The sequence below is a fragment of the Xanthomonas arboricola genome (assembly GCF_002940665.1).
Taxonomy (GTDB): Bacteria; Pseudomonadota; Gammaproteobacteria; order Xanthomonadales; family Xanthomonadaceae; genus Xanthomonas; species Xanthomonas arboricola_B.
Genome location: NZ_MIGY01000003.1, coordinates 959,945 through 1,017,615, shown reverse-complemented (window position 1 = coordinate 1,017,615; position 57,671 = coordinate 959,945). Strand labels below are relative to the sequence as shown.

Sequence of the window (57,671 nt, the reverse complement as noted above, 5' to 3'; positions counted from 1 at the left end):
ATGACTTCGGCGCGCGTGGGGTATCCAGCCTTGGCTCGGCCGCGCTTGGCGGTGCCGCGCATCTGGTGAACTTCCTCGGCACCGATACCTTGTCGGCGTTGTTGCTGGCGCGTGCGCACTACCACACGCCGGTGGCGGGATATTCGATTCCCGCCGCCGAGCACAGCACCATCACCAGCTGGGGCCGCGAGCGCGAGGCCGATGCGTACCGCAACATGCTGGCGCAGTTCGCGCGTCCCGGCTCGCTGGTGGCGGTGGTATCGGACAGCTACGACATCTACCGCGCGATCCGCGAGCATTGGGGCACCACCTTGCGCGAGGAGGTGATTGCCTCCGGTGCGACGGTGGTGATCCGCCCGGATTCGGGCGACCCGGTGGACGTGGTCGAGCAATGCCTGCTGTTGCTGGACGAGGCGTTCGGCCATCAGCGCAACGGCAAGGGCTACAAGGTGCTCAACCATGTGCGGGTGATCCAGGGAGATGGCATCAATCCGCAGTCGCTGCGCGCGATTCTCGAGCGTATCACCGCAGCCGGGTACGCCGCCGACAACGTCGCCTTCGGCATGGGCGGTGCGCTGTTGCAGAAGGTGGACCGCGACACCCAGAAGTTCGCGCTGAAGTGCTCGGCGGTGCGCGTGGACGGGCAATGGATCGATGTCTACAAGGATCCGATCACCGACAAGGGCAAGCAGAGCAAGCGCGGTCGATTGACGCTGCTGCGCGACCGTGGCAATGGCACTTATCGCAGCGCGTTGCTGGATGAAGTGGACGCGCATGCCGGCAGCGAAGATGCATTGGTGACGGTGTGGGAGAACGGCGTCATGCAGCAGGAGTGGACGTTGCAGCAGGTGCGCGCCCGTGCCGACGACGCGCGTGGCTGACGTTCACCACGCGGGCAAGGGCATGCATGCCTCCGATGACGATTCACTGCTGTCTGCATCGCCGCTGTTGGCCGGATTGCGCGCCGCCGCGCCCAGCCTGCGGCGGCGCGTGCCGCAGCAGAGCGAGAGCGGCAGGTGGCATGCGCTGCGCATCGGCGAGCGCGTGTATCGGGCAGCGTTGCCGATCACCCTGACCCCGTATGCCTCGGTACGGCCATGTTCGGCACGCTGCGGCTTCTGTTCGGAAAACCTGCGCCAACACCAAGGTGGCCTGGCGGCAGCGATGCTGCGGCCGGGACCGGACTACTTTGCGCAGTTGCGCGCTGCGTTGCAGCTGCTGCACGAGGTGCCGTTGTCGTATTCGTTGTCCGGCCTGGAAATGACCGACGATCCGCACTGGTTGCAGACCCTGCTGCAGACCCTGGCGACGACGCCCAACGGCCCACGCGTGGAGCAGCGCGTGCTGTACAGCAATGGCGCCGGCTTTGCGCGCGCGCAGGCAGCGCAGTTGCTCGATGCCCTGGTCGACTTCGGCTTGTCGTGGATCGAGCTGTCGCGCCACCATCCGCTGCAGGCCGGCAACGACGCGATCATGCGCTTTCGTCCCGACGAACCCATTGCCGATGCGGCCATTTTCGCGCGGGCGGCGCAACGCATCGCAGCGCGCCTGCCGGTGCGGCTGGTCTGCATCGTGCAGCGAGGTGGCGTGGACACTGCCGATGGCGTGGCGCAGTACATCGCGTGGGCGCGCCGCTGTGGCGCCACGCAGGTGATCTTCCGCGAGTTGTCGCGTCTGAACGATGCGTACCGCAGCAATGGCACCTGGCGTTACATCGCGCAGCACCGCATCGGCATGGAAAGCCTGTTGGCGAGCTGCATGCAGCAGCCGTGGTGGTCGCGTTGGCAAGCAGACGGCATGACCGAGGGCTATTACTTCTGGAATCTGCGCATGCGCAGCGAAGACGGCCTGGAAGGGGTGTTCGAAAGTGCCGACTACGCGGCCATGCACGCACGCCACGCCACCGGCGACCTCTACAAGCTGGTGTTCTTCGCCAACGGCCGTCTGTGCACGGGTTGGGACCCGGATGCCGATGTGCTGTGGGAACCGGCCGATGGATGAACTCGATCAGCGCAGCTGGTGGACGCCGACACCGGATGACCCGTCCTGGGCACTGCCCGAGGATCTACGCGCTACCGATCCGCTGGGCGGGCGCGATTGTGGCTGGGTCAATCAGATGCGCCCGTTCGTGCGGCACTTCAGCGTGCCGGGCGCACAGGTGTTCGACCCGTTCTGTGGATTCGGCAGCACGCTGCTGGCGGCAACGCTGGAAGGGCGCGGCGCGCATGGCATGGAAATCGATGCCGCACGTGCGCAACTGGCACGCACGCGTCTGCAACGGCACGGTGTGCAGGCGCCGGTCGTGGTCGGTACGCTGGTCGACACCGCGCCCGCTGCGGCGATCGATCTGTGCCTGACCAACGTGCCGTACTTCGGTTGCCACTGGCGCGGTGCGGCATTGCCGGGGCAGCTGTATGCCAGTGCCGATTACGCCGGCTACCTGTCCGGCATGCGGGCGGTCTTGCATGCGTTGCGCAAGCGGCTGCGGCCGGGTGGCTTCGGGGTGGCGATGGTGGAAAACGTCGTCGTCGGCGGGCGGGTGATCCCGCAGGCATGGGATCTGGGGCGGATCCTTGCCAGCCTGTTCACCCTGCACGAGGAGCGGGTGCTGTGCTACCAGCGGCCGGGTGCAGCGCTGGCGCCTGCTGGCACGCACAGCAATCGCAGCCACGAGTACGCACTGATCTTCCAGCACCGCCGTGCGCGGCTGGACCTGCAGCAGGCAGCGCAGCTGCTGCAGGCGCTACGGGCAAACGGCCTGCCGGTGGAGGTGCACGGCAGTTACGCGCGCTGGTTGCAGGCGCCGGCGTCGTTGCCGGAGGGGCCGGCGGATCTGGACCTGATCGTGCAGGCCGAGCAGCCGCTCTGGGACCGCCTCACCGTCTGGCTGCAGGCGCAGGGATTCGCCTTGAGCCTGTGGGGCGAGCCGTGCCGGTCGCCGGTCACGCTGGCGGCGGTGCGTGCGCACCACTATCTGCGCGCCGAGCGCATCGGTGCAGACGGCAGCCGCCTGCAGCTGGACCTGCAATTGCCAGCGGATGAACCGCCGTTGCCCTGATCGGCAACGCGACGCCGCGCGCACAGCGGTTGCCGCTATGCTCTGTGCCGGTTCTGGATGCCGGAATTTTCCCATGTCTTGTTCTTCCCTGATTGCGCGCGGTGCCCTGCTTGGCGCGCTGGCAACCCTGGCTGGCTGCGGTGGCAGCAAGGGCGACACGATGCTGATGCGCGAGTCGTTCAATTCCGACGACACCTATTCGCGCAGTGTGGCCTCGACCTCGCCGCAGGCCTGCGAGGCCGCGCGCCGGGTGTTGTTGAGCCAGGGCTATGCGGTGACGCGTGCCGATGCCGCTGCGGTGGAAGGCAGCAAGAACTTCCAGCTCAAGGAAGCCGAGCAGAGCGAGCAACTCAATCTGCGCATTTCCTGCGCCACGCAGGACGGCGGCCAGGCGCAGGTGTTCGTCAGCGCATTGCAGGACCGTTACGCGCTGAAGAAGAGTTCGACCTCGGCCAGCGTCGGAGTCGGCGTGCTCGGCTCGTTGTCGTTGCCGGTCGGCAGTAGCGGCGATTCGCTGGTGCGCGTGTCCAGCACCACGGTGCAGGATGCGGCCTTCTACAAGCGCTTCTTCGAGCGACTGAATTCGTATCTGCCCAAGGTCACCGAAGCGGTGCCTGCGGCTGCAAACGCTGCCCAGGCGCCGCAAGTGCATACCACGCCCCCGGCACCGGCGGCCGACGCCCGGTGGGGTGAGACGGCGGTTTCGCCCGCCACACCGGCAAGCGCGCCGCAACCCGCTGCAACGCCGGTCGCCCAGCCACCGGTGGCGCCCTTGCCGGTCGAATCCCAGGACCCGCCGCCGACCCCGGCCAAGGTGCCGCAGACCGAACCTGCCGCACAGCAGTGAGAAGATGGTTCAGGCTCCGCTCCAAAGCCTGAATAGCGGGCCGCACGCTTCACGTCGCGTTCTCGATACAGTGGCGAAAGTGCAATCATGATTCGCCGAGTGGGCGAGAACGAAGGAGACCGATGATGAAGATGCGCAATTCCCTGTTGGGTATGTCCCTGATCGGCCTGATGGCGACCAGCACCTTCGTGCAGGCGCAAAGCTATTCGCATCAGCAGCGCTACACCGAAGCAGACGAAGGCCGCAGATTCAATGACGGAACGCGCGTGCGTTGTCGGAATGTGGAAGTGCAGAAGAACTCGACCGATCCCAATCGCATCGGCGGTACAGTCGCTGGCGCTGCGATCGGCGGCCTCCTGGGCAACCAGGTTGGTGGCGGCAATGGCAAGAAGCTGGCAACCGTGGCCGGTGCGGTCGCTGGTGGTGCAGCGGGTCGCACCATTCAAGGCAACCGTCAGCAAGCCAATGGCAATCGTCAGGTGGCGCGCGTCTGCGAACGCCGCTGAAATCGATGCACTGAATCTTGTGAGCCCCGGTCCTGCCGGGGCTTTCTACGTCTGAGGACGCAGCGCCTTGCTGCCGATCTACATCACCTTGTATCGATGAGCGCGTTTCAGAAACCCCGCCTGCGGCTGTGGACGGGATTGATGCGGCGTGCGTCTGCATCCGCATCTGCGCGGCCCAAACCGCGTTCCCGCACCGCATTGCGTCTGTGCGCGATCGCATTGCTCGGTGTGCAGATGTTGCAGGCCGCCGCGGCCACGCCGAGTGAGACTGCGCGCAAGGCGTCTGTGGACTGTGTCGATGCCCTGCTGCGGCGGCTGGGCTGGGATATTCGCAGCGCTGCGGTGCGTGCGCCGGTGGTGCGGCGCGGCGAGCCCTGTACGCGCGGGTCGCTTGCGCAGGCGCGTGCAGCCGGCGATCTGCAGCTGACGCTGCCGGCCAGCTGGAACGCACAGCAACGCGGCGCCGCGCTCCAGGCCTTGCTGGACGATACCGCCACCCAATGCGCGTACGCGTTCGAACTCGGTGCGGCCACGCGGCGTGCAACCACGCAGCTGCAGGACAACCCGGGCTATCGGTTTTCGGCGTTGCAACTGGGCTGGATCGGATTCGGCTGGCGCGGCGCGGCAGCGCAGGGCTGGAGCGGCTTCCGCAGTTTCGGGCGTGGCTATCAACCGCGCGGCAGCAATGCGCAGGCGCTGGAGGTGTTTTATCGCGGCCAGGTGCGCTCCGAATGCGGCGTGGGGCGGCAGGTCGCCCAACTGGCAACGCAGCGCGAACTGTATGGCGATACGGGCTTCGATCAGGTGTTCACTCCGGGCGAGTTGTCGATCGGCACGTTCTTGACCCTGCACGACACCGACAGCATCCTGCTGGGTGCGCATGCCGGCGATTTCTTCGCCGACGGCAAGGCGGTCAGGACCGCGCAGCTGGGGCGCCAGGCATTTATCGGTGCGCCGGGGTTTATCGCGCATGTGTTCGACAAGTCGTCTCTGGACGACATCCACAATCAGGCCGAAAACTTCGTGGTGGTGGACGTCAGCGATGCGGCGGCGCAGGCGCTGGCGCAGCACGGCGGCTTTGCGCACTACGACGCGCTCAACCGGCAGATCTGGGAGCTGGCCAGGGAACTGCGCGGGACGGGCAAGCGTCGCTTCGAGCGGTTGCTGTACGAGCGCGATGCACAACTGCGCGCCACGCTCGACCCGCAGCAGCAGGTGCGCCTGCACACGCTGCAGGGCCTGTTGGATGACCCGTTCTACCAGGGCTTTCTGGTCTACGTGCATCCCAAGGGGATCAAGCCGATCGCCTATCACATAGCGCGCCTGCTCGATCGCAACCCGCGCACGCCGTATGCCATTGATCTGACCTTGCACAATCTGCGCAGCACCTTGTACTGGCGCTGGATCGACTGGCAGTTGCAACAGTGCGGCGCCGGTACCGCGGCGGAACGATCCATTGAGAATTCCGCCACGCCAGCGTACGCCGGGCGTGGCACCCTGCACTGATCAGATCACGAGGAGCGATTATGGAACTGGGTATGGTGGGTTTGGGCCGCATGGGCGCCAACATGGCCGAGCGTTTGGTACACGGCGGACATCGCGTGCATGGCTACGATCCGGGCGAAAGCGCGCGTCGCAGTGCGCAGGCCAAGGGCGTGGTCACTGCCGATGCGCTGGCCTCGCTGGTATCCGCGCTGCCGAGCCCGCGTGTGGTGTGGTTGATGGTGCCGGCGGGCAAGATCGTCGACGACACCCTGGCGCAGCTGCTGCCGCTGTTGCAGGCCGGCGATATCGTCATCGATGGCGGCAATTCGTATTACAAGGATTCGCAACGGCGCGCCGCATTGCTGCATGCCAGTGGTATTGCCTTTGTCGATTGCGGCACCAGCGGCGGCGTCTGGGGTCTGCAGGAGGGCTACAGCCTGATGGTGGGTGGCGACGAAGCGGCGGTGACCACGCTGCATCCGGTACTGGCCACATTAGCGCCGGCAGCGGACAAGGGCTGGGGGCGCGTCGGTCCGAGCGGCGCCGGCCACTTCACCAAGATGGTCCACAACGGCATCGAGTACGGAATGATGCAGGCCTATGCCGAAGGCTTCGCTTTGATGCAGCACAAGACCGACTTTGCGCTGGATCTGCACCAGGTCGCCGAGATCTGGCGCGATGGCAGCGTGGTGCGTTCGTGGCTGCTGGATCTCACTGCCGATGCGTTGGCGCATAACCCGACCATGGCTGGTATCGCACCGTTTGTGGCCGATTCGGGCGAAGGGCGCTGGACGGTTGCCGAGGCGATCGATCTGGAGGTGTCGGCGCCGATCATCACCTTGTCGCTGATGGAGCGGCTGCGCTCGCGCGACAAGGATTCGTTCACCGACAAGCTGCTAGCCGCAATGCGCAACCAGTTCGGTGGTCACGCAGTCAAGACCACGACTGAAGCCGCGCCCACGATCGGCAGCAAGGACGTCTGAGCGGTTGCGCCGACTCCTGCGCGCCTGCATGGCGGGCGCGTAGTGAAACGTCTTTCCATCCACTGCCGGCGTACCCGCTGGCTGATCGCAGTGCGTGTTGATCCAGTGCCCGCACGCGATACCGCAGGACGCGAGCATGCCATGCCGATGCCGCACACCGGTCAGGCGCCCGACACGGCGCACAGTCGTGCATCAGCCGCGTAAAACCGCGCTCGCTCCCTCCAGCCATTGCACCTGGCCCGAGGCGGCGCTGCGTTGCGCCAGCTCCAGCAGCTCCATCACCTGCACCGCGTCGGCACCGCTGACCGGTGCCGGTCCGGTGCCTGCCAGGGCATCGCGAAACGCGGCGTAGCACTGCCGGTAGTCGCCCGGCGTGGTGTCGGGTTGATGGGTATGCACGCGGCCTTCGTCGTCGACGCGGGTCAGCGTGCCCGGAAGCGGGTCCACGCCCCAACCGGCGGTACCGGGGCGGCGTCCGGCGCGTAGCTGGTCCTCCTGGGTGTCCAGCCCGTGCTTGAGATAACTGCCACGGGTGCCGTGCACGGCAAAGCGCAGGCCGCTGTCGGCCACCAGCGAGCCGGCATGCAGGATCACGCGCAGCCGCGGGTAACGCAGGGTGACGTGGAAATAGTCATCGCTGCGCGCCTGGTTGCGCTGGCGCTGCAGGTCCGCGCCGATCGCCTGCGGCATCCCGAACAGCTGCAGCGCCTGATCGAGCAGATGCGGCCCCAGGTCGTACCAGAGACCGGCGCCGGGAACCTCGCTTTCGCGCCAGCGGTCGCGCACCTGCGGCCGGAAGCGGTCGAAGTGCGAATGGAATTCCACCACCTCGCCCAACTGGCCTTCGTCGATCAGCCGGCGCACGGTGAGGAAGTCCGCATCCCAGCGCCGGTTCTGGAACACGCTGACGATGCGCCCGGCCGCGGCGGCTGCAGCCACCAGCTCGCGCGCCTGCGCGGCGTCCAGCGCAAAGGGTTTGTCCACCAGCACATGCTTGCCGGCGGCCAGTGCCTGCAACGCGAACGGCGCGTGGGTCTGATTGGGCGTGGCCAGCACCACCGCGTCCAGCGCAGGATCGGCCAGGGCCGTTTCCAGATCGGCCAGCACGGCCACATCGGGGAAGTCCGCCTGTACCTGCTGCGGTTTTGACGACACCACGCTATGCAGGGCCAGGCCCGGGGTGCCGGCGATCAGCGGGGCATGGAAGGTGCGGCCGACATAGCCATACCCGACGACGGCCAGATTGAACGGTTTAGGCATTGAAAATGGTTCATCGCAACGACGGAGAGGTCTGCATGGTATTGCACGCACCCGTGTGCGCCGGGTTCACAGCCCCTGCATCCGGCAGTCACGTGTGCACGACGAGCGCCATTGCAGACTGCCGCCACATTCACAGGAGGGTACATCCAATGAAGAACATGACACATGCACGCAAGCTGCTTTCCCTGGCACTGTCGCTCGGTCTGACGCTGGGTGCCTCGCAGGCATTCGCCGCGCCGCAGGAGCACGCCGCGCACAAGGATCACGCTGCCGACAACATCAACGAATCCAAGAAGCCGGTGACCGATACCTGGATCACCACCAAGGTGAAGGCCGACCTGCTGGCCACCGATAACGTGTCGGGCACCGACGTCAAGGTCGAGACCAAGAACGGCATCGTCACCCTGACCGGCACGGTTGCCACCAAGGCCGAGCACGACAAGGCCGTGGCAGTTGCCAAGGGCATCGAAGGCGTCAAGAGCGTCAAGTCCACCGGCCTGAAGGTCGTTGCTGCAAAGATGTAATTGCAGCCGTAGCAAATGCCGGGGCAGCCGAGGCGAGGCGGCTGATCCGAGCACCAGGCGCACTCCACGGGGTGCGCTTTTTTTGTTGCCTGTTCGCGACCCAGGCAAGCCGACGGGCGGTAAGCGCTCGCACCATTTTCACGTTTGCTGCACTTATGATATGCCCATTCAGCTATGTCGCCGCGGGAGTGATCAGGCTGAATCGTTAATCTCATCCTGGGCCTGATCGGAGACAATGCCGACTTGCCTTCGGGGCCTTGGCAGCGAGCGGATACAGACCTAGCAATGCAGACGACGGTCCAAGAAGACAGATGGGATCGCTGGCGCCTGCCGTCACTGGCAGTTGCCGTGTTTCTGATTGTGGTGGTGCCGTCGTTGCTGTTGCAGCAGATGGCGCACAACGCCAACCAGGCTGCGGCGTGGGTGTTGCATAGCCAGGAAGTGCAGGAGACTGCCCAGCGCCTGGAAGCGGCAATGCGCGACACCGAATCGGCAGCCCTGATGCGCTCGCACGGCGTGCAGCGTCCGGCCTTGCTGGAGCGGATGCGGCGCGGGCGGCGCGAGTCGCTGGCTGCGGTGCAGCGGCTGATCGTGCTGACCAAGGACAACCCCGCACAGCAGGTGCGGATGGGGCGCATCCAGAGCACGATCGAGCGGCGTCTGTTGTTGGCCGAGCGGATTGCGGTGACCACTGCCCCCGAGCAGATCCGCGTGCTGATTGACGACATGACCTTGAACAACCCGATCCGTGTGCTGATCGACGAGTTGCAGGAGGCCGAGGGCAAGCTGCTGGAGCTGCGCAACACGCGCGCCGACACCGAGCGCGCCCATTACGCCGTGCTGAGCTGGGGCACGTTGGTGGTGCAGTTGCTGCTGCTGGGCACCGTGACCTGGTTGCTGCAGCGGCAGATCCGTCGCCGCCTGGCGGCCGAGCAGGAGTACCTGCGCGCCAACGGCCGTGCGTCGTCGGTATTGCAGACCGTGCGCGAGCCGATCGTGCTGCTGGATTCCAGCCAGCGCATCCTGCTGCACAACCCGGCGTTTGCCGAGTTGTACGGGCTGGACGAGCGCGGCAACGAATCGATGCCGCTGGAAGACGTGGGCGAGGGCGTCTGGCGCGATGCGCAGATCCATCAGCGGCTGGCCGATGTGCTGCTGCGCGGCCGCGAGTTGTGGGACTACGAACACGAGCAGCGCGCCGCCGATGGCGTGCAGCGCACCATGCTGATCAACGCGCGGCGCATGCCGCTGCCGGACACCAGCGACGAAGACGTGGTGCTGATGACGGTCAGCGACATCAGCCTGCAGAAGGCCTCGCAGCTGCGCATCCAGGAGCTCAACCGGCAGATGGAAGGCAAGGTGGAGCAGGTGTCGGAGGTCAATCGCGAGCTGGAGGCCTTCAGCTACTCAGTCTCGCACGATCTGCGCGCGCCGCTGCGCCATGTGGCCGGATTCTCCGACAAGCTGGCGCGCCATCTGGGCGATGCGGCGGACGAAAAATCGCGTCACTACATGGAAGTGATCAGCAGCTCGGCGCGTCGCATGGCGTCGCTGATCGACGATCTGCTGGTGTACTCGCGCCTGGGGCGCAGCGCGCTGCGGCTGCAGGCGGTGGACATGCAGTCGCTGGTATCGGAAACCCGCGCGATCCTGGACTCCAACGTGCAGAGCGAGAACACCGGCCACCGGGTGGACTGGCATATCGCGCCGTTGCCGGTGCTGGTGGCCGACGAGAACATGATGCGCCAGCTGTGGATGAACCTGCTCGGCAATGCCGTGAAATACAGCACCAAGCGCGAGGTGGCCAGGATCGAGGTCACCTACACGCCGATGGCCGACGGCGGCCACCAGTTCAGCGTGCGCGACAACGGCGCCGGCTTCGACATGGAATACAGCGACAAGTTGTTCGGCGTGTTCCAGCGTCTGCACAAGGCCAGCGAATATCCCGGTACCGGTATCGGCCTGGCCAGCGTGCGGCGCGTGCTGACGCGCCACGGCGGCCGGGTCTGGGCCGAAGGCGCGGTCGACGAAGGCGCCACGTTCTATTTTGTGCTTCCACCTGCGCTCGAAGCGCCCAACCAAGAGTTCACTGTATGACCGCCATCCGTACCATTCTTCTGGCAGAAGACAGCCCGGCCGATGCGGAAATGGCCGTCGATGCCCTGCGCGAAGCCCGCCTGGCCAATCCGATCGTGCATGTCGAGGACGGCGTCGAAACCATGGACTATCTGTTGCGTCGGGGCATCTTCGCCGATCGCGAGGAAGGCCTGCCGGCGGTGTTGCTGCTGGACATCAAGATGCCGCGCCTGGACGGGCTGGAAGTGCTCAAGCAGATCCGCAGCGAGGAGTCGCTCAAGCGCCTGCCGGTGGTGATCCTGTCGTCCTCGCGCGAAGAGAGCGACCTGGCCCGCAGCTGGGACCTGGGCGTGAATGCCTATGTGGTCAAGCCGGTGGACGTGGATCAGTTCTTCAACGCAGTCAAGACGCTCGGCACCTTCTGGGCGGTCATCAATCAGGCACCGGAGCTGGACTGACCCATGCTGCATGAGGGGGGCAAACTGGAGCAGCTGAAGATCCTTCTGGTGGAAGATTCACCGGAAGACGCTGAGCTGTTGTCCGACCAGCTGCTCGATGCCGGGCTGGATGCGGCGTTCGAGCGTGTGGACAGCGAACCATCGCTGCGTGCCGCACTGGATGCATTCCAGCCGGACATCGTGCTGTCGGATCTGAGCATGCCCGGGTTTTCCGGCCATCAGGCGCTGCGCCTGGTGCGCCAGAACGGCGCCACGCCCTTCATTTTCGTCTCCGGCACGATGGGCGAGGAAACCGCGGTCAAGGCGCTGCAGGATGGCGCCAACGACTACATCATCAAGCACAACCCGACACGGCTGCCCAGCGCAGTGATCCGCGCGATCCGCGAGGCGCGTGCGGATCTGGAACGTCAGCGCGTGGAGAGCGAGCTGATGCGTGCGCAGCGGCTGGAAAGCCTGGCGATGCTGGCGGCCGGGTTGAGCCACGACCTGCGCAACATCCTGCAGCCATTGCTGATCGTGCCCGACCTGCTGGCCGGACGCACCGACGATCCGCAGCTGCGTCAGCTGGCCAACGTGGTGGCCGAGTGCGGCCGGCGCGGGCATGAGATGGCCGAGTCGATGCTGTCGTTCGTGCGTGGCTCCAACAAGCCGCGCGAGCAGGTGTCGATCGCCAGCCTGTTCCAGGCCGTGCAGATGCTGCTCAAGAGCAGCCTGCCCGACGGCGTGCGCCTGCAGATGGACACGATCCCGCTGGATCTGACCATCGAGGCCAACTACACCGAGTTGCAGCAGTGCCTGCTCAACCTGGGCCTGAACGCGATCCAGGCGATGCCGGGCGGCGGGACGTTGACCCTGTCTGCCGACCGCCATGATGGCGCGCGCGTGCGCATGAGCGTGGCCGACACCGGCGTGGGCATGAGCGAGGACACCCGCGCACGCCTGTTCAGCCCCTTCTTCACCACCAAGGCCGACGGTACCGGCCTGGGACTGATTTCCTGCAAGCGCATCGTCGAAAGCTACGGCGGCAGCATCGTGGTCGACAGCCGCCTGGGCGAGGGCACGCGTTTCGACATGATCGTGCCGATGCGTGCGGCCGCGGGGACGGTTGCCGATCCCGAGCCGCCGCTGGCGTTGGGGCATGGGCAGCGCATCCTGTTGGTGGATGGCGAGGCCACGCGCCTGTCGCTGCTGGGCAACGCCTTGTCCAGCCAGGGCTATCAACCGCAGCTGGCAACCGACGGTGCGGCGGCGCTGCAGCTGGTGCAGCAGCACGCGATGCCGGACCTGGTGATCATCGACAGCGACATCATCCAGCTCTCGGCGGTGAGCGTGCTGTTGAGCATGCAGGAACTGGGCTATCACGGCCCGGCGATCGTGCTCGAAGACGTCGGCGCGCCGCTGCAACGTTCGCATTTCCCGCCGGAACTGCCGGTGCATGTGTTGCGCAAACCGCTGGAAATGCGCCGGGTGTTCCGCGCCGTGGCGCATGCGCTGGAAGTGGCCTGAGGCCAGGGTCTGGCGTACTACGGGCGGGCAGGCCAAGGTGCGCGACGATTGCAACAGTTGACGCCCACGCTGGCCGCATGCGCGAATAACGCATGACCACCGTGCTTCTCAGCCTCGGCAGCAACCTCCAGCCGACCCACTACCTGCGCCTGGCCGTCGACGCCTTGCGCGCGCGCTTCGGCCAACTTGCCATCTCGCCGGCGTATCGCACGCCGGCGGTGGGCTTCGACGGGCCGGACTTCGTCAACAACGCCGTGGCGCTGGACACGGACATGGACCTGCCTGCGCTCGACCACTGGCTGCATGCGCTGGAAGATACGCACGGCCGCGATCGCAGCGGCCCGCGTTTCAGCGACCGCACCCTGGACGTGGATGTGGTGTTCTTCGGCGATTGCATCATCGAAGGCCCCGGGCATCTACGCATTCCGCGGCCCGAGCTCAAACATGCCTTCGTGTTGAAGCCGCTGGCCGATATCGCGCCCGACTTTGTCGACCCGCTGAGCGGACAGACCCTGGCCGCGCTGTGGCAGGCGCATCCCCAGTACGGCATTGCGTTTGCGACGGTTGCGTTGGACGCGGCTCCGGCGCTGGATGTGGCGCGGTAGCGTCGTTGTAGCTCAACTGAGCTGGCGGCCGCCGTCCACATGCAGGGTGTGGCCGGTGACGAAGCTGGCGTCGTCCAGCAGCCAGCGCACCGCCTCGGCGATTTCCTCGGGCGTACCGATGCGTGCCAACGGCGTGCGTGCGAGCAGCGCCTGTTTGGCATCTGCGGATTTGCCTTCGTCCGGCCACAGAATCGCACCGGGCGCGACCGCGTTGACGCGAACCTCCGGTGCCAGCTCCAGCGCGAGCGAGCGGGTGAGCATTTCCAGCGCGCTCTTGGACGCGCCGTACAGCGGGTGGTTGCGCATCGGCTGCTGCGCGTGCAGGTCGGTGAGGTTGACGATGGCGCCGTGGTGCTGGCGCAGCTGCGCGGCGGCAGCCTGGGCGATGAAGAACGGCGCACGTGCATTGATTGCGAACAACTCGTCCCATTGCGCCACCGTCGCTGCGCCGAGCGGGGTGGGATAGAACGCGGAAGCATTGTTGACCACGCCATCCAGGCGGCCGAACGCGGCGATGCAGTCGGCGACCAGCTGCGCCGGCGCCTCCGGCAAGCGCAGATCGGCGTGCAGGGCCTGCGCACTGCCGGCGCGCTGGGCGCACAGCTGCGCTACGCGCGCGCTGAGCGCCTCGCCGGAGCGGTGCCCGTGCAAGGCAACGCGGTGGCCGGCCGCATGCAGTGTGGTGGCGATCTGGGCGCCGATACGGCGGCCTGCACCGGTGATCAACACCACCTTGGAACTGTCTGTCATGGCGTACTCGCTCGGCGTTGCAAAGGGCTCGGCTATCCTGTGCATTGTCCCCGCAACCGGTGCCCGCATGCACGCCGACCTTCCTACTCCCGATCCGGACGCCCTGGCGCATAGCGATCGGTTGGCTGCGCATCTGCGCGCCGAGATCGCCGCCGCCGGTGGTGCGATTCCGTTTTCGCGTTTCATGGAACTGGCGTTGTATGCGCCGGGCCTGGGCTATTACAGCGCCGGCTCCAGCAAGTTCGGCGAGGCTGGCGATTTCGTCACCGCACCGGAGCTGGGGCCGTTGTTCGCGGCCACCGTGTCCGGTGCGCTGGCGCCGGTGCTGCAGCAGCTCGGGCCACAGGCGCGCGTGCTGGAAGTGGGCGGCGGCAGCGGTGCATTCGCCGAAGTCACGCTCAAGCGCCTGCTCGAGCTGGATGCGCTACCGGAGCGTTACGCGATCCTGGAACCCAGCGCCGACCTGCGCGAGCGTCAGCGCGAGCGCCTGGGACGCAGCCTGATCCCGCCGGTCTTCGATCTGGTGGAGTGGCTGGACGGTCCATTCCCGGACGATTGGGATGGGGTGCTGTTCGCCAATGAAGTGATCGATGCATTGCCTACGCCGCGCTTCACGCTGCGCGATGGCGAGGTGTATGAGGAAACCGTGGTGCTGGACGCGCAGCAGCAATTCGCGCGCGGCGAGCAGCCGGCCGATGCCTTGCTGGGCGCGGCGGTGCGGCATCTGGAGCGCTATCTGGAGCAGCCCTTCGCCGATGGTTATCGCTCCGAGTTGCTGCCGCAGTTGCCTTACTGGGTCCAGGCGGTGGCTGGCGGTCTGAAGCGCGGCGCGATGCTGTTCGTCGACTACGGTTACCCGCGTGGCGAGTTCTATCGCGCGCAGCGCGAAGACGGCACCTTGCGCGCGTTCTATCGCCATCGCATGCATGAGGACCTGTATCGCTGGCCGGGCCTGCAGGATCTGACTGCGTCGGTGGACTTCACGGCGTTGGCCGAGGCCGGCACCGGGGCCGGTTTCGAACTGGCCGGATACTGCACGCAAGCGAGCTTTCTGCTCGGCAACGGCCTGGATGCCCTGCTGGCGCAGGCCGACACGCGTACCGACGAAGTGGGGCGCATGCGGCTGCGTGAGCAGATCAAGCGGCTGACCTTGCCCAGCGAAATGGGCGAGCGCTTCCAGGTGATGGGCTTTGCGCGCGATGTCGATTTTGCGCCGGCATTTCTGGCGGGCGATCTCACATGGCGGCTGTGAGCGCGGCGCTGCGTCCATTCCGGCGGCCACGGTTGTGGGTAGGCCTGTGGATCGCCGCAATCCTGATGGTGATTGCGGTATGCATGGGGCCGCCACCAGAGTTTCCGGAACTTCCTTCCAACAGCGACAAGGCCGAGCATTTCTTGACGTTCGCGTTGTTGTGCTGGGGGGCGGTGCAGCTGTTCGCCACCCGTCGCGCGCTGTTGCTTGCGGCGTTCGGATTGGTGCTGTTGGGGATCGGGATCGAGATCGCGCAAGGGGCACTGACCACCAATCGCAGCGCGGATCCGTACGATGCGCTTGCCGATACGTTGGGTATCCTCGCCGGCTTGTGCCTGGCATGGACGCCGCTGCGGTTGGTGATGTTGCGGATCGATCAGCGCATGTTTGGGCCGCGCGGGTAGATCTGTTGTAGAGCAGCTGGTCTGTGACTTTGCTGCAAGGCCCTTGCCCACCCACCCTCGCAGGACACGCTGCAAGTACGTCCATGTAGGCGCTTACGCGGCATCCATGCCGCGTAAGGTCCCGCGACGGTGGGCAGGTAAGGACCAGTCGGGATGGTCGGTATGCAACGTTGAGAGCAGTGCGCGATGGTCGTCCACCTGGCGATTGCGTAGCTTCCAATCTTCGCTCTCAGCCGGGCATGCGGACCGCGCGTTCGCGTAGCCACTTGGTTGCGACCCACTTTTCGCCGGCCAGGACCGGGGCGCCGGCATGCAGGCTGCGTGTCATCGGATGCGGGCGGTCGTAGCTGAAGAACACCGCATTGCCCTTCACCGCAGCGACGTCCAGGTGCGCATCGGGAAAGCGCGTGGCGCCGCCGCGTTCCGGGGTGTTGAGATACATCACCAACGATGCGACGCGCTGACCGCCGGCCTGCAGCAGCACCGGCGTCCCGGCGGCAGCGGGGTCGAAGTAGTCGTAGTGCGGTTGATATTCGGCGCCGGTGGCATAGCGCAAGACCTGCAGTCCTTCGCCGTGGTCCACGGGCCAGTCGAGCAGGCGGGCGATGCGCGCCTCGATGCGTTGGCATAGCGCATCCTGCCCCAGCTGCAGGCACATGCTGTGGCTGGTGCGCGCGGCATGCACGATCTGCGCGCCGTTGTCGTTGTCCACCGTGCGCGAACGCGCTAGGCGTGGCTGCGCCAGTGCGATCAATGCCTCGCATTCTGCATCGGACAGGAAATCGCCCAGCACCACCACGCGCGGCAGCAACAGGCTGACCAGCACGTGCACCTGGCGATCGCCCAGGTCCAGCAACGAGGCATCGTTGTGCTGCAGCACTGCGGGCACACGCACCGGCATCGGCAGGCCATGTGCCTGCGCGTGCTGCTGGATGTGGTCGCGCACCAATGCCTCGACTGCGTCGATGGCGTCCTGTTCGTTCCAGCCTTGATCCAGGAGCGGCTGTAGCGCTTGCTCAGGCAGTTGGCCGGCCACTGCCTGCGCAATGATCCAGTTGCCCAGGGCAGTGGGGATGGGGGTCGAGGTCATCCTTCTACAGTGCATGTCAGTGTGTGGCAGGCATGTGTCAATTGTGTCGTGGTAAGACAAATGACACAGACAGCCCCTATAAAAGTGACGGGGATCTTGAACGTGCTCGCCACTGCAGTGAGCGGAACGCAACCAATTCTTGACGACTCCTCTTCATACCGGACCTTCCTTGACCTGGAGATCAGCCGCATGTCCGTTCGCAATAGCAGCAAGACACTTCTCATGACGTTTGGTACCGCGCTGGCGTTGTCGGCCTGCGGTGGTGGTGCCGATCGTGTCGCTTCGCCCGGCGAGGGCGCATTTCCGCCGGCACCGACGCCGGCCCCCGCACCGACCCCGGCGCCCACGCCTGCACCCACGCCCGCTCCGACACCGACCGGCCCGGCCGCCGATTGCCCGACCGGTTTCTCCAACGTCGGCACCATCGCCAACAACACGCTGCGCGCCTGCCAGCTGCCGGACACCATCAACGGCAACCTGGTGGTGCCGGCACGTGCGGGCACGGCGTATTCGATCAGCGGACGCGTCAACGTGGGCACCGACCGCGGCGGCAACGCCATTGCACCGGCCGCCGGCAGCACGCAGGGCATCCTGACCATCGAGCCGGGCGTGACCCTGTTCGGTTCGGCGGGTAGCGACTACATCGTGGTCAACCGCGGTTCGCAGATCTTTGCCGAAGGCAGCGCCACCGCCCCGATCGTGTTCACCGCGCGCCAGGCGCTTGAGGGCCAGGTTAGCGCCAACACCATCGGCTTGTGGGGTGGCATCGTGGTGCTGGGCCGTGCGGCCATCAACAACTGCCCGGGCACCACGGTCTCCGGTACGCCGGAATGCCAGGCGCAGGTGGAAGGTACCAACGCGTTCTACGGTGGCAACAGCGCCACCGACAACAGCGGCTCCATGCGCTACCTGCGGGTGATGTATTCGGGCTTCGAAATTTCGCCCAACAACGAGTTGCAGGGCATCACCCTGGCCGGCGTGGGCAGCGGCACGCGCCTGGATCATGTGCAGATCCACAATAGCTCCGACGACGGCATCGAATGGTTCGGCGGCACCGTCAACGGCAGCCACATCGTGATCACCGGCGCCGACGATGATTCGCTGGATACCGATGCCGGCTGGAACGGTGCCCTGCAGTTCGGCATCGTGGTGCAGCGCGCCGGTGGCGGCGACCGCATGAACGAGTGGAGCAGCCTGCGCCGTCAGCCGTATTCGCGCCCGAAGGTGGCCAACTTCACCTACGTGGGCAATGCGCGCGCCGGTGCGGCGATCATGCTCAACCAGGGCACGCAGGCCGCGTTCTACAACTCGGTCGTCACGCGTCCGGCCGGTGGCAGCGGTGATGGCCTGGTGTGCTTCAACCTGGCCGATGCCGACACGCTCGGAACCTTCAACTCGGTGTTCTTCGCCTGCCCGACGGCTTTCGGCAGCGACGCGCGTGCGGCCACCCAGTTCGCGGCCGGCACCAACAACGTCGCCAACGGCGTGTCCACGTTGCAGAACACCTTCGTCAATGGCGCCAACGAAAGCGCCGTGCCGGCCTTCCAGGGCTTGAACGGGGTGAGCAGCTTCTTCCAGCAGGTGAACTACATCGGTGGCGTGCGCGATGCCAACGACACCTGGTGGCAGGGCTGGACCTGCGGCCTGACCGCCGATCGTCCCTGCTGAGGCACAGCATCGCAAGGCAGCCCGCGCGGCTGCCTTGTGATGCGTCCAGCTTCATCTTTCAGTTGCCAGGGCTCCCACGATGCGAACCTCCGCTGTCGCCCGTCTCTCGCGGACGGGCCTGTCTCTTTCCATTTCTACCTTGCTGTTTTCCGGCGCTGCGCTGGCGCAGTCGACCACCACCGATGCCGGCTCTGCCAGTGGCAGCAGCACCGCCACCAGTGCGCCCAAGCAACTCGACCAGGTCGTGGTGCGCGGCGAGTACATTCCCGAACCGATGCTGCAGACCTCGGAGGTGGCATCGTTCGTCACCCGTGAGGACATGGAGCGCACCGGCGACAGCAGCGCGGCGGTGGCACTGACGCGTGTCACCGGGCTGAGCCTGTCGCGCGGCAAGTATGTGTATGTGCGCGGCCTGGGCGAGCGTTATTCGTCGGCACTGTTCAACGGCTCGCCGTTACCCAGCCCCGAGCCGATGCAGCGCGTGGTGCCGCTGGATCTGTTCCCAAGCGATGTGCTGGCCAGCGTGACCGTGCAGAAAACCTATTCGGCCGATTATCCGGGCGAATTCGGCGGTGGCGTGATCGATCTGCAGTCGATGGCGGTGCCGGACAAACCCTTCCTGTCGCTGACCGTGGGTGGCGGCGTCAACAGCGTCAGCACCGGCGAAAAAGGCCTGACCTATTACGGCTCCGGCGATGACGAATGGGGCTACGACGACGGCACCCGCAAGCAGCCTGCCGCGTTGCGCGATGCGATCCAGAGCGGCCGGCGCGTGGATCTGGGCAGTTTCTCGCGCGAGGACATCCGCCGTATCGGCCGCAGCTTGAACGACGCCAACCTGTATGTGCTGCAGGAAAAGGACAGCATCGCCCCGGACGTCAATGTCGGCGGCAGTGCCGGTTACAGCATGGACGTGGGCGAGGCCAAGCTGGGCATCATCGCGGTGGCCAGTTACGACAACGAGTGGCGCACGCGCACCGGCAAGCAGCAGGACGGCATCTTTGTCGGCGATACGGTCGAGTTCAATTCCAACTACGACTTCGCCACCACCCGCAACAACGTGCGCACCAACGGCATGCTGGGGCTGGGCTGGGAGTACGGCCGCCACACCATCGGCTGGACCACCTTGTATGTGCACGATGCTTTGAAAGTGGCGCGCAGCCGTGCCGGCCGCGATGAGCTGGCCGGTTTCGATGTGCGTGACGACAACACCGAGTGGTACGAGCGCCAGCTGATCAACAACCAGCTGCGCGGCACGCACGCGTTCGGCGAGTACGACGATCTCAAGATCGAATGGCGCGCAGCGGTGGCCAATGCCAGCCGCGATGTGCCGTACGAAACCGGCATTCGCTACGAGTTGCTCGATGGCTACTGGGCGCATGATGCCTCGCGCGTGCAGAACTACACCCGCTTCAGCAAGGTCGACGACAAGGTGGCCAGCGGCGGGGTGGATGTGACCTGGCGTTTGCCGATCGAGCACGACTTCACCGTCAAGGGCGGTCTGGCCTATCTGGACAACGATCGCAGCGCGTGGAGCCGCGAGTTCCGCTTCCTGGCGCTGGACGGCCCGCTGCCGTTCTACAATCAGTTCCAGCGTGTGGATTACCTGATCTCCGATTACAACCTCAGCAACGATCTGCTGCGCCTGCGCGAGACCACCGGCAGCTTCGGTGCGGCCGCGTACGATGCGACCCTGAAGGTCAAGGCGGCCTATCTGCAGGCCGAGGGCGAGATCGTGCCGACCCTGCGCGCCACCGTCGGTGTGCGCTACGAAGACGCCACCCAGGCGGTGCATCCGTACGACATCTTCACTGGCGTGCGCCAGGACAGCGTGGCACCGCTGGAGAACAGCTACGCGCTGCCATCGGCCACGGTGACCTGGAATTTTGCCGAGAACCAGCAGCTGCGCTTTGGTGCGTCCAAGACCATCGCGCGCCCGCAGTTCCGCGAGATGGCGCCGCAGCAGTATCTGGACCCGGATATCGACCGCCAGTTCTTCGGCAACCCGTTCCTGGTCGATAGCGAGCTGGTCAACCTGGATGCGCGGTACGAGTGGTTCTTCGAGCCGGGCGAGTATTTCACCGTCGGCGCGTTCTACAAGAGCATCGACAAGCCGATCGAAGCCATCGTCAACGATGCGCCCGGCGGCGGCATCGTGCAGAGCTTCATCAATGCGCCCGAGGCCACCTTGTACGGCATCGAACTGGAGGCCAAGAAATATCTGGACCTGCCGATCGCGGCCGACTGGTGGGGCGACAAGCGGGTGTTCGTGTCCGGCAACTACACGCGCACTAAGTCGGAGGTGAGTGCCAGCGATGGCGACACCGTGCAGCCGTTCGGCTTCACCGCACCGGTGCAGGCGACCTTGTTCATCCGCGATGGCTCGGCCTTGCAGGGGCAGTCCGATGACATCGCCAACCTGCAGATCGGTGTGGAAAGCGAGAGCACCCACAGCCAGGCCACCTTGATCGCCAATTATGTCGGTGAGCGGGTGTCCGCGCGTGGTCGACCGGGGCAACCGGATTACATCGACAAACCCGGCACCTCGCTGGATCTGGTGATCAAGAAGGGCCTGGTATGGTCGGGCAATACGCTGTCGTTGAACTTCGCCGCACGCAACCTGCTCAAGACCAAGTACCAGGAATATCAGAGCCTGGGCAGCAATCGGGTAGACCTGTACGAGTACCAGCCCGGCGTGACGTATGACCTGAGTGTGACAGCGCGCTTCTGATCCGACGCCCGCTGCCGGTATCGCAAACGCCCGCCCTGCCTCGCATGGCGGGCGTTTGCATCTGGGTCCGTGTCGCCGTGTGTCGGCTTGTGTCATCACTTTCTTCGAACTGACACATTGCTGCCGCATTCTGTCATCCGACCGCAATCCTGAGACGGATGTCCGCTTTGCAGCGCGCTTTGCCCTCCTTGAAACCCCTGATGTCGGCGCGCGGCCGCAGCGCACTGGCCTGCGTGCTGCTGGCCTTGCTCGCGTTGCAGTGCGCGCGCGTGGTGTGGGTGGTGATCGCCCCGATCGGGCCGTTGGGCACCACCCAGGTCACCACGCCTGCACAGGCGGAATTGCCGGCACTGCGCCGCGATGTGTTCTATCGCAGCGTTGCGGAGGCGAATAGCGACGGCATCGTGTTGCATGGCGTACGCGCGGGCGGCGCGCAAGCGGCTGCGTTCCTGAGCAGCGGCGACGGCAGGCAGGGGGCGTATCGCATGGGCGATGGCGTGGTGCCTGGCGTGACGGTGCAGGCGATCGCGAGCGATCACGTGCTGCTGCGTACCGGTAGCAGCGTGCGACGTCTGGCCTTGGTGGAATCCAGCGCGTCTGCGGCAGCTACATCGCCGGCAACGGCCGCGCCCGCAGCAGCGGGCGGCGCACCTGCGGTGACGTCGAATGTCGGCATTGCGGCTGGCACGGCCACGGCGGCGGCCGTCGACCCGCAACAACTGCTCACCACCGCCGGCCTGCGTGCAAGCGAAGACGGCAGTGGCTTCACCGTGATGCCGCGCGGCGATGGTGCACTGCTGCGCCAGGCCGGCCTGGCGCCGGGCGATGTGCTCACCCAACTCAATGGCCGCACGCTCGATGCCGAACACCTGCGCGAGCTGCAGGACGAACTGCGCGATGGCCAGGCGGCCACGCTGACCTACCGCCGCGACGGCCAGACCCACACCATGACCTTGAAGCGCCCGCAATGACTGCTGCCCGCCCCAGATGGCTGCTTTCGGCCACGTTGTTGCTCGCCCTGCCGGCGGTGCCGATGCTGTCGCTGCATGCCGCCGATGCGCCGGCCGTGCGCCTGCAGGATGTGGACCTGCGCGCCTTCATCCAGGATGTGTCGCGCGCCACCGGCATCACCTTCATCGTGGACACGCGCGTGCAGGGCACGGTCAACGTGGCGCGTGCGCAGGCGATGTCGGAACAGGATCTGCTCGGCATGCTGCTGGCGGTCTTGCGTGCCAACGGCTTGATCGCGGTGTCCAGCGGGCCGTCGACCTACCGCATCATTCCCGACGATACCGCTGCACAGCAGCCGGCCAGCGCCGCCAACGGCAATCTCGGATTCGCCACGCAGGTGTTCACCCTGCAACGCGTGGATGCGCGCAGCGCCGCGGAGATCCTCAAACCGTTGATCGGGCGCGGCGGCGTGATCATGGCGATGCCGCAGGGCAACAGCCTGTTGATTGCCGACTACGCCGATAACCTGCGCCGAGTGCGCGGCCTGGTCGCGCAGATCGACACCGACCGCGCGGCGATCGACACGGTGAGCTTGCGCAATAGCTCCGCGCAGGAACTGGCGCGCACGCTGACCTCGCTGTTCGGGCAGGGGGGAGAGCGCAGCAACGTGCTGTCGGTGTTGCCGGTGGAAAGCAGCAATTCGCTGATCGTGCGCGGCGACCCGGCATTGGTGCAGCGGGTGGTGCGCACCGCGGTGGATCTGGACGGGCGTGCCGAACGCCGCGGCGATGTCAGCGTGGTGCGGCTGCAGCACGCCAGCGCCGAGCAATTGCTGCCGGTGTTGCAGCAGCTGGTCGGGCAGACGCCGGGTAACGAGGCACAGCCCGGGCAGGACACGCGCTCCAACGCGGTGGATGTGGCCGCCGGCGCTACGGGCGCTGCACAGACGCAGGTGATCACACCGGCCGCCGGCAAGCGCCCGGTGATCGTGCGCTACCCCGGCTCCAACGCCTTGATCATCAATGCCGACCCGGAAACCCAGCGTGCCTTGATGGATGTGATCCGTCAGCTGGACGTGCATCGCGAGCAGGTGCTGGTCGAAGCGATCGTGGTGGAGATCTCCGACACCGCCGCCAAGCGTCTGGGTGTGCAGCTGTTGTTGGCCGGGCGCAATGGCACGGTGCCGTTGATTGCCACGCAGTACAGCGGCGCCTCACCGGGCATCGTGCCATTGGCCGCAGCGGCGGCCGGCACGCGCAGCAACAACGGCGACGACGATTCGGTGCTGGAACAGGCGCGCAATGTGGCCGCGCAATCGCTGCTGGGCCTGAGCGGCGGCCTGATCGGGCTGGCCGGGCAAAGCAACGATGCGGTGTTCGGCATGATCATCGATGCGGTCAAGAGCGACACCGGCTCCAACCTGTTGTCGACCCCGTCGATCATGACCCTGGACAACGAGCAGGCGCGCATCCTGGTCGGGCAGGAAGTGCCGATCACCACCGGCGAAGTGCTGGGCGCGGCCAACGACAACCCGTTCCGCACCATCCAGCGCCAGGACGTGGGCGTGGAGCTGGAAGTGCGCCCGCAGATCAATACCGCTGGCGGCATCACCCTGGCGATCAAGCAGGAAGTCTCGGCGATTGCCGGGCCGGTCAGCGCGCAGTCGTCGGAGCTGGTGTTCAACAAGCGCCAGATCGAAACCCGCGTGGTGGTGGAAAACGGCGCCATCGTCGCGCTCGGCGGCCTGCTCGACCAGAACGACCGGCAGACCGTGGAGAAGGTGCCGCTGCTGGGCGATGTGCCCGGCCTGGGCGCGCTGTTCCGGCACAAGTCGCGCAATCGCGACAAGACCAATCTGATGGTATTCATCCGCCCGACCATCATCCGCGACGCGGCCGATGCGCAGCGCATGACCGCGCCGCGCTACACCTATCTGCGCGATCGCCAGTTGGCCGATGGCGACCCGGAAGCCGCGCTCGATGCGCTGGTGCGCGACTACCTGCGTGCGCAGCCGCCGCAGCTGCCGGCCGCGCCATCGTCGGCCGTGCCCGCACCGGCAACAACGCCTGCGCCCGGCGCGCGTCCCGCGCAGCGCTGATGCCATGAACACCGCGCGCGCCAGCATTTCCTACGCGTTTGCCAAGCGCCACGGCGTGGTGCTGCTCGGCAGCGACAGCGCCGCGCAGATCGGCCTGCGCGAGGGTGGCGATGTGCAGGCGCTGATCGAGCTGCGGCGTGCGCTGGGCATGCCGTTGCAGGTGCGCACGCTGGCGCCGTCGGTGTTCGACCGGCATGTGTCGGAGATCTACGCCGATGCCGGCATGGAGCAGGGCGTGCAGGTCGAGGCGCTGGACCTGCACGGCAGCCTGGATTCGTTGATCGACGACATCCCCACCGCCGATCTGCTCGACAGCCAGGACGATGCGCCGATCATTCGCCTGATCAACGGCATCATCGCCGAGGCCGCGCGCCTGGGCGCCTCGGACGTGCATCTGGAGTCCTACGAATCGCGGCTGCGCGTACGCCTGCGCGTGGATGGGGTGATGCGCGAGGCGGCCACCTTGCCCGGACGCATCGCGCCGTTGCTGGTGTCGCGGGTCAAGGTGATGGCGCGGCTGGATATCGCCGAAAAACGCATCCCGCAGGATGGCCGCGTGTCGCTGGTGATGGGCGCCAAGGCGCTGGACGTGCGCGTGTCCACGTTGCCGACGCGCAGCAGCGAGCGGGTGGTGCTGCGCATCCTGGACAAGGAGCAGGGCACCTTGTCGCTGGCCCAGCTGGGCATGCCACCGGCGGTGATGCACACCGTGCAGCGCGCCCTGCAGGTGCCCAACGGCATCGTGCTGGTGACCGGGCCGACCGGCTCGGGCAAGACCACCACGCTGTATGCGGCGCTGAGCCTGCTCAACGATGGCTCGCGCAACATCCTCACGGTGGAGGACCCGGTGGAATACGCCATCGACGGCGTCGGCCAGACCCAGGTCAACGCACGTGTCGGCATGACCTTCGCGGCCGGCTTGCGCGCCATCCTGCGCCAGGATCCGGACGTGGTGATGATCGGCGAGATCCGCGACGCCGAGACCGCGCAGATCGCCGTGCAGGCCAGCCTCACCGGCCACCTGGTGCTGTCCACCGTGCACACCAACGATGCGGTGGGCGCAGTCACGCGGCTGCGCGACATGGGCATCGAGCCATTCCTGCTCGCGTCGAGCCTGCGGCTGATTCTGGCGCAGCGCCTGGTCCGTCGCCTGTGCAGGCAGTGCCGCGCACCGCGCCCGCTGGATGCCAGCACGCGGCAGATGTTGCAGGCGCCCGACGATGCAACCATCTACGCCGCCGTGGGCTGCGCGGCCTGCCACCACAGCGGTTATGCCGGGCGCGTGGGCATCTACGAAGCCATCGCGGTGGACGATGCGATGCGCCGCCTGATCGGCGACAACGCCGACGAGGATGCCCTGGCTGCAGCGGCCTTCGCACGCGCAGCGCGCCTGGGCGATGCCGCGCGCGCGGCGGTGCTGCAAGGCCTCACCACGTTGGAAGAAGCGCTGCGGGTGACCCGCCAGCAGGACGATGCGCATGCCACGGTTTGACTACACCGTGCTCGACCTGCATGGGCACAGCCGCCAGGGCGTGATCAGCGCGGACACGGTACAGGCTGCGCGTGCGCAACTGGAGCAGCGGCAGTGGGTGCCAGTACGCGTGGAGGCGGCGGTGGCGGCCAGCAGCGTGCGTCCGGCGCGTTTCAGTGGCAAGGATCTGGTGCTGTTCACCCGGCAACTCGCCACGCTGGTGGAAACCGCGCCGCTGGAAGAAGCGCTGCGCACCATCGGCACGCAATCCGAACGGCGCGGCGTGCGCCGGGTCACCGGCCAGACGCACGGGCTGGTGGTCGAGGGCTTCCGCCTGTCCGATGCGATGGCGCGCCAGGGCACTGCGTTTCCGCCGCTGTACCGCGCGATGGTGGCCGCGGGCGAGAGTGCCGGTGCGCTGCCGCAGGTGCTGGAGCGCCTGGCCGACCTGCTGGAGCGGCAGGCGCAGGTGCGCAGCAAGCTGCAGTCTGCGTTGGTGTATCCGGCGGCGTTGGCCCTGACCGCCGGTGCGGTGGTCATCGTGCTGATGACCTTCGTGGTGCCCAAGGTGGTGGACCAGTTCGATTCGATGGGCCGCGCGTTGCCATGGCTGACGCGCGCGGTGATCGGCATGTCGCAGTTTCTGCTGCACGCGGGCATTCCGCTGTTGGTGGTGCTGGTCATTGCGGTGATCGCAGCGCTGCGCCTGCTCAAGCGCCCGGAGTTACGCCTGGCGGCCGACCGTGCGGTGCTGCGCGCGCCCTTGCTCGGCCGGTTGATCCGCGACCTGCACGCCGCACGCATGGCCCGCACCCTGGCGATCATGGTCAACAGCGGGCTGCCGCTGATGGAAGGCCTGATGATCGCCGCGCGCACCGTCGACAACCGCGCCTTGCGCCTGGCCACCGACAACATGGTCACGGCAATCCGCGAAGGCGGCAGCCTGGCCGCGGCGATGAAGCGCGCCGGCGTGTTTCCACCGACGTTGCTGTACATGGCCTCCAGCGGCGAAAACAGCGGGCGCCTGGCGCCGATGCTGGAGCGCGCGGCCGATTATCTGGAGCGCGAGTTCGAGTCCTTCACCACCGCGGCGATGAGCCTGCTGGAACCGGCCATCATCGTGCTGCTCGGCGGCGTGGTGGCGGTGATCGTGCTGTCGATCCTGCTGCCCATCCTGCAGTTCAACACCCTCGCGCTTGGTTGAGCGCGGCCGCTTATCCCTGGAGATCGTCATGCAGTCCATCCATTCTCGCGCACGTTCTGGATCGTTCACCGCGCGCGTGCGCCTGCGCGGCTTCACCCTGGTCGAGTTGATGGTGGTCATCGTCATCATCGGCCTGCTGGCCACGGTGGTGATGATCAACGTGATGCCCAGCCAGGACCGCGCCATGGTCGAGAAGGCGCGTGCCGACGTGGCGGTGCTGGAGCAGGCACTGGAAACCTATCGGCTGGACAACCTCAGCTACCCGAGCACCGAACAGGGCCTGCAGGCCTTGCTCAATGCGCCGACCGGGTTGACCCGGCCCGAGCGCTATCGCCAGGGCGGCTATGTCCGCCGCCTGCCGGAAGATCCGTGGGGCCACGCATACCAATACCGTCGACCGGGTCGCAGTGGTGGTTTCGACGTCTACTCGTTCGGTGCCGACGGCGCCGAAGGCGGCGACGCCGACAATGCCGATATCGGCAACTGGCGCTGAGTCGCAGCAGTGCTCGCGCAAACGGCCATCGCAGGGCAATCACGGGTACATGCATCGCGGACGCAGGCGCACGGCTTCACCCTGCTCGAACTGCTCGCCGTCCTGGTGATCACGGCACTCGCCAGCACGCTGGTGGTGCTGACCTTGCCGGATACGCGGCGTGACCTGCACGACCAGGCCGATGCATTGGCCAGTGCCTTGCTGCACGCGCGCGACGAAGCCATCCTGAGCCTGCGCATGGTCGAGGTGACCGTGGATGCGGGGGGTTACAGGTTCCGCCGCCAGGCACAGCAACGCTGGGTGCCGCTGGATGAAAAGCCGTTCGCCGCGATGCGCTGGCCTGCCGGCGTGCAGACGCAGTTGCCGGTGGGCGGGACCCGGTTGAGCGTGCGCTTCGATCCCACCGGTGCGGCCACGCCGCAACGCATCGCGCTGGCCGACGGCCAGCAGCAGCTGCAGGTGGTGGTGGACGCCGCCGGCGTGGTACGGGTCGATGCGCGCCCGCGGTAAGCCCGATGCCTGCGCCGGATTTTCGCTGCTCGAACTGATGGTCGCGCTGGCGATTTTCGGCATGGCCGTGGTTGGCCTGCTGAACCTGTCCGGCGAAAGCACGCGCACTGCGGTGGTGCTGGAAGAGCGCGCCTTGGCTGCGGTGGTTGCGGAGAACCAGGCGATCGACGCAATGCTGGCGCCCACCGCCGCAGCATTGGCGCCGGCGAACGGGCAGGAAAAGCTGGGCGGACGCAGCTGGGACTGGCGGCGCACGGCGATGCCGGCCGGCAGTACCGGCATCGTGCGTATCCAGGTGCAGGTGCGCGCCGCAGCGCAGGCGCAGGAAATCGCCAGCGTGAGTGTCCTGCGGAGCGCCGAATGATCCGCGCACGTCGCAGCGCAGCGGGCACCCGTGGCAGCGCGGGCTTCACCTTGATCGAGCTGCTGGTCGCCCTGGCGGTGTTCGCGCTGGTGGCGGTCGCCGCGGTGGTGGTGATGCGCCAGAGCATCGACCAGCGCGATGCGGTGCGGGCACGCCTGCAGCAGGTTCGCGAGTTCCAGCTTGCGCACGGCCTGCTGCGCGGCGACCTGCAGCAGGCCGCAGTGCGACGCACGCGCAACAGCGAGGGCGGCGCAGCACGCACCGCGTTCGTCGCGAGCCCGCCCGGTGTGCCGGGGCCGCTGTTCGGTTTTGTGCGACGCGGCTGGAGCAATCCGGATCAGGCGCCGCGCGCGTCGCTGCAGTACGTGGAATACCGCGTGGTCGACGGACGCCTGGAGCGCAGTGCGCGTCCCGCGCTCGACGGTGCAATCGCCGGCACGCCGCAGGTGGTGTTGCGTGGCGTGCGCTCGGCAGCGGTCGGGTTCCATTATCGCGCGCAGTGGAGCGATGGCTGGAGCGGCGGGCTCGACGCGCTGCCGGATGCGATCTCGCTGGAGCTGGAGCTGGAGCAATGGGGCCGCGTGCGCCAGTTGTTCCTGCTGCCGGAGGGGCGCGGATGAAGACCTTGAACGCACATGCTGAGCAACGTGGCGTCGCACTGCTGACGGTGTTGTTGCTGGTGGCGGTGATGACGCTATTGATGGTCGCAGTGCTGGACGATCTGCGCTTCGGCCTGCGCCGCAGCGGCAATGGCGAGGCGATGACGCAGGCGCAGTGGTATGCGTTGGGCACCGAAGCCATCGCCCGGCAACGCCTGCAGGCACTGGCCAGGCGCGACCCGATACGCACCACGTTGGAGGGCGGCTGGAACGATCAACCGGTGACCTTCCCGCTGGACGACGGCGCAGTGAGTGTGCGGCTGCGCGACCGCGGCGGCTGCTTCAATCTCAACAGCGTGGTCGCCGGTGCGCCCGAGCAATGGCAGCGCAGCGACGACGGCGCAGAACAGTACCGCGCCTTGCTGGAGGTGCTGGGCATCGCACCGCAACAGGCACAGGCGCTGACCGATGCGCTGGTGGACTGGATCGACAGCGACAGCCAGCCCGGTGCGCAGGGCGCCGAAGACGATCGTTATCTGCAATCGGCAGTGCCGTTGCGCAGCGGGGCGACCCTGCTGGCGGGCGTCAGCGAGCTGCGCGCCATCGCCGGCTATACGCCACAGGTGATCGCGCAGTTGCGGCCGCATGTGTGCGCATTGCCAGAGGCGCGCCTGTCGCCGATCAATATCAATACGCTGCGCCCGGAAGATGCGCCGGTCCTGGTGGCGCTGACCGAAGGCGCTCTGGAGCTGGCAGCCGCGCGCCGCGTCATTGCCGCGCGGCCGGCTGGGGGATGGCGCGATGCCAACACCTTTTTGAGCCAGCCTGCGCTGATCCAGGCCGAACCTTCCAATGCAGTGTTGGAGCAGATCGAACTACGCACCCGCTATTTTTCCCTCTACAGCCAGGTCGACCACGCCGGCGCGCAAGTCGTACTGGACGCCTTGCTGCAGCAGGATCCTGCCGGCCGCGTGCGGCTGGTGGCGCGTCAATGGAGTTCCGACGAATGAGTACCACCTTGCTGTTGCTGCCCGCCGATGCCACGGCACACGCGATTGCCGTGCGTGTGGACACGCATGGCCAGGTACTGTCGCAGCGTGCAGCCAGCGCGCCGTATGAACCGTCCACGCGCACCGTGCTGGTGGTGCCGGGCGTGGAGGTGCATCTGCGCTGGCTGAGCCTGCCCGGCCGCAGCATCGCGCAGTCGGTCGCGGCTGCGCGCCTGCAACTGGCCGAACACCTGGCTGTGGAGACACCGGCGCTGCATGTGGTGATCGCCGATCGCAGCGAGGCCGATGGCACGCGTCTGGTTGCTGCGGTGGACAGCGCAGTACTACAGCAGTGGTTGGCGCGCGCAACGCAGCTGGGCGTCGTCCCCGATGCGGTGGTGCCCGATTGCATGTTGCTGGAGCCGGCCACGGATGCTGCGGCAGTGGTGATGGACTGGGATGGCCGTTGGCTGATCCGCGGCGCAGGCCTGGTCTGCAGCCTGGAGCCGGAGGCCGCGCGCATGCTGCTGGGCGAGCGCGCGCCGGCACAGCCGCCAGCGCACGCCACCGCGCACACCATTGCCTGCCTGGCACAAGGCGCCATGCGCGTGCCGATCAACCTGCTGCAGCACGCGTTCGCTGCAAGGCCGGCCGCTGCGCAGACAATCACTGCGCGCCGTCTTGTGGTGCTGGCCGCGCTGGTGCTGCTGTCGCCGCTGGTGCTGTTGCTGGCGCAGACACTGCGCTACGAAATCGGTGCGCGCATGCTGCAATCGCGCGCTGCCGCGCAGTTGGGCGTGCGCGATGCAGCGGCGGTACCGGCCGCGCTGCAGGAACGCCGGCACACCGGTGTGGCGGCCGATCGCCTGGCCGTGCAGCTCGGTCCCTTGTTCGCGGCGGTCGATGCCATGCCGGCGGCGGAACTGGATCAGCTCGACTATCACGCCACCCAGCCGCTGCGCGGCACCCTGCTGCATGGCGATGGCGCCAGCCTGCAACAGCTGTCCGCACGATTGGCCCAGCAGGGGTGGCAACTGCAGCCCGGCAGCAGCCAGAGCGAAGACAAGCGCCTGCGGACGCCGTTCGTGCTGGAGCCATTGCGATGACTGCACCTGTGCAACGCGGCACGCAGTGGTGGCGGGCGCGTGCGCCGCGCGAGCGGCTGATGCTGGGCGTGATGTGCGCTGCCGTGGCTGCGTTCGTCGCCTGGTATGCGCTCTACACCCCGTTGCGGCACTGGCGTGCCCAGGCGCAGGCGCGCTATGCCGCTGCGGCGCAGCTGGTGCTGGATGCATCTGCGCAGGCATCGGCGACCGGGCGTGCGGCTGCACCTGGCACGACGGCACTGGCCGAGCTCATCGCAAGCAGCGCACGCGAAGCCGGCGTCGGCATCACCTCCCAGCAGCGCAGCGCGGCGGGCGGAGTGGACGTGCAGATCGATGCGGTCAGCGCCACCAGCTTGTTCGGCTGGCTGGAGCGGCTGCGCCAGGCGCATGGCCTGGCGCCGACGCACCTGAGCATCGTGCGCGACCAGGGCCAACTGCGGGTACGCTGCGGGTTTGCGGAGCCTGCACCGTGACGCGCCTGCGTTGGATCCTGGTCTTCCTGGTGATGGTGGCTGTCGCGCTGCTGGCGTGGCTGCCGCTGCGCCTGGTGCTGCCACGCGAGGGGCTGCCGTTCTCGGCGCTGGACGTGGATGGGCCGGTATGGGCCGGCACCTTGCGGCAGGTGCAATGGCAAGGCATCGCCTTCGGCGATGTCACGGTACGGCCGCGTGTCTGGCCGTTGTTGCGTGGACAGCGCCAGGTACATTTGCAGGCCACGCAGCTGCAACTGCTGCTGGTGGATGGCGCGCACTACGGTATCGGCGATGCGCAGGGCCAGCTGCTGTTGCGCCAGCCGGCGGGCATGGCCTTGATCGATCTGGCGGTGGAGCTGCAGCAGGTGGATCTGCTGTTCGATGCCACCGGCTGCGTGCAGGCAGGTGGGCGGGTCGGCCTGCAACTGCTGGCAAGTGGCGCGGGCGAGTTGCCCGGTCTGCCGCCGTTGCGCTTGTCCGGGCAGCCGCGGTGCGTAGACGACAGCGCCGTGCTGAGCCTGCTGCCCGATGCACCGCTGCCTGCCGGCGTGCAGGCCGATGCACAGCTGCAAGTGTGGCGCGATGGGCGTTGGCAGCTGCAGTCACGCATCGATCCCGGGCAGGACGCAGTGTTGGGCGTGGGCCTGCAGTTGCTGGGCTTTGCCGCCACCCCGGAGCGCAGCTTGTTGCGCATCGACCAGGGGCAATTGCGCTAGGACTGCTGTTATGCGCGGCGCGGCGAAAAATCTTTCGTCTGCACCATTAGCGTGCATGCCTGTCGGCTGGTGTCTTCATCGCGGCCGCTGCGGTGGCACACTTCATTGATCTGTTGACAACGTTGTCGGCGTTGCGCCGCTAGCAGTCATTGCAGCAGTCGACGGGCCGCGTTGATAGGGCAGAGATGCTGCCCCGAGCACGCGGGAGCGTGCGGTGATCGACTGTGATGCAGCCCGCAATGCGTGCGCTGCGGTATGCACATTCCGGACCCACCGGAATTGGTCTGGTTGCAAGGGATTGGTCAGCGACTGGTCCTGTGACAACGATGCCCGCTGCGCACCCGAATGATCCTTTGTGCACCGTCGAAGGTCTTGAAAAGCAGGGCTCAGGCGCGTTCGCAGCCGGCCCTCAAACACTTTCGGTAGTGACTGTTGACAGGATCTTTTAAAGACCATAAGAATCAAATCCACTAAATTGGTATTTGCCAGTCAGGGCCGTTGATCAGCAATGGCATGCGATGTCCGTCCTGGGAGGGAGGCGGCATCGGCACCCACGGGGGGCCGTACGGGGTGCTCGCGGACAACAGATCGCAGGCGGTTCCGCACGTCCGGAACTGGTGGCCTGTGCGCGTGTGGGTGGGTTGCCCAGCGTCGTGATCTGTCTTTGCTGATCGATCGGAATGCCAGTCGCGTCGTCGTCCAGCCATTCCACCTCAGGATCTCCCATGTCACCTGTCCCGCGTGCCTCGTTGCGTTGTTGTTCGCCCTCCTCGCTGTCCGTCGCCATCGCGCTGTCGCTGCTTGCCTGCGGTGCCAATGCGCAGGTGCAGCAATCGCCGCCGCCGGCATCGGCGCAGATCTCCCAGCTCGACACCGTCAAGGTCACCAGCTCCTACCAGAAGAGCCTGATCACCGCGATGGACAACAAGCGCGACGATGTGCGCATGACCGATGGCATCTCTGCACAGGACATCGGCAAGTTTCCTGCCGAGAACATCGCCGAGGCGATCCAGCGCATCCCCGGCGTGCAGATCTCCACCATCAACGGGCGCGGCTCCACCATCAGCGTGCGTGGTCTGGGCCCGCAGTATTCGGCCACCACCATCAACGGCCAGGTGATCAAGAGCGCCGACTTCACCGACGGGTTCCGCTACGACATCATCCAGCCGGAAGTGGCCGCCGGGATCGAGGTGATCAAGTCGCCGTCGGCGGACATGGATGCCGGTGGCCTGTCCGGCACGGTCAACATCAATACCACCAAACCGCTGGACTACCAGCAGACCAAGCTGCTGTTCTCGGCCAAGACCCAATATGCGGAGTTCGCCGGTGGCTCGCCCACGCCCAAGGGCGTGCTGACCTATATCGACCAGTTCAAGTTCGGCGGCGGCGATCTGGGCGTGTTCCTCAGTGCCGGCTACCAGAAGCTCAAGGACCGCGCCGATTATCTGTGGATCGACCGCTGGTACACGCAGGACACCGACGCCGGCACCTTGTACATCCCGCGTCGTCCGCGCTATCGCTCGATCGAGCGCGAGACCACGCGCAAGATGTTCAATGGCGGCCTGCAGTGGAAGCCCAACGACCAGCTGGAGATGAACCTCTCTGCGCTGTACTCGCAGGACAAGACCGCCAACGACATGAACCAGCTGGTGTACTCGTTCGAGCGCAGCCCGCTGACGGTGCTGCAGACCAACGGCCTGACCGCCACGCAGGTGTCGGCATCGGACTACTGGCTGGAGAACAATCGCCAGATCGAACAACACGATCTGTCCACGCAGTTGCTCACCTACGACTTCAAATGGAAGGGCGATGCCTGGACGCTCAGTGGCGCGGCCAATTACACCCAGGGCAAGACCGACGAGAACGAACGTGCCGCGATCCTGGGCCGGATCCCCTCGGCGACGCTGCTGGATACCTCCAATCCCGACGCGATCTCGCTGACCACCGATGCCGACGCCACCAATGCCAGCGCCTGGGACAAGCGCAATCTGGTGCGTAGCGAGTATCCCAATGGCTCCATCCAGTCGCTCAGCAACAAGGAGTGGTCGCTGCAGCTGGATGCCGAACGGTATCTGGAGCTGGGTGCGTTAAATGCGGTGCGCTTCGGTGCCAAGTACCGCCGCGAAACCTTCGAGCGCGACGTGCGCCGGCGCGACTTCCTGTATCTGCTCAGGACCGGTGCGGTGTCGGGCTTCGACATGTTCCCGGAGCTGTCGGCCGCCAACAGCACGGTCAGCAACTTCCTCGACGGGCAGCTGGCCTCGCAGGACAGCTGGGTCACCCCGGACATCGCCGCCTACGCACGCTCGCTGGCCGCCGCCGGCATCAGCGTGCCAGTGCTGTTCGCACCGCAGAGCAGCTACAGCATCGAGAACGACATTTCCTCGGCCTATGCGATGGCGCGCATCGATACCGACATCGGCAGCATGCGTCTGCGCGGCAACCTCGGCCTGCGCTACGAAAACACCAAGCGCACCACCGATACCTACCTGACCCAGGCGCAGGCCGCCAGCGACGATGCCAATGTGGTGATCGGCACCGCGCGCGCGCCGTACGAGTATTCCAACTGGTTGCCCAGCCTGAATCTGGTGCTGGACATGCGCGACGACCTGCTGCTGCGCTTTGCCGCCGCCAAGGTACTAGTGCGGCCGATCCTGGACAGCAATACCGCCATCGCCTCGACCATCTCCACCGGCACCAATACCGGCGGCACCACCACCTATGTCGTCACCCAGGGCCAGACCGATCTGAAGGCACTGACCGGCGACCAGGCCGACCTGAGCCTGGAGTGGTACTACGGCAACGGCGGCGCGCTGACCGTGGCCGGCTTCTGGAAGAACATCAAGAACGGCACCTTCAACAGCATCGTCTGCCCGGCCGCCTTCAGCGGCACTGCGCTGTCCAGCAACGCGGCCGGCGACTGCGTGGACAGCGGCGGCGATATCTACGAGATCACCGCCACCACCAACGACCCGAGCAAGGTCAAGATCCGCGGTTACGAACTGGGCTGGACGCAATCGCTGGATGCCTGGTTGCCGATCGACGGCTTCGGGGTGACCACCAACTTCACTCGGGTGATTCCGCAGCGCGATACCGATTTCCAGATCCGCAACCTGTCCGAGCAGACCTGGAACGCCACCGCGTACTGGGAGAGCGCGCATTATTCGGCGCGCGTTTCGCTCAACCATCGCAGCGAGTACGAACAGGACAGCAGCGACAGCTTCTTCGCGCGCGAAGGCCACACCATGAAGGCGCGCACCCAGCTGGATGCGGTGCTCGGCTACCAGGTCAACGACAGGCTGAGCTTCCAGCTCGGTGGCCTGAATCTCACCAATCGCACCGAGGAGGCCTACAAGGACATCGCCAGCCGCTGGCAGATGACCGGCGTCACCGGGCGCAGCTACTACCTGTCGATGCAGTGGGACATGCTGTGATGCCGGGCCAGCGAGCGCTGCGCCGGCAGGCACCGCTGCGTGCGGCAGCCAGCAGTGCCGGCAATGCCGCAGGTGTGATGGACGCGCGCCCTGCAGTGGCCGCGCGCGTGGCTACGCCGCGTGCGTCACGGAGCACGCCTGCGGTGCAGGCTGGCAGGCGCCATCATGCGCAGGCGTGAGTTCCTTGCCGGCAGCGTCTGCGCCTCGTCGCTGCTTGGCGTGCCGGCGCTGCTGCCGGGCGCGGCGAGCGTTGTAGCGACACGTGCGGGCGATGGCGGCAAGCGGGGTCCCGCGCCACCGCCAGCGGGCACCGATGACGCCGGCCAGTGGCTGGACCTGGACGAGGGCTGGCGCTTCCACGCGGGCGATCTACCGTTCCCGCGCCTGCTGGCGCAGGACGAAACCTACGACAATGCCAAGGCCGGCCGCGCCTGGGGTGCGGCGGCGCCGGACTACGACGACTCCGGCTGGCGACAGCTGCAACTGCCGCACGATTTTGTGGTGGAGCAGACGGTGCGTGCCGACGCCAACATCGCGCAGGGCTATCGCCCGCGTGGCATTGCCTGGTACCGGCGCACGCTGCGGCTGGACGAGTCCGCGCGCGGCCAGGCGGTGGAACTGCGTCTGGACGGCATCGCCAGCCATGCCACCGTGTGGGTCAACGGCATGCGGATGGCGCGCAGCTGGAGCGGCTACAACGGGCTGGTCATCGATCTCACGCCGGTCGCGCGCTACGGCAATGCCGTGAACAGCATCGCCATCCGCGTCGATGCCGAGGCGATGGACGGCTGGTGGTACGAAGGCGGCGGCATCTACCGGCACACCTGGCTGGTGCTGCGTGCGCCCTTGCATATCGCCGGCGATGGCCTGGCGGCGGTGCCGCGCGAAGGCCCGGGCGATCTCTGGCAGCTGCCGGTGCAACTGGACCTGGTCAACAGCGGCGAACAGCCTGCCGAGGCGTGGGTGGATGTGGCGCTGCGCGACCCAAACGGTGCTGTCGTGGCGAGTGGCGAGACGCAACTGCGCGTGGCTGCATTCGGTACCGTGCAGGCGGCCATCAGCATGTCGGTGCCGCAACCGCAGCGCTGGAGCGTGGACACGCCGGTGCTGTACCGCGTGCACGCCAGCGTGCGTGGCGCAGACGGCCGCAGCGACCGTGCCGAGTGCGAGATCGGCTTTCGCAGCCTGCGCTTCGATGCCGACCACGGCTTCTTCCTCAATGGTCGCCCGCTCAAGATCAAGGGCGTATGCCTGCATCAGGATCATGCCGGCGTCGGTGTGGCGCTGCCCGATGCCTTGCACGCGTTTCGCCTGCAACGCCTGAAATCGATGGGCTGCAATGCCATCCGCCTGCATCACGCGGTGGCACCGGAACTGCTGCAGGCCTGCGACCGGCTCGGCATGCTGGTGATGGCCGAGAACAGGCTGTTCAATCCCGCACCCGAGTATGTGGCGCTGCTGCAGAACATGGTGCGGCGCCAGCGCAACCATCCCAGCGTGTTCCTGTGGTCGCTGCTCAACGAGGAGCCGCTGCAGGGCACCGCCACCGGTTACGCGATCATGGCGCGCGCCGCCAGCGCCGTGCGCGCGCTCGACGACAGCCGCCCGATCACCGCCGGCATGAACGACGGCATGTTCGCCACCCGTGGCGCGGCCGATGTGGTGGACGTGCTCGGCTTCAACTACCGCCAGTTCAACTACGACCGCGTGCATGCGGCGCGGCCGCGCACGCCGATGCTGTCCAGCGAGGACACCAGCGCGTTCCAGACCCGCGGCGCATGGTTCACCGACCTGGACGCGCACGTGGTGGCCGAAGACGACAGCCTGGCCGCGGACTGGGGCAATACCCACCGCCGTGCCTGGCAGCTGATTGCCGAACGCCCGTTCGTCGCCGGCGGTTTCGTGTGGACCGGCTTCGATTATCGCGGCGAACCCACGCCGTTCGAATGGCCGTCGGTGGGCGCGTTCTTCGGCATCATGGATCAATGCGGATTTGCCAAGGGGGCCTACTGGTTGCGCCGCGCGCTGTGGATCGGCGACGCGCCGGTGCTGCACCTGTTGCCGCACTGGAACTGGCCCGGCCGCGAGGGCCGGCCGATCAAGGTGATGGCGTTCTGCAATGCCGCGCAGGTGGAGCTGTGGCTCAATGGCCGCTCGCTGGGCAAACAGGCGGTGGATCGCGCGCAGATGAATCAGTGGCAGGTGGCCTATGCGCCGGGTGTGCTCGAAGCGATGGCCTGGCGCGACGGCCGCGAGGTGGCGCGTACGCGGGTGGAAACCACCGGCGCAGCGGTTGCGCTGCGGCTCACGCCCGACCGCCCCCAGCTACGCGGCGATGGCCGCGATGCGCAGCCGGTGACATTGGAAGCGGTGGATGCGCAAGGTCGCCACGTGCCCGATTGCAATGCAATGCTGACGCTGCAGATCAGCGGTGGCCGCTTGCTGGGGGTTGGCAATGGCGACCCGAATGCACACGCCGCCGATCAGGGCATGCAAGTGGCCCTGTTCAACGGGCTGGCGCAGGCGATCGTGCAGGCCGAGCGTGGCGCAGGCGTATTACGGCTGCAGGCGCGCAGCGCAGGCGTGCGCGATGCGGTGGTCGAGATCGCGTGCGTGACGGTGCCGCTGCCAGCCACGGTGCCGATCGTGGCGCCGGTGATGGTGGTCGAAAGCTGGCGCCACACCGCCGCCTTCGCGCAGCCGCCGGCGCCGGATCTCTCGCGCCGCCCCAACGACAACAACAGCTGGAGCAATACGTTGCCCGGCACCCTGGAAACCGCGCCCGAACGCGCCGGCTACGTGTTGTACCGTACCCGGTTCACGCCGTGGCAGGGCGTGCAGGCCCACGGCGGCATGCTCGACCTGGGCCGCCTCAGCGGGCCGGCGCAAGTGTTTCTGGATGGCCGTGCAGTGACGCAGGCGGCGGCCGGCACACCGATCAAGTTGGAGCTTGCACCCGCGACCGGCGCGCGCACGCTGGCGGTGATCCTGCAGGTCGCTGCGGATCAACCGTTTGGATTCCACGACGTCGTCACCGTGCAGTATCGGAACTCGCCATGATTACCTCATCGTTTTTCCCGTCGTCGCCCGCGCGGCTGTTCGCCGGCGCAGTGCTGGGCGCCTTGCTCGCCATTCCCCTCACCGTGCTGGCCACACCACCCGCACAGGCGGTGCTGCAACGCCTGATTGGCGCACGCGCCGCCCAGTTCGAGATGCGCGTGGCACCGCGCGGCGACGGCGCGGACTGGTATCGCATCGATGCCGGCGGCGACACGGTGCGCATTGCCGGCTCCTCGCAGGTGGCCTTGGCGCGTGGCGCCTACGCCTATCTTGGCCAGGCCGGTGCGGCCTCGATGAGCTGGGAAGGCGACCGCGTGGCGCTGCCGGCGCAATGGCCGGCCTACAGCAGCGGCCAGGTGCGCACGCCGTTTGCCCATCGCGCCTATCTCAACACCTGCACCTACGGCTACACCACGCCGTTCTGGGACTGGCCGCGCTGGCAGCGCGAGATCGACTGGATGGCGCTGCACGGCATCGACATGCCGCTGGCGATGGAAGGGCAGGAGGCGATCTGGCAGGCGCTGTGGCGTGAGTTCGGCGTGGGCGATGACGCGCTGGCAGAGTATTTCTCCGGCCCCGCCTTCACCCCGTGGCAGCGCATGGGCAATATCGAAGGTTATCGTGCACCGTTGCCGCAGCAATGGATCGACAGCAAGCGCGTGCTGCAGACGCAGATCCTCACCCGCATGCGCGAGCTGGGCATGCAACCGGTGCTGCCGGCGTTTGCCGGCTACGTGCCCAAGGCATTCGCGCAGGCGCATCCCAACGCGCGCATCTACCGCATGCGCGCCTGGGAAGGCTTCCACGAAACCTACTGGCTGGATCCACGCGATCCGTTGTTCGCCCAGGTCGCGCGCCGGTTTCTGGAGCTGTACACGCAGGCCTACGGTGCAGGCGAGTTCTATCTGGCCGACGCCTTCAACGAGATGCTGCCGCCGGTGGCCGACGACGGCAGCGACGTGGCCGCCGCCAAGTACGGCGACAGCATCGCCAACTCCGATGCCGCACGTGCCAAGGCCGTACCGGCGGCGCAACGCGATGCACGCCTGGCCGAGTACGGGCAGGCCTTGTATCGCTCCATCGCGCAGGTCAATCCGCAGGCCACCTGGGTAATGCAGGGCTGGCTGTTCGGTGCCGACCGCGAGTTCTGGCAACCGCAGGCGATCGCTGCGTTTCTCGGTAAGGTGCCCGACGCGCGCTTGATGGTGCTGGACATCGGCAACGACCGCTATCCCGGCACCTGGAAGTCCTCGCAGGCGTTCGACAACAAGCAGTGGATCTATGGCTACGTGCACAACTACGGCGCCAGCAACCCGTTGTACGGCGACTTCGCGTTTTATCGACACGATCTGCAGGCCTTGCTGGCCGATCCGGACAAACGCAATCTGCGCGGCTTTGGCGTGTTTCCGGAAGGGCTGCACAGCAACTCGGTGGTTTACGACTATCTCTACGCGCTGGCCTGGGAGGGCCCGCAACAATCCTGGTCGCAATGGCTCAGCCAATACACCCGCGCGCGCTACGGCCGCAGCGATGCGGCATTGCTGCAGGCCTGGTCGGATCTGGAAGCGGGTATCTACCAGACCCGCTACTGGTCGCCGCGCTGGTGGAACAAGCGCGCCGGCGCGTATCTGCTGTTCAAGCGGCCGACCGCCGACATCGTCGGCTTTGACGACCGCCCCGGCGATCCGCAACGCCTGCGCCGCGCCATCGACGCGTTGCTGCAGCAGGCCCACCACTATGCCGATGCGCCGCTGTACCGCTACGACCTGATCGAAGACGCGCGGCATTACCTGAGCCTGCACGCCGACCGTCAATTGCAGGCGGTGGTGCAGGCCTACGACGCCGGCGACCTCGCGCGCGGCGATGCGCTGTTGGCGCGCACCACGCAACTGGTGCAGGGGCTGGATGCATTGGTCGGCGGCCAGCACGAAACCCTGGCCGACTGGACCGGCCAGGCCGCCGCGGCCGCCGGCAACGATGCCGCACTGCGGCGTGCCTATGTCGGCAATGCACGTGCGCAGGTCAGCATCTGGGGCGGCGACGGCAACCTGGCCGATTACGCATCCAAGGCGTGGCAGGGCATGTACACGGATTTCTATCTGCAGCGCTGGACGCGCTTTCTCGGCGCATACCGCGCCGCACGCAAGGCGGGCACACCGTTCGACGCAGCGACAGTCAACGCGCAGCTTGCCGCGTGGGAGCGCCAATGGGCCGCGCAGGACGAAGTGCCGAAGCGACAGCCACCCCGCGACCCACTGACCTTGCTGCGCAGCTTGCTGGCGCAGGTGGACGCGCCTGATGGCTTGCAAAGCGCCATGCAACGCAATGTTCAAGGCAGTACGCGCGATGCGATGCAAGGCGTTGCCCAAGGCGACGTGCACGGCATGGCGCACGGTGCCATTCGCGGCACCACGCAAGGTACTGCCCAATGAGCAGATCCATATTGCACATCGCGGCCCTCCATGAGCGCTTCCGTACCGAAGCAGCGACACTCGCCACGGGCAGCACGTCTGCAGGCCGCCTCCCCCTGCAGTCGCTGGGCAAGGAACTGCAATGAGCGCACAAACACTCTCCGCTGCGGCTGGTGCCGCAACCGCAACACCCAGGCGCGAACGCTTCCTGTCGCTGGACGTGTTCCGCGGCCTGACCATCTTCCTGATGATCCTGGTCAACACCGCCGGGCCCGGCGCGCAGCCATACGCGCAGCTGACCCACGCGGCCTGGTTCGGCTTCACGCTTGCCGATCTGGTGTTTCCCTCGTTCCTGTTCGCCGTCGGCAGCGCGATGAGTTTTGCGCTGGCCACCGGCACGCCGCACCGGCAGTTCCTCGCCCGCGTGAGCAAGCGCGCCGCGCTGATCGTGATGTGCGGCGTGCTGATGTACTGGTTTCCGTTCTTCCACCCGCAGCCCGATGGTGGATGGGCGTTCACTGCAGTCGATCAACTCCGCCTGACCGGCGTGCTGCAGCGGATCGGCCTGTGCTATCTGCTCGCAGCGCTGCTGGTGCGCTATCTGCCGCCACGCGCTATCGCGCCGGTTTGCGTCGCGCTGCTGCTGGGCTACTGGGCATTGCTGTACGTCTTTGGCGAGCCCGGTGCGGAGCTGAGCAAGACCGGCAACGCCGGCACCCGGCTGGACCTGTGGCTGTACGGGCGCGCACACCTGTATCGCAAGGATGGCGGCTTCGACCCTGAGGGCCTGCTTGGCACGCTGTCGGCCACGGTCAACGTGCTGGCCGGCTATCTGGGCGGGCGCTTCCTGCAGCGGCACGGCAAGACCGGTGCCGCCACGCGCAGCCTGTTGCTGGCGGGCGCGGGGCTGGTGCTGCTGGCATTGCTCTGGCACCCGGCCTGGCCGCTGTCGAAGAAGCTCTGGAGCGGGTCGTTCGTCGCCTGCACGGTGGGCCTGGATCTGCTGGCGCTGGGCGTCCTGGTCTACCTGCTGGAGTTGCGCGGCTGGAGCGGCGGCAGCGGCTTCTTCACCGTGCTGGGGCGCAACCCGCTGGCGATCTACCTGTTCTCCGAACTGTTCGTGGTGGTGCTGCGGCTGATTCCGGCCGGCAGCTCCGGGCTGGACCTGTACGCCTGGGCCGGCATCCGCGTGTTCCAGACCATCGCGCCGGGCCCGCTCGGGTCGCTGCTGTGCGCGATGAGCTACACGCTGCTGTGTTGGTGCGTGGGCTGGTGGATGGATCGGCGGCGCTGGTATCTGCGGCTGTGATTGCCCGACCCGGCAATCGGTGACGCAGCCCCGGCGCGCGGACGGTGCCGCACCGGCCTGGTCATCGGCATGCATCCCGCCCTTGACCAGCGCGGTGGACGCCTGCGTCAGCCAGGCTTGTCACCGCTCCCGACGATCCACAGCCGCTAATGCGCTGCGGGCAAATTGGTACTATATTGGACCTAACGAATCCAAGTCGGTCCGGAGGACAGGCAATGGCCAAACCGAAAACCGAAGCCAGGACGGACACCGACCCCCGGATGGACGCGCTGACGCTGGACGCCTCCGCGCCGACGCCGCTGTATCTGCAACTGGCGAGCAAGCTGGACGAGCAGATCCGCGGCGCGCAGTGGAAGGCCGGCGAGGCGCTGCCGGCCGAGCGCCAGCTGTGCGAGCGGCTGCAGATCTCGCGGGTGACGCTGCGCCAGGCCGTGGACGTGCTGGTCGAACAGGGTTTGGTCTCGCGCCGGCAGGGCGCCGGCACCTTCGTCACCACGCAGATCCAGCACCAGCTCAGCGGCCTGACCAGTTTCAGCGAGACGCTGCGCATCAAGGGCTACGAGCCCGGCACGCGCTGGCTGGAGCGGCGGCTGCGTCCGGCGCATGGCGAAGAGATCCTGCGGCTGGGCCTGTCGCCGGATGCGGCTGTGGCCTCGCTGACCCGCCTGCGCAGCGCCGACGACCGGGTCATGGCCTACGAGCATGCGGTGTTGCCGCAGCGCATCGTTGCCGACCCGCAGCAGATCGGCGATTCGCTCTACAGCTACCTGGACACGCAGGGCACCCCGGTGGTGCGCGCGCTGCAGTACTTCCGCGCGATCAATCTGCCAGCGCGGCTGGCCGAACACCTGCGCATGAAGACCGGCGAGGCGATCCTGCATGTGGTGCGCGTGGGCTATGCGCGTGACGGCAGCGCGATCGAATTGACCGACACCTATTGCCACAACGATTTCTACGATTTCGTCGCCGAACTGCGTCGCTGATCCAGCGCGGCGCCCCCCAACCGACAACTCAAGAGCCAGCCGATCCATGACTACCGCCAGGCCCGCAAATCCCGTTGTCTCGATCGCCATCGTCGGCGTGCTGTTCTTCATCATCGGCTTCTTCACCTGGATCAACGGGCCGCTGATCACCTTCGTGCGGCTGGCGTTCGACCTCAACGAGGTCAACGCCTTCCTGGTGCTGATGGTGTTCTACCTGTCGTACTTCTTCCTGGCGCTGCCGGCGTCGTGGATCCTCAAGCGCACCGGCATGAAGAAGGGGCTGGCGCTGAGCCTGGTGGTGATGGCGGTGGGCGCGGCCGGATTCGGCCAGTTCGCCACCCAGCGCTGGTATCCGGGCGCCTTGGGCGGCCTGTTCGTGATCGGCAGCGGCCTGGCGCTGCTGCAGACCGCGATCAACCCGTACATCAGCATCCTCGGGCCGATCGAGAGCGCGGCGCGGCGGATCGCGCTGATGGGCATCTGCAACAAGATCGCTGGCATCCTGGCGCCGATCCTGATCGGCTCGCTGGTGTTGCACGGCATCGGCGATCTGTCCGCGCAGGTGGCCAGCGCCGATGCGGCGACCAAGCAGCAGTTGCTCACGGCCTTTGCCGCCAAGATCCACGCACCGTATCTGGTGATGTCCGGCGTGCTGCTGTTGCTGGCGATCGGTGTGCTGTTCTCGCCGCTGCCGGAGCTGCGGGCCTCCGAGGCCAATGCCACGCCCGGCAGTGCGGTTGGCGTGCAGAAGTCCAGCATCTTCCAGTTCCCGCACCTGTGGCTGGGCGTGTTGTGCCTGTTCGTCTACGTGGGCGTGGAAGTGATGGCCGGCGATGCGATCGGCACCTACGGCCGCGGCTTCAATCTGCCGTTGGACAGCACCAAGATCTTCACCTCCTACACGCTGGGCGCGATGCTGGTTGGCTACATCGTCGGCCTGGCGTTGATTCCGGGCGTGATCTCGCAAGCGCGGTACCTGAGCGTGTCGGCGCTGCTGGGCGTGCTGTTCTCGCTGGGCGCGCTGCTGACCCACGGCTATGTGTCGGTGGGCTTCGTGGCCGCGCTCGGTTTTGCCAACGCGATGATGTGGCCGGCGATCTTTCCGCTGGCCATTCGCGGGCTTGGCCGCTTCACCGAGATCGGTTCGGCATTGCTGGTCATGGGCATTGCCGGCGGCGCGATCATTCCGCAGCTGTTCGCCATTCTCAAACAGCACCACGACTTCCAGGCCGTGTTCGCTGCGTTGATGGTGCCGTGCTATCTGTACATCCTGTTCTATTCGCTGCGTGGTCACCGCGTGGGCCTGCCGGCCCAGGCCAAGTGAACCAGGCAGCATGATGCGTTCCGACGAACAAGGCACACCCATGCGCAGGCCCACCATCAAAGATGTCGCCGAGCGCGCCAAGGTCTCGTTGAAGACCGTGTCGCGCGTGATCAACAACGAACCGTCGGTGATGCAGGCCACGCGCGCGCGTGTGTTGCGCGCCATCGCCGATCTCGACTACGAACCCGATCCGTCCGCGCGCAATCTGCGCAGCGGCACGCCGTTCGTGATCGGTCTGGTCTACGACAATCCCAATCCTTATCACATCATCGGCATCCAGAACGGCGTGCTGGCCGCCTGCCGCGAAACCGGCTTCGGGCTGCAGATCCATCCCTGCGATTCCACCTCGCCATTGCTGGCCGAAGAACTGGCCGAATGGGTGCAGCGCTCGCGGCTGGCCGGCGTGGTGCTGACCGCACCGATGTCCGAGCGCCCCGAGCTGATGGCCGGCCTGGCCGCACGCGGCATCAAGAGCGTGCGCATCATCGCCGCCACTGACGATCCGGGCGATGGCCCCTGCGTCCATATCGACGACCGCGCTGCCGCCTACGAGATCACCGAGCATCTGGTCCAGTTGGGCCATCAACGCATCGGGTTCCTGTGGGGCGGCCCGCAGCACCGCTCCAGCGGCGAACGCTACGCCGGTTACGAGGCCGCATTGAAGGACTACGGCATCACCCTGGACAAGCACCTGGTGATCCCGGGCGATTACACCTTCGACGACGGCTTCCGTGGCGCGCGCCGGTTGCTGTCATTGCGCGAGCCGCCCACCGCGATCTTCGGCAGCAACGATGAAATCGCCGCGGGCGTGCTGGCGGCGGCCAAGTCCACCGGCATGAACGTGCCGTATCAACTGTCGATCGCCGGTTTCGAGGACAGCCCGTTCTCGCGCCAGTCCTGGCCGGCGCTGACCACCGCCAAGCAGGCCACCGACGACATCGCGCGGCATGCCGCACGCCTGTTGATCAGCCAGTTGCGCAGCGATGCCTACGACGACCAGCCCGCGCAATTGCAGAACCGCGGCTTCGTGCCGCAGTTGGTGGTGCGCGGTTCCACTGCACCGGCGCAGACGCCGTCCGCCAAATCCTTCCCCCCCGAATCCGCCTGAGCCCGATGAGCCTTCCCACCGAAACCGAGACCTTGATGTTCCGCGAGGCGGCGCAGACCGCCGACGTGGTCGCCGCGCAGTTCGCCCGTAACGCCGGCACTGTCGCCGCACTCGCGCAGTCGCTGCGCGACACGCCGCCGCCGTTCGTGGTGACCTGCGCACGCGGCAGTTCCGATCACGCAGCGACCTACGCCAAGTATCTGTTCGAAACCCAGCTCGGCATCGTCACTGCCTCGGCATCGCCATCGGTGGGTTCGGTCTATGCATCGCCGCTGCAGTTGCGCGGCGCGCTGTACATCGTGATCTCGCAATCGGGCAAGAGCCCGGACCTGTTGCGCAATGCCGAGGCCGCCAAGGCGGCCGGCGCGCGCGTGGTCGCCCTGGTCAACGTCGAGGATTCGCCGCTGGCCCAGCTGGCCGAGGTGGTGATTGCGCTGGGCGCAGGCCCGGAAAAAAGCATCGCTGCCACCAAGAGTTATCTCGCCTCGCTGGCTGCGCTGCTGCACCTGGGCGCGGTGTGGAAGAACGATCCGGCCCTGCTCGCGGCGGTGGAGGCATTGCCGCAGCAATTGCGCGACGCCTGGCAGGCCGACTGGTCCGCGCTCACTGCCGGCCTGGTGCCCGCACACAACCTGTTCGTGCTCGGTCGCGGCCTGGGCCTGGGCGCGGCGCAGGAAGCGGCGCTGAAGTTCAAGGAAACCTGCGGCCTGCATGCCGAGGCGTATAGCTCGGCCGAGGTCAAGCACGGCCCGATGGCGCTGGTGGGGCCGGGCTTCCCGGTGCTGGTGTTCGCCCAGCCCGACGAAACCGGTGCCGGCACGCGTGCGCTCGCCGCCGAATTCCGCGCGCGTGGCGCGCAGGTATGGCTGGCCGCGCCCGACGGCGACTTGCCGCTCGTGGATGCGGCGCATCCGGCCAGCGCGCCGCTGTTGACCGTGCAGAGCTTCTACCGCGCGATCAACGCGCTGGCCCTGCAACGTGGCAACAATCCCGATCTGCCGCCGCATTTGAACAAGGTCACGGAAACCGTTTGAACATGGATGCTTCCCCGATTCAGGCGTTGTGCAATGCACGCGTGCTCACCGACGATGGCCTGCAGGATGGGCTGGTCGTCCTGCTGGCCGGCACGCAGATCCAGGCGGTGGTGGCGGCCGACGATGCGCGCGTTGCGCAGGCGCAGACGCGCGTGGATCTGGACGGCGCCACCCTGCTGCCCGGCTTCATCGACATCCAGGTCAACGGTGGTGGCGGCGTGTTGTTCAACAACGCGCGCGACCCCCATGCCCTGGCCACGATCGCGGCCGCACATCGCCGCTACGGCACCACCGGCCTGTTGCCGACGCTGATCAGCGACACCGCCGAGGTCATGGCCGAGGCGATCGAGGCCACGCGCCAGGCAATCGCACAAGGCGTGCCCGGCGTGCTCGGCATCCATCTGGAAGGCCCGTACCTGAGCCCTGCCCGCAAGGGCACGCACGACGCGCACAAGTTCCGCCTGCCCGACGCGCACGAGATTGCCGTCGATACGTCGCTGGACAACGGCGTCACCCTGATCACGCTCGCACCCGAGCGGGTGCCGCTGGACGATATCCGCGCCTTCGTCGCCGGTGGCGCGATCGTGTTTGCCGGCCACACCGCAGCGACCTACGAGCAGGCACGCGACGGCATTGCCGCCGGCGTCAGCGGTTTCACCCATCTGTACAACGCGATGTCGCAACTTGCCGGGCGCGAGCCCGGCGCGGTGGGCGCCGCATTGGAAGACCCCGATGTGTGGTGCGGCATCATCGTCGATGGCGTGCACGTGCACCCGGCCAGCCTGCGCATGGCGCTGGCCGCCAAACCGCGCGGCAAGCTGTTGCTGGTCACCGACGCCATGCCGATGGTCGGTGCCGACAGCCCCAGTTTCGACCTGTATGGTGAAACCATCACCGCCGCGGACGGCGTGGTACGCAATGCCGATGGCGCGTTGGCGGGCTCGGCGCTGGACATGGCCACGGCCGTGCGCAACAGCGTGCAGTGGCTGGGCGTGGATCTGGCCGAAGCCGCGCGCATGGCGTCCACCTATCCGGCGCAATGCATCGGTCTGGGCCAGCGCCTGGGCCGCATTGCACCCGGCTATCAGGCCGATCTGGTGCTGGTGGATGCCGACGTGCAGGTACTTGCCACCTGGGTCGCCGGGCAGCGCGAGTAGGCGTAGCGGTCAGGCCGAATACGCTCGCGCCAAGCGGGATCGATAACCGCGCGGCGCGGGATGTGCTGTCCGACCACCGCGGTTGTCGCGCGCGATCTATAGCCACATTGCCGCTAGTCGCCATTTCCTGTGGGTTGGCGTCGCAGATCGCATACGGCCTTACAGCGCAGGCAATGGCTGCTAAAGTTGCGTCTGACCTCAGGTTGCGATGAGTAACGGATGAGACACGCACGGATGCGATGGTGGCTGGTGCTGAGTCTGTTGTGCAGTGTGCATGCGATGGCAGCGATTCCAAGCTGGTACGCGGCTGCCGGTGGAGCTGATTACCAACTGACTGCGGTGCAAGGCGACGTGCAGTCCAGTGAAGGGGCGCAATTGCGTCTGACCGCAATTGCCGCGCGCACTGCACCGTTCGGTGCTGCCTCCGCACAACTGGACGCTGTGTCTTTGCGCGGGCAGTCGTTGCTGTTGTCCGGGGTATTGGCAACCTCCAACGCATCGCAGGGCGCCACGCTATGGATGCGCGCCGATGATGCGCATGGCAAACGCCTGGCCTTTGAAAGCTCGCAAACCGATCCGGTCAGCGGCACGACGCATGCAAGCCGTTCCATTGCGCTGCAGGTACCTATGGATACGCAGAAGGTGTTCATTGGTGTGGTGCTGCGAGGCGATGGAATGCTGGATGTCAGCCAGTTGCGCCTGACTGTCCAACCGCTGGCCGATGCGGCATCGGCCAGCGCGATCCTGGATGTCGCCATCCCCGCGATCCGGGAGCACGCGCTGCACAGCGCCCGTATCAACTGGACCACGCGTGAGCCGCAGCTGCGTGCGCAGGCTGTAAACATGCGCGAAGTGGACGCCTATGTCGCCATCGATGCATTGGTCGCCCAGCTCGATGACGGTCATAGTTTCCTGATGCGTCCTTCCGGGCGACGTAACGTGGAAGCCGTTGCACAACGCGAGCTGCCTGCCATGCAAACACGCCTGTTGGCATCCGGGATTGCCTATATCGACGTCCCGGGCCTGATGACATCCTCCAGAGAAGTCAGCAGTGCTTACGAGACATCGCTCGCGAGGGCGCTTGATCAAGCTGCCGCACAGGCCAGTTGTGGCTGGCTTGTCGATTTACGCCACAACACCGGTGGCACGATGTGGCCAATGATCAACGGGCTGCATGCACTACTGGGCAATGCAGCGCTCGGCAGCTTTGTCGATGTAGCCGGCAAGCAATTGCCATGGCGGGCACGGTCTACGCCGCGCTTGACTAGCTCGCCCGACGGCCTGCAAACAGATCGCCCGGTTGCCGTTTTGATCGGCCCGAAGACGGCGAGTGCGGGCGAGATGGTTGCGATCTCTTTCCGTGGCCGTGCGAACACGCGCAGCTTCGGTCAGCCAAGCGCCGGCCAGACCACCGGCAATCGCTCGGTGGAACTGCCTGGCGGCGGTGTTCTTGCGATTGCCGCCAGCTACACGCAGGATCGCAACGGGCATCGCAATGATGGCCGGCTGCAACCGGATGTCCTGCTTGACTCGCAGGTCGATATGATCGACGCGGCTGCACAGTGGCTGCGGACGCAGGCCTGCGTCCGTTCGAAGTGATCGCCCTGTACGGGGGCTGGTGCATCCGGTAAACATTGTGACGAACGGCCGGTGTCTGTGCACCTTCAGCTGTATGGAACTGAGTTGGTGGCCACGACTTACTTAGCCATGGAGTGCCGCGTTCGCAGGGCGAGGTGCATTGCGCGAATACTGCCTGCGCACCAATAAAACGCACGCATGCACCACATCGCCGCCTTCAACACACCCTGCATCGCAACATCCGGCTGCGCAGCCTTGTGGCATCAGGCCGCTACGCGCAGTGGTCTGCTCATCGAATCAAATGAATGCGAACGCGATCACGCTGTCATTCCAATATCTGCATCGTCGGTGCGGTTTCAGGCATGAAATTGGGCATTTGTGGCAGCGAGTTGACAGCCCCGGCTGCGAAAGGCACCTTCGCTGATAACGTTGTCAGCGAGCAGGAGCCACTTCTGAATTCTTGAAAGCGTTGTCGTCCGGCTGCTGGTCGGACTGGCGCTGACCCGCATGCCACTACGGCGGTGCGGGACGCTGCTCGCATCCGGCACAGGGGACGGAGTGCGGGCATGTCACGCGCATCGCGCGTTGTCGTGCAACCACATGGTTGCCACCTGACATCCGTCAAGAGGTCTACGCAATGCCGTCTTCCCGTGTGTTCGAATTCTCCCGTCATGTGTTCTGTCATGCGCATCCGCTGCATCGCACGCCGCTGAGTACTGCAGTCCGCAGTCTGTTGATCGGTGGCGCCGCCCTGGCAGGTATTGCCGCGTTGCCTGCGGGTGCGCAGGAGCAGGCTGCAGCCCCGCAGGAACAGGCGCCCGCGCAAACCAATCCCTCGGTATCCACGCTGGACGAGGTCAAGGTCGTCGGCTATCAGGCCAGCCTCGGCAAGGCACTCAACGTCAAGCGCAATGCCGATGCGATCGTCGATGCGATCAGCGCCGAAGACATCGGCAAATTCCCAGACACCAACGTTGCCGAGTCGCTGTCGCGCCTGTCCGGCATCACCGTGGACCGCCAGTTCGGCGAAGGCGAAAAGGTCAGCATCCTCGGCACCGACCCGGCACTCAACCGCGTGCTGCTCAACGGCCAGACCATTGCCTCCACCAGCTGGGGCGGTGATCCCAACGACCCGGACAGCCGCTCGTTCAACTACAGCACGCTGGCGCCGGAAGTGGTCGGCCTGATGGAGGTCTACAAGACACCGGAGGCACGCATCGACGAGGGCTCCATCGGCGGCACCGTGATCGTGCACACGCGCAAGCCGCTGGACCTTGAGCGCAACACCCTGACCGGCACGCTGAGCTACGGCTATAACGATCGTTCCGAGGAGGGCAAGCCGAATGCCTCGGCGTTGTACAGCTGGAAGAACCAGGATGAAACGCTCGGTGTACTTACCTCAGTGATGCATTCGCAGCGCGTGCTGCGCCGCGATGGTGTGGAAATCTTCGGCTACGACAATGTGCAAGGCGCAGGGTTTCCGGCGGCTGTGGTCGGCAACAACACCGGCGTGTTTCCAACCTCGATCAACACCGCGTTGTTCCAGCAGACGCGCAAGCGCGATGGCGTCAGCGCGGCGTTGCAGTGGAAGCCGGATGCCGATTTCGAGCTCAATCTGACCGGCTTGTACGTCAAGGAAAGTTTCGACAACTACAACCAGAGCCGCTACGGCTACTGGGGTTCCACCCCAGGCGATGCGCAGGCGCTGGGCTTCGAGAATGGCGTGGCGACCTCGGGTACGTTCGGCGACCAGTCCAACACCTACCTGGACGGCTACCTGCGCAACAGCGAGGTCAGCACCGGCAGCATCCATCTACGCGCCGACTGGCATGGCGATGGCTGGAATGCGTCCAGCCAGGTGGGCTACACCAGTTCACAGGGCGGTGCCGAGCGTATCTACGGCATCCAGTTCCGCAACCTCGCCGGTTACAGCTACAACATCGACGGGCGCCGCACCGCGATGGACTACAGCACCGACCCCACCAACGCGACGGCGATGCAACTCAATAACGCCTCGGCCAGCCACAGCCCGCAGTACGACAAGGAACGCTACCTGCAGCTGGACTTCGACCATGCGGTGGAGTGGGGGCCGTTCACCCAGATCCTCACCGGCATCAAGCTGACCAATCACGCCACCGGGCAGTCCTCCTACAGCCGCACCTGGACCCCGAACGACGGCAGCACGCTGGCCGCATTCTCGCCGGGCACCACGCCGTCGGGCTATCTGGACGGCTTGTCGACCAGCGCCGACATGCAGCGCTGGTCGACCATCAACAGCGGCGCCATCAGCCAGTACATCGGTGGCCTGGAAGGCGATGACGGCTTGCCGATCAGCTACGCCGGCAACTACAGCATCGAAGAACAGAACCGCGCCTGGTTCCTGCAGGGCAACTTTTCCGGCGAGCGCTATCGCGGCAACGTTGGCGTGCGTTACGTGCACACCCGCGATTCCACTGATGGTTTCAGCTATGCGCCAGGTGGCGGCTATACGCCGGTCAACTTCCTCAACAGCTATGGCAAGTGGTTGCCGTCCTTCAACATCGCCTACGACCTGCGCGATGATCTGATGCTGCGCTTCGCTGCCTCCAAAGTGATCGCACGGCCGCGCTACACCAACATGACCCCGTACGTGGCCACCGACGACACCACGCTCACTGCGTCCACGGGCAATCCTGGATTGAGTCCGTACGAGTCCACCAACCTGGGCGCATCGCTGGAGTGGTACTTCTCTGACAGCAGCCTGCTCAGCGGCGAGTTCTTCTCGCGCGATATATCCAACTACATCCTGACCACCGTGGAAGACCGGGTGTTCTTCAACAACGCCACCGGCGGCTCGAGCACCTATCAGACCTCCGTGCCGACCAACGCTGGCGATGCCAAGGTGCGCGGCGTTGCGCTCAACCTGCAGCACAACTTCGGCAACGGGTTCGGCGTGGTGGCCAACTACACCTATTCCGATTCCAAGACCGACGGCGATTACAGCCTGCCGTACAACTCGCGCAACGCCTACAACATCAGCCCGTATTACGAGCAGGGCAAATGGAGTGCGCGGGTGAATCTGGGCTGGCGCTCGGAATACTTCACCCAGATCGGCCGCCTCAACGGCCAGCAGATGACCGATGCATTCACCCAGGTCGATGCCTCGTTCGGCTACCAGGCCACCGAGCGGCTGCGCGTGGCGCTGGAAGCCACCAATCTGCTGGACGAAACCTACTTCAGCTATATCGGCAACAAGAACCAGCCGTACTACATCTACAAGAACGGCCGCTCCTTCATGCTGAGCTTGAATTTCAAGCTGTGACGTCGGCCGGGCGGCTGCTTTCGGGCAGCCGCCTTGTTGCAATGGCGGCGACTCGCGGTTGCAATTTCGACCCGGGATCTTTCGCTAGTCCGGATCTGAGCGGCAACGCTTTGCTTGGCACGGCTACATCCCTGTCGCGTTTCGACAACGGTATGCGCGATGCATCGGCTACGTGCCGGGCTTTCTTGCGGCCGCAATCGCCGCAATCCGCGCCTTCGCCAAGGCCTCGCCGATCTGCGGGCCTTGCAAGCCTTCTGCAGCCAGGTCGCGCGCATTGATGGCCAGCGCAGCGGCATGCAGGCGTTTGAGTTGTTCGCCCTGTGGATACGCGGCGTCTTCGCTGCCCAGCCGGCCACGCTTGTCGGCTTCGCAGACCAGCGCGAGTTGCGCGATGCGCTCGGGGCGGCGAAACGCGTCGCAGCGCACCAGCAGCTCATGCACGGTGCGGTCGCGCAGTTCGGCCAGGCGATGTACATTCAAGTGCTCGCGGCAGGCGGTGATGGCGAGCTGGCGATAATCCTGTGGCACCTTGAGCCGCTCGCATACTGCCTGCAGCGGGGCAACGCCGCGCTGTTCGTGCATGATGTGGCGCGGCCATTCTTCCGCTGGTGTGAGTGCCTTGCCCAGGTCGTGGGTCAATGCGGCAAAGCCCACCAGCGCGTCGCCGGGCGCCAGTCGCGCGGCCATGTCGCTGACCATTTCCTGGTGAATGCCGGTATCCACCTCCGGATGAAACTCGGCACGTTGCGGCACGCCATACAGTGCATCGATCTCGGGCAGGATGACGCGCAACGCATCGGTGTCGTGCAGCGTGCGCAAAAATGCCGATGGCTGCGCACTCTCCAGCACGCGGCGTAATTCCTGCCACACGCGTTCTGGGACCAGGCTGTCCAGTTCGCCGCTGGCGGCCATCTCGCGCATCAGTGCTGCGGTCTCTGGCGCGACAGTGAAACCCAGCGGTGCCAGCCGCGCCATGAAGCGGGCAGCGCGCAACACGCGCACGGGATCTTCGACAAAGGCCGGCCCCACGTGCCGCAGCACGCGCGCCTGCAGATCGCGCGCGCCGCCATACGGATCGAACAACTCGCCGGTGTCCTCGTCGCGTGCGATCGCATTGATGGTGAAGTCGCGACGCAGCAGATCCTCTTCCAGCGTCACCGAAGGATCGGCATCCACCACGAAGCCGCGATAGCCGCGCCCGGACTTGCGCTCGGTACGCGCCAACGCATATTCCTCGCCGCTGCGCGGGTGCAGGAACACCGGGAAATCCTTTCCCACTGGTTTGAAGCCCAGGTGTTCCATCTGCGCCTGATCGGCACCGACCACCACCCAGTCGCGGTCGCCAGCGGGCTGGCCAAGCAGGGCATCGCGGACTGCGCCGCCAACAAGATAGATCTTCATCGCGACATGATGCCCGATACGGTGCGTGCGTCGTAGAGCGACTGATCTGCGGCTTGGCGATAGAGCCCTTGCCCGCCAACCATCGCGGGACTTGCCGCAAGGCACAGTGGACGGCTTTGCTGCAGGGCCCTTGCCCGCCCACCATCGCAGGACGCGCCGCAAGTACGTCCATGTAGGCTCTTACGCGGCATCCATGCCGCGTAAGGTCCCGCGACAGTGGGCGGGCAAGGACCGGTCGAGATGGTCGGTGTGCACGTGCAAACAGGGCAGGACGTGCATTGTTCGGATCACGGTGTGTCCGGCCAGCCTCTCGTCGCAACCTAAGCAGCAGGCAGGCTTTCAGCAAGCAAGCCACTAGTCTCTCATCTGCCCAGAGCAGGTCGGGCAACACGCTTTCAAAAAAGCAGCCGACCAACTTTCTGGTGCGGTGTCCTTGCCGGTTGCGGGACCGTGTGGCGGCATGGATGCCGCCACCGAGCCTCCACGGACGGATTCACGGCGTGTCCCGCAAGCGGTGAGGGCACCGCGCCCTCGCCGACCCGAGCCTTCGATGCACCGGAACAACGCAATGACGGGAAAGCTTGGTTGGCCCCAGAGCCTCGGAGCCTGTGAGTCTGAAGCCTCAAAGCCCGAAGCTTAGGAGCGTAACGAAAGGCAAGTATCCGAGCGGCATGGCCTAGCTTGCGCCCCAGGCCGAGACAACCACCCGCAACCGCGCAAGCACGATCACCTCATCCAGCCGCCATGCTCGGCGGCTGACTGGGAGTTCAGTCCTGCGCCGCGTTATCGGTCGCCTGGCCTGGCGTGCACACCGGCTTCAAGCGCTTGTCCACCAGCTTGCCCATCAGCCGATCGCTGAGCGGCAGCATGTCGCCGTTGAGCCGCCAGTCGTAGATGACGCTGAATGCCAGCACGCGCGCGACGTACTCGCGGGTTTCCTTGTAGCTGATGGTCTCGATCCAGAAGTCCGGCTCGAAGTTGGGCCGTTGCGATTGCCAGCGCCCGGTCGGCCCCGGGCCGGCATTGTAGGCGGCGATGGTGAGGTAGGGCAGGCCGTAGGTATTGAGCAACTGGCGCAGGTAGGCGGTGCCGATGGCAATGTTGGTGTCCGGCTCGTACAGGCTGTTGGCGCCCGCGTAACCGGGCAGGGCGATACCCTTGGCCACGGCCGCGCCGGTACCCGGCAATACCTGCATCAGGCCCATCGCGTTGGCAGGCGAGCGCGCGCGCGGATTGAAGATGCTTTCGGCACGGATCTCCGCTGCCACCCAGGCCGGGTCGATCGCGTTCTTGGCTGCTTCGCGGCGAATGCTGTCGTCGTGATGCAGCGGAAAGCGCAACGCATACAGGCGTTGTTCGTCCGGCTGCTTGCCGAGCGCGAACACTGCGCGATCGAACCAGCCGTTTTCGCCGGCCACCTGCACCGCCAGGCGGCGCTGGGTGTCGTCGAAGCGGCTCGCGGCATCGTTCCACTCGGCCACCGCCCAACCGGGGCGGTCGATCTGGAACAAGGCGATTGCGCGGACCAGCGCAGGATCACGCGCGACGGCGGCCTTGGCCTGCGGGTTGTCCCTGGGCTCCCACGGGCACAGCCGATAAGCCTGCTGCAGACGATCGGCGGCCAGGAAGCCGTGGAAGGTCGGCGATTGCGCGGCGGCGCGATACAGCGGCTGTGCGGCAGCGCCAGCGCCGGTCTTCTCGGCCAGGCGCGCTTCGAAATATTGCCAGCGCGAATCGCTGCGCTGGGTGGCGGGCATCTTGCGGATCGCCGCCAATGCCGCCGGCCAGTCACCCCGCGACATCGCTTCGCGCGCACGCCATTCGTGCAGGCGCTCGTCGTACGAGGCATCGGGCACTGCATTGAGGCGACGCGCCGAATCAGGCAGGTACGACGCCACCGTCCACAGCGCGACCTGGTACAGCACCTGGCCGCGCTGCGCCTCGCTGAAGCCGAGCGCGGTGGCCAGCTGCGGCAACTGCTGCTCGGCTGCGTCCGAATCGTTCTTGGCCAGCTTGGCCAGGCCATCGACCGCGATGCGACGGCTGCGCTCGGTCTGGGGCCAGCTCAATGCACGTGGATGTGCCTTGTCCAGAAACGCGGCGTAGTCGGTGGCCAGGGCCAGATCGGCTGCCGGCAGACCGCGTGCGGCGGTACGCATCACCGCAGGCAGTTGTGCATCGGCGGCTGCCTCCACACGCTCCCAGCGCAGCGCCGGAGTGAGCTCGCCGCGCGACTCCAGCCCGGCGACCACCGGATCGCAGGCATCGGGCAGGCCCTTGCCGGTGCGCCATAACGTCAACGCATCGCGGCTCCACTGGGCATCCAGCTTGCCGGTTGCCTGCCGCGCGGTCAGCTGCGCGCAGCGCAGGCCGACGTTGTCGGTGGGCTTCCAGTTGGCCAGCAAGGTGGTCCAGTCCTGGCGACGCGCCACCGCCGGCAACCAGGTGCTGCGAAAGCTTTCGGCCACCGGTTGGCCTGCATAGCGCTGCAGAAATCCCTGCGCCTGCGAGTTGGAGACGTTGTCGATGTTGCGCTTGAGCGTGGCAAATTCCAGCCAGCCATAGAGCGGGTGACGGCTCAGGGCACCGAGTTGACCGGCATCGGACTGGCCGCGCTCTGCGGCAGCGATGGCATCGCGCATGGCGGCCAGTTGCGGGTCGGGGTTTTGGGCATGCAGCGTGGTGCTGCCAAGGCACAGCAGGCCGACGAAAACAATGGCAAGACGGGGGGCATAAGTCATTGCGCGATGATACCCAAGCGCGCCTGCGTGCCGGAGTGAATACCCGCAGGATCGATGCCTGCCGGCGCTGTCGGCAGCGACGTGCGCCAGCGATGTGCATGTGCATATGCACATCGCCGGCGCGCGCCAAAGCAGCAGACGCGCAGGTAGTGCGACCTGCTTCTCGCTGCGGAACGGTCGGCTTGCGGCGCGTTAAGGTTTCGTTTAAAAGTTGCGGCGGGCCGCAGGGCACGGGGGCGTGCGGACACTTGGAAATCCTTCTGGAGAGAGAAAGGATGAAGCGTCTAATTGGCTCCCCTCGGTCATGCCTGGCCGTGCAGTTGTCGTTGTGTCTGATTCCCGCATTCGCCTGGGCGCAACAGCCCGAGGCGGCCCCGAGTACGCGCACGCTCGACAGCGTGCAGGTCACCGGCACCCGCATCAAGACCGCAGAATTGCAGGGCCAGGTGCCGATCCAGACGCTCAACCGCGCCGACATCGAACGCACCGGCCTGACCTCGATCGGCGAGGTGCTGCAGGAACTCACCGCGTCGGGTTCGGCGCTCAACGCCAAGTTCAACTCATCCGGCAACTTCGGCTTTCCGCCCGATGGCGGCGGCGTGGGCGCCGGCTCGGCGCAGGTGGATCTGCGCCATCTCGGCTCCAAACGCGTG

Annotated in this window: 45 protein-coding genes (2 of these 45 running past the window's edge); 40 read left to right on the top strand and 5 right to left on the bottom strand. The window is 66.4% G+C overall.

The genetic code is table 11. From position 1 onward, the window contains the following. The 7 genes from XarjCFBP7645_RS18155 to gnd form a co-directional block, all read left to right on the top strand. Positions 1 to 881 carry the 3' portion of a nicotinate phosphoribosyltransferase gene (locus XarjCFBP7645_RS18155; RefSeq protein ID WP_104538579.1) on the top strand. It extends 523 nt beyond the left edge of the window, so 881 of the gene's 1,404 nt are visible here — the last part of the coding sequence; its start codon lies beyond the left edge, outside the window; it ends in the stop codon at positions 879 to 881. A 22-nt stretch (positions 882 to 903) separates the two neighbouring features. Further along, positions 904 to 2,001, top strand: coding sequence for a hypothetical protein (locus XarjCFBP7645_RS18150; protein ID WP_104538857.1), 1,098 nt, complete (start codon positions 904 to 906; stop codon positions 1,999 to 2,001). Then, positions 1,994 to 3,058: a DNA methyltransferase gene (locus XarjCFBP7645_RS18145; protein ID WP_104538578.1), complete on the top strand. Its 1,065-nt coding sequence runs from the start codon at positions 1,994 to 1,996 to the stop codon at positions 3,056 to 3,058. The genes XarjCFBP7645_RS18150 and XarjCFBP7645_RS18145 overlap by 8 nt, the downstream gene beginning before the upstream one ends. 73 nt (positions 3,059 to 3,131) lie before the next feature. Then, positions 3,132 to 3,905 (top strand): DUF2242 domain-containing protein, encoded by a 774-nt coding sequence (locus XarjCFBP7645_RS18140; protein WP_181126377.1) that lies wholly within the window; start codon positions 3,132 to 3,134, stop codon positions 3,903 to 3,905. Positions 3,906 to 4,030: 125 nt separating this feature from the next. Beyond that, a complete protein-coding gene (locus XarjCFBP7645_RS18135; RefSeq protein WP_104538576.1) occupies positions 4,031 to 4,411 on the top strand; it encodes a glycine zipper 2TM domain-containing protein in 381 nt (126 codons plus the stop codon). Positions 4,412 to 4,645: 234 nt separating this feature from the next. Beyond that, positions 4,646 to 5,917 carry a hypothetical protein gene (locus tag XarjCFBP7645_RS18130; protein WP_258079582.1) on the top strand — a complete coding sequence of 424 codons (1,272 nt, stop codon included), beginning with the start codon at positions 4,646 to 4,648 and terminating at the stop codon, positions 5,915 to 5,917. 20 nt (positions 5,918 to 5,937) lie between these two features. Beyond that, positions 5,938 to 6,879, top strand: coding sequence for a phosphogluconate dehydrogenase (NAD(+)-dependent, decarboxylating) (gene gnd, locus XarjCFBP7645_RS18125; RefSeq protein ID WP_104538575.1), 942 nt, complete (start codon positions 5,938 to 5,940; stop codon positions 6,877 to 6,879). Between the two features lie 192 nt (positions 6,880 to 7,071). On the opposite strand, the gene XarjCFBP7645_RS18120 is transcribed toward gnd, so the two are convergent. Then, a complete protein-coding gene (locus tag XarjCFBP7645_RS18120) occupies positions 7,072 to 8,139 on the bottom strand; it encodes an oxidoreductase (RefSeq protein ID WP_104538574.1) in 1,068 nt (355 codons plus the stop codon). A 149-nt stretch (positions 8,140 to 8,288) separates the two neighbouring features. Between XarjCFBP7645_RS18120 and XarjCFBP7645_RS18115 the strand changes: the two genes are divergently transcribed. From XarjCFBP7645_RS18115 to folK, 5 genes are all read left to right on the top strand, one after another. Beyond that, positions 8,289 to 8,663, top strand: a complete 375-nt coding sequence (locus XarjCFBP7645_RS18115) for a BON domain-containing protein (RefSeq protein ID WP_181126376.1) — start codon at positions 8,289 to 8,291, stop codon at positions 8,661 to 8,663. A 285-nt stretch (positions 8,664 to 8,948) separates the two neighbouring features. Next, positions 8,949 to 10,760 carry a sensor histidine kinase gene (locus XarjCFBP7645_RS18110; protein ID WP_104538573.1) on the top strand — a complete coding sequence of 604 codons (1,812 nt, stop codon included), beginning with the start codon at positions 8,949 to 8,951 and terminating at the stop codon, positions 10,758 to 10,760. After that, a complete protein-coding gene (locus XarjCFBP7645_RS18105; RefSeq protein WP_016900854.1) occupies positions 10,757 to 11,197 on the top strand; it encodes a response regulator in 441 nt (146 codons plus the stop codon). Before XarjCFBP7645_RS18110 ends, XarjCFBP7645_RS18105 begins: the two co-directional genes overlap by 4 nt. 3 nt (positions 11,198 to 11,200) lie before the next feature. Continuing rightward, the gene (locus XarjCFBP7645_RS18100) at positions 11,201 to 12,703 is read left to right on the top strand and encodes an ATP-binding response regulator (RefSeq protein ID WP_104538572.1); all 1,503 of its coding nucleotides are present in this window, start codon (positions 11,201 to 11,203) and stop codon (positions 12,701 to 12,703) included. A gap of 92 nt (positions 12,704 to 12,795) precedes the next feature. Next, entirely contained in the window at positions 12,796 to 13,308 is a 513-nt protein-coding gene (folK, locus tag XarjCFBP7645_RS18095) for a 2-amino-4-hydroxy-6-hydroxymethyldihydropteridine diphosphokinase (RefSeq protein ID WP_104538571.1), read from the top strand. 12 nt (positions 13,309 to 13,320) lie between these two features. On the opposite strand, the gene XarjCFBP7645_RS18090 is transcribed toward folK, so the two are convergent. Next, positions 13,321 to 14,058 carry a pteridine reductase gene (locus XarjCFBP7645_RS18090; protein ID WP_104538570.1) on the bottom strand — a complete coding sequence of 246 codons (738 nt, stop codon included), beginning with the start codon at positions 14,056 to 14,058 and terminating at the stop codon, positions 13,321 to 13,323. On the opposite strand from XarjCFBP7645_RS18090, the gene XarjCFBP7645_RS18085 reads away from it, so the two are divergent. Further along, positions 14,057 to 15,310 (top strand): class I SAM-dependent methyltransferase, encoded by a 1,254-nt coding sequence (locus XarjCFBP7645_RS18085; protein ID WP_181126375.1) that lies wholly within the window; start codon positions 14,057 to 14,059, stop codon positions 15,308 to 15,310. The genes XarjCFBP7645_RS18090 and XarjCFBP7645_RS18085 overlap by 2 nt on opposite strands. After that, on the top strand, positions 15,298 to 15,714 hold the full coding sequence (locus XarjCFBP7645_RS18080) for a VanZ family protein (protein WP_104538568.1): 417 nt from the start codon (positions 15,298 to 15,300) through the stop codon (positions 15,712 to 15,714). Before XarjCFBP7645_RS18085 ends, XarjCFBP7645_RS18080 begins: the two co-directional genes overlap by 13 nt. Positions 15,715 to 15,943: 229 nt before the next feature. Here XarjCFBP7645_RS18080 and XarjCFBP7645_RS18075 read toward each other — a convergent pair whose 3' ends face one another. Beyond that, positions 15,944 to 16,804: a 2OG-Fe(II) oxygenase gene (locus XarjCFBP7645_RS18075; protein ID WP_104538567.1), complete on the bottom strand. Its 861-nt coding sequence runs from the start codon at positions 16,802 to 16,804 to the stop codon at positions 15,944 to 15,946. A 189-nt stretch (positions 16,805 to 16,993) separates the two neighbouring features. On the opposite strand from XarjCFBP7645_RS18075, the gene XarjCFBP7645_RS18070 reads away from it, so the two are divergent. The 25 genes from XarjCFBP7645_RS18070 to XarjCFBP7645_RS17945 all read left to right on the top strand — a co-directional run bounded on the left by XarjCFBP7645_RS18070 (position 16,994) and on the right by XarjCFBP7645_RS17945 (position 52,876). Beyond that, complete coding sequence (locus XarjCFBP7645_RS18070) at positions 16,994 to 18,472, top strand: hypothetical protein (protein WP_104538566.1); 1,479 nt, start codon at positions 16,994 to 16,996, stop codon at positions 18,470 to 18,472. Positions 18,473 to 18,551: 79 nt separating this feature from the next. Further along, positions 18,552 to 21,203 carry a TonB-dependent receptor domain-containing protein gene (locus XarjCFBP7645_RS18065; protein WP_026063987.1) on the top strand — a complete coding sequence of 884 codons (2,652 nt, stop codon included), beginning with the start codon at positions 18,552 to 18,554 and terminating at the stop codon, positions 21,201 to 21,203. Positions 21,204 to 21,361: 158 nt separating this feature from the next. Beyond that, on the top strand, positions 21,362 to 22,174 hold the full coding sequence (locus tag XarjCFBP7645_RS18060) for a type II secretion system protein N (protein WP_026063988.1): 813 nt from the start codon (positions 21,362 to 21,364) through the stop codon (positions 22,172 to 22,174). Next, positions 22,171 to 24,252, top strand: a complete 2,082-nt coding sequence (gene gspD, locus XarjCFBP7645_RS18055) for a type II secretion system secretin GspD (RefSeq protein WP_053045400.1) — start codon at positions 22,171 to 22,173, stop codon at positions 24,250 to 24,252. The genes XarjCFBP7645_RS18060 and gspD overlap by 4 nt, the downstream gene beginning before the upstream one ends. A 4-nt stretch (positions 24,253 to 24,256) precedes the next feature. After that, positions 24,257 to 25,744, top strand: coding sequence for a type II secretion system ATPase GspE (gene gspE, locus XarjCFBP7645_RS18050; RefSeq protein ID WP_049805010.1), 1,488 nt, complete (start codon positions 24,257 to 24,259; stop codon positions 25,742 to 25,744). After that, positions 25,731 to 26,927, top strand: a complete 1,197-nt coding sequence (gene gspF, locus XarjCFBP7645_RS18045) for a type II secretion system inner membrane protein GspF (RefSeq protein WP_104538854.1) — start codon at positions 25,731 to 25,733, stop codon at positions 26,925 to 26,927. Before gspE ends, gspF begins: the two co-directional genes overlap by 14 nt. A 28-nt stretch (positions 26,928 to 26,955) precedes the next feature. Then, positions 26,956 to 27,420 carry a type II secretion system major pseudopilin GspG gene (gene gspG / locus XarjCFBP7645_RS18040; protein ID WP_104538565.1) on the top strand — a complete coding sequence of 155 codons (465 nt, stop codon included), beginning with the start codon at positions 26,956 to 26,958 and terminating at the stop codon, positions 27,418 to 27,420. A gap of 27 nt (positions 27,421 to 27,447) precedes the next feature. Then, positions 27,448 to 27,930, top strand: coding sequence for a GspH/FimT family pseudopilin (locus XarjCFBP7645_RS18035; protein WP_104538853.1), 483 nt, complete (start codon positions 27,448 to 27,450; stop codon positions 27,928 to 27,930). Beyond that, entirely contained in the window at positions 27,914 to 28,294 is a 381-nt protein-coding gene (gene gspI / locus XarjCFBP7645_RS18030) for a type II secretion system minor pseudopilin GspI (protein WP_104538564.1), read from the top strand. The genes XarjCFBP7645_RS18035 and gspI overlap by 17 nt, the downstream gene beginning before the upstream one ends. Continuing rightward, positions 28,291 to 28,914, top strand: coding sequence for a type II secretion system minor pseudopilin GspJ (gene gspJ / locus XarjCFBP7645_RS18025; RefSeq protein WP_104538563.1), 624 nt, complete (start codon positions 28,291 to 28,293; stop codon positions 28,912 to 28,914). Before gspI ends, gspJ begins: the two co-directional genes overlap by 4 nt. Next, on the top strand, positions 28,911 to 29,903 hold the full coding sequence (gspK, locus tag XarjCFBP7645_RS18020) for a type II secretion system minor pseudopilin GspK (RefSeq protein ID WP_104538562.1): 993 nt from the start codon (positions 28,911 to 28,913) through the stop codon (positions 29,901 to 29,903). The genes gspJ and gspK overlap by 4 nt, the downstream gene beginning before the upstream one ends. Beyond that, positions 29,900 to 30,988 carry a type II secretion system protein GspL gene (gspL, locus tag XarjCFBP7645_RS18015; RefSeq protein ID WP_104538561.1) on the top strand — a complete coding sequence of 363 codons (1,089 nt, stop codon included), beginning with the start codon at positions 29,900 to 29,902 and terminating at the stop codon, positions 30,986 to 30,988. The genes gspK and gspL overlap by 4 nt, the downstream gene beginning before the upstream one ends. Beyond that, positions 30,985 to 31,461 (top strand): type II secretion system protein GspM, encoded by a 477-nt coding sequence (gspM, locus tag XarjCFBP7645_RS18010; RefSeq protein ID WP_104538560.1) that lies wholly within the window; start codon positions 30,985 to 30,987, stop codon positions 31,459 to 31,461. The genes gspL and gspM overlap by 4 nt, the downstream gene beginning before the upstream one ends. A 32-nt stretch (positions 31,462 to 31,493) precedes the next feature. Then, positions 31,494 to 32,177, top strand: coding sequence for a type II secretion system protein N (gspN, locus tag XarjCFBP7645_RS18005; RefSeq protein ID WP_429001478.1), 684 nt, complete (start codon positions 31,494 to 31,496; stop codon positions 32,175 to 32,177). 725 nt (positions 32,178 to 32,902) lie between these two features. Beyond that, positions 32,903 to 35,611, top strand: coding sequence for a TonB-dependent receptor (locus XarjCFBP7645_RS18000; RefSeq protein WP_104538559.1), 2,709 nt, complete (start codon positions 32,903 to 32,905; stop codon positions 35,609 to 35,611). Between the two features lie 165 nt (positions 35,612 to 35,776). After that, positions 35,777 to 38,671, top strand: a complete 2,895-nt coding sequence (galA, locus tag XarjCFBP7645_RS17990) for a beta-galactosidase GalA (RefSeq protein WP_104538557.1) — start codon at positions 35,777 to 35,779, stop codon at positions 38,669 to 38,671. After that, complete coding sequence (locus XarjCFBP7645_RS17985) at positions 38,668 to 41,103, top strand: alpha-N-acetylglucosaminidase (protein ID WP_104538556.1); 2,436 nt, start codon at positions 38,668 to 38,670, stop codon at positions 41,101 to 41,103. The genes galA and XarjCFBP7645_RS17985 overlap by 4 nt, the downstream gene beginning before the upstream one ends. A gap of 121 nt (positions 41,104 to 41,224) precedes the next feature. Beyond that, entirely contained in the window at positions 41,225 to 42,391 is a 1,167-nt protein-coding gene (locus XarjCFBP7645_RS17980; protein WP_104538555.1) for an acyltransferase family protein, read from the top strand. A 260-nt stretch (positions 42,392 to 42,651) separates the two neighbouring features. Beyond that, positions 42,652 to 43,374, top strand: coding sequence for a GntR family transcriptional regulator (locus XarjCFBP7645_RS17975; protein WP_181126417.1), 723 nt, complete (start codon positions 42,652 to 42,654; stop codon positions 43,372 to 43,374). 46 nt (positions 43,375 to 43,420) lie between these two features. Further along, positions 43,421 to 44,698: a sugar MFS transporter gene (locus XarjCFBP7645_RS17970; protein WP_104538553.1), complete on the top strand. Its 1,278-nt coding sequence runs from the start codon at positions 43,421 to 43,423 to the stop codon at positions 44,696 to 44,698. 40 nt (positions 44,699 to 44,738) lie between these two features. Beyond that, the gene (locus tag XarjCFBP7645_RS17965; RefSeq protein WP_104538851.1) at positions 44,739 to 45,806 is read left to right on the top strand and encodes a LacI family DNA-binding transcriptional regulator; all 1,068 of its coding nucleotides are present in this window, start codon (positions 44,739 to 44,741) and stop codon (positions 45,804 to 45,806) included. 5 nt (positions 45,807 to 45,811) lie between these two features. Further along, on the top strand, positions 45,812 to 46,840 hold the full coding sequence (locus XarjCFBP7645_RS17960; RefSeq protein ID WP_104538552.1) for an SIS domain-containing protein: 1,029 nt from the start codon (positions 45,812 to 45,814) through the stop codon (positions 46,838 to 46,840). A 2-nt stretch (positions 46,841 to 46,842) separates the two neighbouring features. Then, positions 46,843 to 47,997: an N-acetylglucosamine-6-phosphate deacetylase gene (gene nagA, locus XarjCFBP7645_RS17955; protein WP_104538551.1), complete on the top strand. Its 1,155-nt coding sequence runs from the start codon at positions 46,843 to 46,845 to the stop codon at positions 47,995 to 47,997. Positions 47,998 to 48,246: 249 nt separating this feature from the next. Next, positions 48,247 to 49,596 (top strand): S41 family peptidase, encoded by a 1,350-nt coding sequence (locus tag XarjCFBP7645_RS17950; RefSeq protein ID WP_258079581.1) that lies wholly within the window; start codon positions 48,247 to 48,249, stop codon positions 49,594 to 49,596. A 616-nt stretch (positions 49,597 to 50,212) separates the two neighbouring features. Further along, on the top strand, positions 50,213 to 52,876 hold the full coding sequence (locus tag XarjCFBP7645_RS17945) for a TonB-dependent receptor (protein ID WP_181126373.1): 2,664 nt from the start codon (positions 50,213 to 50,215) through the stop codon (positions 52,874 to 52,876). A 168-nt stretch (positions 52,877 to 53,044) separates the two neighbouring features. Here XarjCFBP7645_RS17945 and XarjCFBP7645_RS17940 read toward each other — a convergent pair whose 3' ends face one another. Both XarjCFBP7645_RS17940 and XarjCFBP7645_RS17930 read right to left on the bottom strand, forming a co-directional pair. Then, positions 53,045 to 54,277 carry a multifunctional CCA addition/repair protein gene (locus XarjCFBP7645_RS17940; RefSeq protein ID WP_104538550.1) on the bottom strand — a complete coding sequence of 411 codons (1,233 nt, stop codon included), beginning with the start codon at positions 54,275 to 54,277 and terminating at the stop codon, positions 53,045 to 53,047. 767 nt (positions 54,278 to 55,044) lie between these two features. Next, positions 55,045 to 57,018, bottom strand: coding sequence for a transglycosylase SLT domain-containing protein (locus tag XarjCFBP7645_RS17930; RefSeq protein ID WP_181126372.1), 1,974 nt, complete (start codon positions 57,016 to 57,018; stop codon positions 55,045 to 55,047). 275 nt (positions 57,019 to 57,293) lie between these two features. On the opposite strand from XarjCFBP7645_RS17930, the gene XarjCFBP7645_RS17925 reads away from it, so the two are divergent. Further along, positions 57,294 to 57,671, top strand: partial view of a TonB-dependent receptor plug domain-containing protein gene (locus tag XarjCFBP7645_RS17925; protein ID WP_104538549.1) — the 5' end (the start) only. It continues 2,502 nt past the right edge of the window; only the first 378 of its 2,880 coding nucleotides appear in the window; it begins with the start codon at positions 57,294 to 57,296; the stop codon falls past the right edge of the window.

Excerpts from the sequence above, each read along its gene's own strand:
- gspK (WP_104538562.1), top strand. The coding sequence starts at position 28,911 with ATGAAGACCTTGAACGCACATGCTGAGCAACGTGGCGTCGCACTGCTG.
- gspN (WP_429001478.1), top strand. The coding sequence starts at position 31,494 with ATGGTGGCTGTCGCGCTGCTGGCGTGGCTGCCGCTGCGCCTGGTGCTG.
- XarjCFBP7645_RS18065 (WP_026063987.1), top strand. The coding sequence starts at position 18,552 with ATGCGAACCTCCGCTGTCGCCCGTCTCTCGCGGACGGGCCTGTCTCTT.
- XarjCFBP7645_RS18130 (WP_258079582.1), top strand. The coding sequence starts at position 4,646 with ATGTTGCAGGCCGCCGCGGCCACGCCGAGTGAGACTGCGCGCAAGGCG.
- XarjCFBP7645_RS17965 (WP_104538851.1), top strand. The coding sequence starts at position 44,739 with ATGCGCAGGCCCACCATCAAAGATGTCGCCGAGCGCGCCAAGGTCTCG.
- XarjCFBP7645_RS18070 (WP_104538566.1), top strand. The coding sequence starts at position 16,994 with ATGTCCGTTCGCAATAGCAGCAAGACACTTCTCATGACGTTTGGTACC.
- gspJ (WP_104538563.1), top strand. The coding sequence starts at position 28,291 with ATGATCCGCGCACGTCGCAGCGCAGCGGGCACCCGTGGCAGCGCGGGC.
- XarjCFBP7645_RS17970 (WP_104538553.1), top strand. The coding sequence starts at position 43,421 with ATGACTACCGCCAGGCCCGCAAATCCCGTTGTCTCGATCGCCATCGTC.
- XarjCFBP7645_RS17930 (WP_181126372.1), bottom strand. The coding sequence starts at position 57,018 with ATGACTTATGCCCCCCGTCTTGCCATTGTTTTCGTCGGCCTGCTGTGC.
- XarjCFBP7645_RS17960 (WP_104538552.1), top strand. The coding sequence starts at position 45,812 with ATGAGCCTTCCCACCGAAACCGAGACCTTGATGTTCCGCGAGGCGGCG.
- XarjCFBP7645_RS18060 (WP_026063988.1), top strand. The coding sequence starts at position 21,362 with ATGTCCGCTTTGCAGCGCGCTTTGCCCTCCTTGAAACCCCTGATGTCG.
- XarjCFBP7645_RS18090 (WP_104538570.1), bottom strand. The coding sequence starts at position 14,058 with ATGACAGACAGTTCCAAGGTGGTGTTGATCACCGGTGCAGGCCGCCGT.
- folK (WP_104538571.1), top strand. The coding sequence starts at position 12,796 with ATGACCACCGTGCTTCTCAGCCTCGGCAGCAACCTCCAGCCGACCCAC.
- nagA (WP_104538551.1), top strand. The coding sequence starts at position 46,843 with ATGGATGCTTCCCCGATTCAGGCGTTGTGCAATGCACGCGTGCTCACC.
- XarjCFBP7645_RS18080 (WP_104538568.1), top strand. The coding sequence starts at position 15,298 with ATGGCGGCTGTGAGCGCGGCGCTGCGTCCATTCCGGCGGCCACGGTTG.
- XarjCFBP7645_RS18120 (WP_104538574.1), bottom strand. The coding sequence starts at position 8,139 with ATGCCTAAACCGTTCAATCTGGCCGTCGTCGGGTATGGCTATGTCGGC.
- XarjCFBP7645_RS18115 (WP_181126376.1), top strand. The coding sequence starts at position 8,289 with ATGAAGAACATGACACATGCACGCAAGCTGCTTTCCCTGGCACTGTCG.
- gspL (WP_104538561.1), top strand. The coding sequence starts at position 29,900 with ATGAGTACCACCTTGCTGTTGCTGCCCGCCGATGCCACGGCACACGCG.
- XarjCFBP7645_RS18100 (WP_104538572.1), top strand. The coding sequence starts at position 11,201 with ATGCTGCATGAGGGGGGCAAACTGGAGCAGCTGAAGATCCTTCTGGTG.
- XarjCFBP7645_RS18145 (WP_104538578.1), top strand. The coding sequence starts at position 1,994 with ATGGATGAACTCGATCAGCGCAGCTGGTGGACGCCGACACCGGATGAC.
- gspI (WP_104538564.1), top strand. The coding sequence starts at position 27,914 with ATGCGCGCCCGCGGTAAGCCCGATGCCTGCGCCGGATTTTCGCTGCTC.
- XarjCFBP7645_RS18140 (WP_181126377.1), top strand. The coding sequence starts at position 3,132 with ATGTCTTGTTCTTCCCTGATTGCGCGCGGTGCCCTGCTTGGCGCGCTG.
- XarjCFBP7645_RS17975 (WP_181126417.1), top strand. The coding sequence starts at position 42,652 with ATGGACGCGCTGACGCTGGACGCCTCCGCGCCGACGCCGCTGTATCTG.
- XarjCFBP7645_RS17940 (WP_104538550.1), bottom strand. The coding sequence starts at position 54,277 with ATGAAGATCTATCTTGTTGGCGGCGCAGTCCGCGATGCCCTGCTTGGC.
- XarjCFBP7645_RS17945 (WP_181126373.1), top strand. The coding sequence starts at position 50,213 with ATGCCGTCTTCCCGTGTGTTCGAATTCTCCCGTCATGTGTTCTGTCAT.
- gnd (WP_104538575.1), top strand. The coding sequence starts at position 5,938 with ATGGAACTGGGTATGGTGGGTTTGGGCCGCATGGGCGCCAACATGGCC.
- gspE (WP_049805010.1), top strand. The coding sequence starts at position 24,257 with ATGAACACCGCGCGCGCCAGCATTTCCTACGCGTTTGCCAAGCGCCAC.
- gspM (WP_104538560.1), top strand. The coding sequence starts at position 30,985 with ATGACTGCACCTGTGCAACGCGGCACGCAGTGGTGGCGGGCGCGTGCG.
- gspG (WP_104538565.1), top strand. The coding sequence starts at position 26,956 with ATGCAGTCCATCCATTCTCGCGCACGTTCTGGATCGTTCACCGCGCGC.
- XarjCFBP7645_RS18000 (WP_104538559.1), top strand. The coding sequence starts at position 32,903 with ATGTCACCTGTCCCGCGTGCCTCGTTGCGTTGTTGTTCGCCCTCCTCG.
- XarjCFBP7645_RS18105 (WP_016900854.1), top strand. The coding sequence starts at position 10,757 with ATGACCGCCATCCGTACCATTCTTCTGGCAGAAGACAGCCCGGCCGAT.
- XarjCFBP7645_RS18075 (WP_104538567.1), bottom strand. The coding sequence starts at position 16,804 with ATGACCTCGACCCCCATCCCCACTGCCCTGGGCAACTGGATCATTGCG.
- XarjCFBP7645_RS17985 (WP_104538556.1), top strand. The coding sequence starts at position 38,668 with ATGATTACCTCATCGTTTTTCCCGTCGTCGCCCGCGCGGCTGTTCGCC.
- galA (WP_104538557.1), top strand. The coding sequence starts at position 35,777 with ATGCGCAGGCGTGAGTTCCTTGCCGGCAGCGTCTGCGCCTCGTCGCTG.
- gspD (WP_053045400.1), top strand. The coding sequence starts at position 22,171 with ATGACTGCTGCCCGCCCCAGATGGCTGCTTTCGGCCACGTTGTTGCTC.
- XarjCFBP7645_RS18150 (WP_104538857.1), top strand. The coding sequence starts at position 904 with ATGCATGCCTCCGATGACGATTCACTGCTGTCTGCATCGCCGCTGTTG.
- XarjCFBP7645_RS18110 (WP_104538573.1), top strand. The coding sequence starts at position 8,949 with ATGCAGACGACGGTCCAAGAAGACAGATGGGATCGCTGGCGCCTGCCG.
- gspF (WP_104538854.1), top strand. The coding sequence starts at position 25,731 with ATGCCACGGTTTGACTACACCGTGCTCGACCTGCATGGGCACAGCCGC.
- XarjCFBP7645_RS17980 (WP_104538555.1), top strand. The coding sequence starts at position 41,225 with ATGAGCGCACAAACACTCTCCGCTGCGGCTGGTGCCGCAACCGCAACA.
- XarjCFBP7645_RS18135 (WP_104538576.1), top strand. The coding sequence starts at position 4,031 with ATGAAGATGCGCAATTCCCTGTTGGGTATGTCCCTGATCGGCCTGATG.
- XarjCFBP7645_RS18085 (WP_181126375.1), top strand. The coding sequence starts at position 14,057 with ATGGCGTACTCGCTCGGCGTTGCAAAGGGCTCGGCTATCCTGTGCATT.